The sequence below is a fragment of the Rhodococcus sp. ARC_M6 genome, assembly GCF_022810305.1.
GTDB lineage: Bacteria > Actinomycetota > Actinomycetes > Mycobacteriales > Mycobacteriaceae > Rhodococcus_F.
Window position 1 is genome coordinate 1 of the sequence record NZ_JALGQH010000033.1, and the last position, 57,671, is coordinate 57,671.

The window sequence follows — 57,671 nt, forward strand, 5'->3', positions numbered from 1 at the left end:
CATCCACTGGTACAACCATGAACGCATCTCCACAAAGCTCCAGGGCCTGAGCCCGGTGCAATACCGGGTTCAAGCCCTGGTGGCTTAGGCTCTTATTTGGCCAGTCCAACTTCCGGGGACCAGTTCAAAAGGTGTGCCCACTTTTTTGCTTGTTTTTCTACTTGGACCAGTCGAAAAGTGTTGCACCGACTGCGATGTCGGACCCGAGTGCCTCGGAGGTGATGGTGTCGGGCTTGGAGTCCATGACGACGACCGGGCACACCGCGGAGTATCCGGTGCTGTCGATGAATGCGGGATCGAAGCTCACCACTGCGTCGCCGGCGGCAACCTGATCGCCCTCGGCGGCGATAAGGGTGAACCCTTCACCTTCGAGTTTGACCGTGTCGATTCCGATGTGGACGAGTACGCCGGTCCCCTGTGCGCCCAGGATGACAAATGCGTGCGGGTGCAGTTTGAGGATCTTGCCGGCGATGGGTGCGACGACGGTCAGGGGACCTTGATCGCGAGCCGGTTCGATAGCCACGCCCGCGCCTACCATCTGCTGCGCGAATACGGGGTCGGGAACGTCGGCTAGTGCCAGGACTCGTCCGGGCAGGGGAGCGAGGACGGAGACGCTCACAGAATGTCCTCGATGTCCTCGGCGAGGGTGTCCGCCTCGGGGCCGACGATGACCTGCACAACGGTGCCGGCCTTGAGGACACCGTGAGCGCCGGCGGCCTTGAGGGCTGCCTCGTCGACCTTGCTCCCGTCCTTGACCTCGGTGCGCAGGCGCGTGATGCACGCTTCGATTTCGACGATGTTCTCGGCGCCGCCGAGGCCCTTGACGATTGCTTCTGCCTTGGACATTGATTCTCCTGGTTTGTGCGGGTCGGTTAGCCGGTGAGTGCTTTTCCAGTTGCCTAGGTCACATTCTCCTGTTGACATCTTGCGTTCACCTGGTCAAACTAGCAACTGGTTATGACCGGACAGTACCCCTTGCGGATACTGGTTCACAATACTTTCCGCCCCATCGGTTCACCCCGCGCCTCACCTGACGACAAGAGAAGGTCTTTATGACTGCCGACGACAGCCCCAAGAAGGAATCGACGTTGTTTGCCGGGGTTCAACGCCTCGGCCGCAGCCTGATGTTGCCCATTGCGGTGCTGCCCGCGGCCGGACTTCTGCTTCGAGCAGGTCAGGACGATCTGCTCGGGCGTTTCAGTGCTCTGGAAAGCACGGCGGGTGTTATCTCGGCTGCCGGACAGTCGATCTTCACCTGGTTGCCGCTGATCTTCGCGGTCGGTATCGCCATCGGGTGGGCCAAGAAGTCGGACGGTTCCACAGCCTTGGCTGCTGTCGTCGGATACATGGTCATCAACGGCGTTTTCGAGGCCATGTCGCCCATCGTTCTCGAGGGCAAGACGGACCCCAACGGTGATCCGTCGATGATCAATTACGGGGTGCTGGCCGGCATCGTGATGGGCTTGCTGTCCGCGATCCTGTGGCAGAAGTTCTACCGAACCAAGCTTCCCGACTACCTCGGATTCTTCAACGGTCGACGCTTGGTTCCCATCCTCACCGCTCTCACCGGTCTTGTTGTCGGTGTGCTGATGGCATTCATCTACCCGCTCTTCAACTCCGGTCTGACCTGGGTGGGCGAGACCGTGGCCGCGAATACCGTAATCGGCGGCGGCATCTACGGCACGGCAAACCGGTTGCTGATTCCGACCGGCCTGCACCACATCCTCAACTCTGCAGTGTGGTTCCTGATCGGCGACTACCAGGACGCGTCGGGCCAATTGGTCCGTGGCGATCTCAACCGATTCTTTGCCGGTGACCCCAGTGCCGGCACTTTCATGACGGGCTTCTTCCCGATCATGATGTTCGCGCTTCCCGCAGCAGCTTTCGCGATCTGGCGTAACGCCAAGCCTTCTCAGAAGAAGCTGATCGGCGGCATCATGCTCTCCACCGGTCTGACCGCGTTCCTCACCGGTATCACCGAGCCGCTCGAGTTCTCGTTCATGTTCGTCGCCTGGCCGCTGTACGTCATCCACTCGATCTTGACGGGTACGTCGATGGCGTTGGTGAATGCTCTCGGAATCCACGACGGCTTCACGTTCTCCGCCGGCTTCATCGACTACGCGCTCAACTTCGGCAAGGCCACCAACGCGTGGATGCTGATCCCGATCGGCCTCGTCTACGCACTGATCTACTACTTCCTCTTCAGCTTCGTCATCAAGAAGTGGAACCTGCGTACCCCCGGCCGCGAAGAAGAGCTCGACGGCGAAGACAACACTCCCGGCGAGGCAGTTATCGAGGCAGAAGTTGCCGTCGCAGCTGTGGCCGACACTCGCGTCGACGCACCTTCGGTCGCGGAACAAGAACAGAAAATCGCCAAGGAACTGGAAGGCCGCTGACATCATGGCAACCGTAACCGCCATCATCGGATCAACCGTGGGCCTGCATGCCCGCCCCGCTGCCAAGTTCACTCGGGCAGCAGCCACCGCCCCCGTCGACGTCACCATTGCACTCGGTGACGGAGAGCCGGTCGACGCTGCCAGCGTGCTGTCGGTCATGACGCTCGGTGCCCAGTTCGGGGCCGAGGTGACGTTGCGGGCAGAAGGAGAAGGCGCAGAAGACGCCCTTCGTGGCCTGGCCGAACTGCTCACGACCGACCTCGACGAGGCCTGATGTCCACAGATATCCACGGTCTCGGTGTGAGTTCCGGTGTGGTCTGCGCGCCGTGGATCGGTTTCGGCACCGTCATCGAGACGTCAGCGGGCGACCCGGTGACCGGTACACCGGCCGACGAACTGGTGCGGGTCCGTAGCGCATTGGACACCGTGGCGAGTGATCTCGAGAGCCGCGCCGACGGCGTCGACGGCGTTGCCGCGGAGATCCTGGTGACGTCCGCAGCGCTGGCCCGCGATCCGGGAATCGTGAAGGAAACTTCCAGGAATCTCGAGGCCGGTCTACCGACTGCGTACTCGGTGACCGTGGCTTTCGAAGGGTTCTGCGACAAGCTCGCAGCCTTGGGGGGTTACATGGCCGAGCGAGTTACGGATCTGCGCGATCTGGGTCGACGGACTGTCGCAGTACTGCTCGATCAGCCTTTGCCGGGTATCCCGGCGCCGGGTCATCCGTACATTCTGGTGGCCCGGGACCTGGCACCCGCGGATACTGCGACGCTTGCCGGCAGTGACGTCGTCGGGTTGCTCACGTTGGAAGGTGGGCCGACCAGTCACACCGCAATTTTGGCGAAGTCGCTCGGTATCGCGGCAGTGGTGAGTTGCCCCGAAGCGCTTGCCCTGCCCGAAGGTGTGCTGCTGATCCTCGACGGCAGTACCGGTGAAGTTGTGGTCGATCCGACTGCCGAGCAGCAAGAAGGTGCGGCGCTCGAGATTGCCGCGGCCGCAGCGCGAACGGCGTCGGGCAGCGGACCGGGCCGCACGCTCGACGGTACGGCCGTGGGTTTGCTTGCCAACATCGGAACGCTTGACGACGCGGCCCGAGCGGGTGGCGTCGACTGCGAGGGCGTCGGACTGTTTCGCACCGAGTTCTCGTTCCTCGGCCGCACCGAGGAGCCTTCGCTGGCCGAGCAGACGGAGATGTACACGGCTGTCCTGCAGCACTTTTCTGGCCGCAAGGTAGTAGTGCGGACACTCGATTCCGGTTCGGACAAGCCGTTGCCGTTCCTGGACTTGGCGGAGGAAGCCAACCCGGCGTTGGGAATTCGTGGGCTGCGCATTGCCGACGTGTACCCACAGACACTGATCACGCAATTGGACGCGCTGGCCGCGGCCGGACTCGCCACCGGTGCAGACCTGTGGGTGATGGCTCCGATGGTGTCGACGGCGGACGAGGCGATCGGATTTGCCGAGCTTGCACGCTCCCGGGGCATCACCACGGTGGGCGCGATGATCGAGGTGCCGGCAGCAGCGTTGCGCGCCAAGGACATATTCGAGCATCTCGACTTCGTCAGCATCGGTACCAACGATTTGAGTCAGTACACGTGTGCGGTCGATCGGATGGCCGGCGGTCTGGCGTATCTGCTGGACCCATGGCAACCTGCAGTTCTCGACTTGATCGCGCTGGTGGGTGCCGCCGGCGCTGAGGCCGGAAAGCCTGTCGGAGTGTGCGGCGAGGCGGCGTCGGATCCGTTGTTGGCTCCGGTTCTGGTGGGCCTCGGTGTCACCAGTCTGTCGATGTCCACACCCGCGTTGGGTGAGGTACGCGCCCGGTTGGCCGCCGTAGACCTGGACGGGTGCCGGGCAATGTCCGCCGCCGCGCGGGCTGCGCGCAACCCGGTCGGTGGACGGGCTGCTGTGCTGGAGATTCGGGAGGCGCTGTGAGCAGTGCAGTTATCCTGCGGGGCAACATCATCGGCTCGACATCCGGATCGATTGCCGACGGAGTGATTGTTGCCGAAGGTGCATTGATCACCTGGGTCGGACCGGCCGCGGACTACCCCGGCGCCCTGCCGGTAGCCACAGACCAGTTGATCCTGCCCGGACTGATCGATGTCCACAGTCACGGGGCCGCCGGAGCCGGGTTTCCCAACGCCGACTCCGCTGGTGCATCGCGGGCCGCAGCGCATCACCGTGAGCACGGTACGACGGGACTGCTCGGCAGCCTCGTCTCCGCGCAACCTGCGGATTTGCTGCGGCAAGCGAAGATTCTGGCAGAACTGGTTGAAGACGGCCAACTTCTGGGTATTCACCTGGAAGGCCCGTTCATCAACTGCGCCCGCTGCGGTGCACAAGATCCGGCATCCATCGTGCCCGGTAACCCGGACCTGTTGGAGGAGATTTGTGATGCCGCCCGCGGCACGGTCCGTTCGATGACGCTGGCACCGGAAACGGCGCACTTCACCGAACTTCTGACGATCATGCGCCGGCGTGGCATCGTGCCGAGTCTGGGCCACACCGACTGCGATGCGTCGACCATGAGGGGTCGCATCGCGACGGCGTCGAGCGGACCGCTGGCCGGACCACTCAGTGCCACACACCTGTTCAACGGGATGCCGCCGATGCATCACCGGGCACCCGGCCCGGTGGCTGCCTGCTTGGCCGGGGCAGCCCGCGGTGAAATGGTGGTGGAGTTGATCGCCGACGGCGTACACCTGGCACCGGAAACCGTCTCGATGGTGTTCGACACCGTCGGCGCGGATCAGATTGCATTGGTGAGTGATTCGATGGCCGCCGCCGGAATGAGTGACGGCGACTACCGACTCGGACCGCTGGCTGTCCGCGTCGAGGGTGGCGTCGCCAGGCTTGCCACCGCCGACGGGTCCGAAGGGGCGATCGCCGGCGGGACAGCGCGATTGCTGGATGTGTTGCGTAGCACCGTATTCGAGGCGAACGTGCCCCTCGTCGACGCGGTCACCGCCGCTACCCGTACCCCGGCAAGGCTTCTCGGCCTAGACGCTGAACGCGGAACCCTGGCCGTGGGCTTGCGGGCCGACATTCTTGTGACAGATCGCAGCTTGCACAACCCACGCGTGCTGCTGGGCAGCACAGTCGTTGGAAAGGAATAGACATGGAAATCGTAATCCGTCCCACCGCCGCCGAGGTTCACACCACGGTGGCAGACATTGTCGAGGGTTACGTCCGCGGCGGCCACGTCACGCTGGGCCTGGCCACTGGATCGTCGCCACTCGGCAGTTACCAGGAACTGGCGCGTCGGCACCGCGAAGAGGGTCTCGATTTCTCGGGCGCCCGCGCATTTTTGCTCGACGAGTACGTCGGGCTTCCGAAAGGCCATGAGCAGTCGTACTTTTCGGTGATCCGCTCCGAATTCGTGGATCACGTCAACCTTGATCCCGCGCTGGTATCGGGCCCCAACGGTGAAGCGGAGAACATCGACGCCGAAGCTCGACGCTACGACGCCGTCATCGCCGCAGCTGGTGGCGTCGACGTGCAGTTGCTCGGTATCGGCACGGACGGTCACATCGGGTTCAACGAGCCCGGATCCTCGCTGACCTCGCGTACACGGGTGAAGACGTTGACCGAGCAGACCCGTATCGACAACGCGCGTTTCTTCGACAGCGTCGACGACGTCCCGCATCACGTACTGACGCAGGGGTTGGGCACCATCAGCGAGGCCCGCCACCTGGTGATGATCGCACTCGGCGAGGGCAAGGCCGACGCGATTGCCGCGGCAGTAGAAGGCCCTCTCGCAGCATTCTGCCCGGCGTCGGTCATGCAGTTGCACCGCCACGTCACCGTCGTGATCGACGAAGCGGCAGCCACGAGTTTGAAGCTCGCCGATTACTACCGTTACGCAGTCGAGCACAAGCCCGCTTCGCAGCGATTCTGATGGCGGTACTGGAACTGGCGGTGCAGGACGCAGCGGGTGCGCGTATCGCTGCGGCCGTCGGTGCTTCGCGCGTGGAATTGTGTTCCGCCCTCGGAGCCACTGGCGGGCTGACTCCCAGTATTGCGATGATCGAGGCCGTCGTGGCGACCGGCATCGCAGTTCATCCGCTCATTCGCAGTCGAGCCGGCGGATTTGTCTACAGCAGTGCAGAATTGGATGTCATGGCCCGCGACGTCGCTGCTGCGGTGGCAGCCGGCGCCTCCGGTGTGGTGGTGGGCGCGCTCACCGAAGATGACCGCATCGATACGGTTGCGCTGCAACACCTTTTGCGCACCATTGACCCGGCTGCTGTGCAGGTGACCTTCCATCGCGCCATGGATGTGGTGGCGGACAGGTTGGCTGCAATCGACGTCCTCGCTGAACTGGGAGTGCGCCGAGTGCTCACGTCCGGCGGCGCCCCGCGGTGCATCGACGGACTCGACGAGTTGGCCGAGATGGCTGAATACGCGCACGGCCGCGTCGAGATCATGGCCGGCGGGGGAGTGCGCGTACCGGATATCGCGAAGATCGCGGCCACGGGTGTCGACGCCATCCATTTGTCGGCGCGCAAGGTGATCGACGGTTCCGGTGGACCCGGCGGCGGCAGCGATGGATATGAAGTAACCGACCAGGATATTGCTGCCGCGGCGGCATCTGCTGTGCGCCTTTCTTAACCCCCGAAGGTTAAGAAAGGCGCACGACTGTAGACATACATGGACATCCAACTATAGGATGGTAGACATAACTAGCGCTGCCTCCTCGGCGGTCCACAACGAGCAAGGAACGGGTTAGCACAATGGTTGAAAAAGTGGCGGTTCAAGAGTTGACGCACTTCGTCGGTGGCAAGCGCGTTCCCGGCACTTCCGAGCGATTTGCCGACGTCTTCGATCCCAACACCGGTCAGGTGCAGGCGCGAGTGCCGCTCGCAAGCAAGGCTGAGACCGAAGCGATCATCGCGAATGCCGAAGAAGCGCAGAAGGTCTGGGCGGCTTTCAATCCGCAGAAGCGTGCCCGCGTCCTGATGAAGTTCCTCCAGCTCGCGCAGGACGAGATGGAGTCGCTCGCGCAGCTGCTCTCGTCCGAGCACGGCAAGACCGTCGCCGACGCCAAGGGCGACATCCAGCGTGGCCTCGAGGTCATCGAATTTGCTGTCGGCGCCCCGCACCTGCTCAAGGGTGAGTTCACCGAGAGCGCCGGTACCGGTATCGACGTGTACTCCATGCGTCAGCCGCTCGGCGTCGTCGCGGGAATCACGCCCTTCAACTTCCCCGCGATGATCCCGCTGTGGAAGGCCGGCCCGGCTCTCGCCGCCGGTAACTCCTTCATTCTCAAGCCGTCCGAGCGTGACCCCTCGGTACCGCTGCGACTGGCCGAACTGTTCCTCGAAGCCGGACTACCTGCCGGTGTGTTCAACGTGGTCAACGGTGACAAGGAAGTTGTCGACGTCCTGCTGACCGACGAGCGCGTCAAGGCCATCGGCTTTGTGGGTTCCACGCCGATTGCGCAGTACATCTACGAGACGGCCGCAGCTCACGGCAAGCGTGCACAGTGCTTCGGCGGCGCCAAGAACCACGCGGTTGTCATGCCCGACGCAGACCTCGACGAGGTTGCCGACGCACTCATCGGCGCCGGTTACGGCAGTGCCGGTGAGCGTTGCATGGCAATCTCGGTTGCCGTTCCCGTCGGCGAAGAGACCGCCGACGCACTGGTTGCCAAGCTGAAGGAACGCGTCGCCAAGCTCAAGATCGGTCGCAGTGACGATGCAGCGGTGGATTTTGGACCCCTCGTCAGTGCGGACGCTCTTGATCGCGTCAACAACTACGTGCAGATCGGCATCGACGAGGGCGCAACCGCAGTCGTCGACGGCCGCGGCTTCACACTCGAAGGACACGAAGACGGCTTCTTCGCCGGCGCCACCCTCTTCGACAACGTCACCCCCGAGATGCGGATCTACACCGAGGAAATCTTCGGACCCGTTCTGATGGTCGTGCGCGCAGCGGATTACGAAGAGGCACTGCGCCTTCCGTCCGAGCACGAGTACGGAAACGGGGTCTCCATCTTCACACGCGACGGTGATACCGCCCGTGACTTCACGGCTCGCGTCAACGTCGGCATGGTCGGCGTCAACGTGCCGATCCCCGTCCCGATCGCGTACCACACCTTCGGTGGCTGGAAGCGCTCCGGATTCGGTGACCTCAACCAGCACGGTCCCGATTCCTTCCGCTTCTACACCAAGACCAAGACCGTGACGCAGCGTTGGCCTTCAGGCAAGAAGGAAGAGACCAACCACTTCGTCATCCCCACGATGAACTGATCGGAATACTTTCCATGTTTACTCTGACCGATGACGAGCGGGCGATTCGCGACACCGCCCGCGACTTCGCGGCCGAGCATCTGGCGCCCAATGCGGTTGAGTGGGACCAGACCAAGCATTTCCCGGTGGACGTTCTCCGCAAGGCAGCGTCCCTGGGAATGGGCGGCATCTACATTCGTGAAGACGTAGGTGGCAGTGAACTGACCCGCGTCGATGCTGCCCGGATCTTCGAGGAGCTTGCGAAGGGTGATCCGTCGATCGCCGCGTACATCTCCATTCACAACATGGTGACGTGGATGATCGACCAGTTCGGCAACGACGAACAGCGACACAAGTGGGTTCCGGGTCTGTGCTCGATGGACCAGCTGGGCAGCTACTGCCTCACTGAGCCCGGTGCCGGCTCCGACGCAGCGGGCTTGAGTACCAAGGCCGTTCGCGACGGAGACGACTACGTCCTCAACGGTGTGAAGCAGTTCATCTCCGGCGCAGGCACTTCTGACGTGTATGTCGTCATGGCTCGCACCGGAGCTGCTGGTGCCAAGGGGATCTCGGCGTTTATCGTGCCGAAGGATTCGCCGGGTCTGTCGTTCGGTGCCAACGAGATCAAGATGGGTTGGAACGCGCAGCCCACTCGTCAGGTCATCATGGAGGACGTGCGAGTCCCCGCGGCCAACCTTCTCGGTGAAGAGGGCAGTGGGTTCCGCATCGCCATGAAGGGCCTCAACGGTGGCCGCCTGAATATCGCTGCCTGCTCGGTGGGCGGCGCGCAGGCAGCACTCGAGAAAGCTGTCGGATATTTGACCGACCGCAAGGCTTTCGGCGCGCAATTGATCGAATCGCAGGCGCTGCAGTTCCAGCTTGCCGATATGCGTACCGAACTCGAGGCTGCCCGCACTCTGCTGTGGCGTGCTGCCGAGGCACTCGAAACAGACGCACCCGATGTTGTCGAACTATGCGCGATGGCCAAGCGCTTCGCGACCGACACCGGTTTCGACGTAGCCAACCGGGCGCTCCAGCTTCACGGTGGGTACGGCTATCTTGCTGAGTACGGGATCGAGAAGATCGTGCGAGATCTTCGGGTTCACCAGATCCTCGAAGGTAGCAACGAGATCATGCGGGTGGTCATTGCCCGCAGCGTGGTCGGAGCGCAAGGAAAGCAGGGAGCAGCATGAGCGAAGTACTCATCGAAAAGCGCGACGGACTGGGACGCATCACGCTCAACCGTCCCAAGGCGATCAACGCGCTCAATCACAACATGGTGGCGCAGATGGCCAAGGCGCTCGAGGAATGGAAGAGCGACGACGACGTCAAAGCTGTTGTGCTCACCGGCGCCGGCGAGCGTGGCCTGTGTGCCGGCGGCGACATAGTCTCGATCTACCACGACGCCAAAGACGGCAAGACCGGTTCACTCGATTTCTGGCGTGACGAGTACATCCTCAACGCCGAAATCGCGAACTACCCCAAGCCGTACATCGCGATCATGGACGGCATAGTCATGGGCGGCGGCGTCGGAGTGTCCGCGCACGGCGACATTCGCATCGTCACCGAACGCTCGATGATCGGAATGCCCGAGACCGGAATCGGTTTCATCCCCGACGTGGGAGGCACGTACCTACTCTCGCGTGCACCCGGTGAGCTGGGAACCCATATCGCGCTCACCACTGCGCGTCTGAGTGCCGGCGACGCCATCGCGTGTGGCTTCGCAGATCATTTCATTCCGTCGGAGAACATCGAGACGTTTATCGAAGCTCTGGCTTCGTCGACGGTGGAACAGGCGGTCGCTCAGTTCGCCGAGCCCGCACCGGTATCCGAGCTTCTTGCCCAGCAGAGCTGGATCGACGCAGCGTACTCGGCGGACAACGTCGCGACGATTGTCGAACGACTGCGCGCCAGCGGAATTCCCGAAGCAGAGAAGGCGGCTGAGGCGATTTTGGGTAAATCTCCGGTCGCACTGTCCGTGACATTGCGTTCGCTGCGTCATGCCAAGGGCGCCGGCAGTCTCGAGGAGGTGCTGAACGAAGAGTTCCGGGTATCCACCGCAGCACTGCGTTCACACGATCTTGTCGAGGGAATCCGAGCGCAAGTTGTCGAGAAGGACCGAAACCCACAGTGGTCACCGGCCACTCTCTCCGACGTCACCGAAGAAGCAGTGGTCGCATACTTTGCGCCGCTCGGCGAGCGCGAGCTCGGCCTTACATCTCACTGACCAATGCCGAAGGAGCGCGAGCTATGAGCACGACTGTTGGATTTATCGGACTCGGTCACATGGGTGGCCCGATGGCAGCCAATCTGGTCAAGGCCGGTCACAAGGTTGTCGGCTTCGACCTGGCGCCGGCGGCACTCGAGCAGGCTGTCAAAGATGGTGCATCTGTGGCTGATTCAGCCGCGGATGCAGTGCGCGGCGCGGACGTCGTCATCACGATGTTGCCCAGCGGCAAGCATGTCTTGGGGCTGTATGACGAGTTGCTGCCGATCGCGACACCCGGAACCCTGTTCATCGACTGCTCGACTATTGATGTCGCTGACGCCAAGGAGGCCCACGACAAGGCCGAAGCTTCAGGCCATCGCAGCGTCGACGCACCCGTCTCGGGCGGTGTTGTCGGTGCAACCGCCGGCACCCTCGCTTTCATGGTGGGCGGCTCCGAAGCGGACTTCCAGGCTGCATCCCCATTGCTGGAGGTGATGGGCCGCAAGGTAGTTCACTGCGGCGACGCCGGTGTCGGTCAGGCTGCGAAGATCTGCAACAACATGATTCTCGGCGTATCGATGATTGCGATCAGCGAGGCGTTTGTCCTCGGAGAGAAGCTGGGGCTGAGCAATCAGGCGCTGTTCGACGTTGCGTCAAACGCATCGGGGCAGTGCTGGGCATTGACCTCCAACTGCCCGGTCCCCGGACCGGTACCCACCACCCCGGCCAACAACGATTACCAGCCAGGCTTCGCTGTCGCACTGATGGACAAGGACCTCGGTTTGGCGGCAAACGCTTTGCGCACCAATGGTGTTGACGGCGAACTCGGACTCCGGGCCGCAGAGCTCTACAGTCGTTTCCATGCCGCGGGCGGTGGCGGCCTGGACTTCTCTGCCATCATCAACGACATCCGTGATCGTTCGACCGAAGGACAGCAGTGACCGACTTCAACACCATCATCCTCGAGCGCAAGGGCCGCGTCGGCGTCATCACGCTCAACCGCCCCAAGGCTCTCAACGCCCTGAACTCCGAGCTGATGAACGAGGTGGTTGCAGCCGTAACCGATCTCGAAGCAGACAACGGCATCGGCGCAATCCTGATCACCGGTTCCGAGCGCGCATTCGCCGCCGGCGCCGATATCAAGGAAATGCAGTCCAAGACTTACATGGACGCCTACACCGAGGACTTCTTCACCCCGTGGGATCGCGTCGCGGCGTCTCGGAAGCCGCTGATCGCCGCTGTCGCGGGATACGCACTCGGTGGCGGTTGCGAGCTTGCGATGCTCTGCGACTTCATCATTGCCGCCGACACCGCAAAGTTCGGTCAGCCCGAGATCAAGCTCGGTGTCATCCCCGGCATCGGCGGCTCACAGCGTCTTACCCGCGCAGTGGGCAAGGCCAAGGCCATGGAAATGTGCCTCACCGGACGCAATATGGATGCCGAAGAAGCTGAGCGCGCAGGCCTCGTGTCGCGGGTCGTTCCGGCTGCAGACCTGCTCGACGACGCTCTGAAGACGGCAACCACTATTGCCGAGATGTCCCTGCCGATCGCGATGATGGCCAAGGAAGCGGTCAACCGCTCCTTCGAGTCCTCCCTCGCTGAGGGAGTCCGCTTCGAACGTCGCATCTTCCACTCGACGTTTGCCACGGAAGACCAGAAGGAAGGCATGGCCGCATTCGTGGAGAAGCGGTCAGCTGAGTTCAAACACCGCTAGTAGTGCCCTGATGATCCTGAAGGATTTCACTCGCTGAGCGAGCGAAATCCTTCAGGATCGTTCACGTTCCGGCCTCGAAATCGCCGGCATCTTTCCGCAATTCAGTGAGGATCGTCACCAACTGGTCGAGCTTGTCCGGTGCCAGACCCGGGTGCGCGAAGACCTTGGCGTTGAGCAATTCGGTTGCCTCGAGCGCGAGCGTCCGACCGGCGTCGGTGATTTCGATGAGCGTCGTACGTCGGTCGCTGGGATGCGGTACACGTCGTACGAGCTTTGCCTTCTCCAACCGGTCAACGGCATTGGTGACGCTGGTGGGATGAACCTGAAGGCGGGCACTGGCCTTGGTCATCGGAAGTGCGCCGGACCTGGTGAAGGTGAGCAGTGTCAGCAGTTCGTAGCGGGCGAACGTCAGCCCGAGTGGCTTGAGTACCTCTTCGACCCGGGCCATCATGATCTGCTGGGCTCGCATGACCGAGGTGACGGCCGCCATTCCGTCGGCGACGTCACTCCAACCGTGCTCGGTCCATTGCCGATGCGCCTCTTCGATGGGGTCGAGGGGGAGCGGCGAGGCGGGAGGCATAGGTTCGATCATCCCATGCTTGCCAGGCGCCGACCGCCTCGTCTGATTGTGTGTCGCCGGCGGTTACATCTGTAGAGTCCACCGAGTGATTTCAATCCTCGTCGCGGGTGGCGTCTCGCTATTCGTCGCTCTGTTCCTGACGCCTTTCCTCATCAAAGTGCTGTCCAAACAGGGGCTCGGACACGAGATCCGCACCGAGGGGCCGCAAAGTCATCAGGGCAAGCGCGGCACCCCGTCGATGGGCGGAATCGCGATCATCGCGGGTATGTGGGCGGGCTATCTGGCAGCCCACGTGATCGGCTTCGGTTCGGTACTTCCGAGACTGTCCGCTTCGGGTTGGCTGGTCCTCGCGTTGGCGACGTCACTGGGAATCGTCGGATTCCTGGACGACTTCATCAAGATTCGTAAGAAACGCAACCTCGGCTTGAACAAGACGGCGAAGACGGTCGGTCAGCTCGCGAGCGCGATCATTTTCGGCGTGCTGTTTCTGCAGTTCTCCAACAACAAGGGCGTCACACCGGGTAGCCAGTACCTTTCGCATGTTCGCGATATCTCGGTGTTCTCGATGGGAACCATCGGGTTCCTGGTCTTCTTCTGCGTGCTTGTCTTCGCCTGGTCCAACGCGGTCAACTTCACTGACGGCCTCGACGGCCTCGCAGCCGGTTCGATGGGCATGATCCTCGGGACCTACGTCGTCATCGCCGGGTGGCAGTACCGGAACTCGTGTGTGCTCGACCCCGTCGCCGGTTGTTACGACGTGCGAGACCCGCTCGACATCGCGATAGTCGCGGCCGCTGCGGGTGGAGCGTGCCTCGGTTTCCTCTGGTGGAATGCCGCGCCCGCGCAGATCTTCATGGGCGACACGGGTTCGCTGGCTCTCGGTGGTCTTGTGGTCGGACTATCAGTCACAACCCACACCGAACTACTGATGGTCATCATCGGCGCCCTGTTCGTCGCTGAGATCCTGTCGGTGATCATTCAGGTGTTGGTGTTCCGATCGTCCGGCCGACGCGTATTCAAGATGGCCCCGATACACCATCACTTCGAGTTACTCGGTTGGCCCGAGACAGTGGTGATCGCCAGATTCTGGATCTTTGTTGCCATCTCCTGTGTTCTCGGATTGGCGACTTTCTACAGCGAATGGTTTGCGGCCGCAGGCTAAGCGGAGCTCACGGCAGGGTCCGGAAGGATCCGGACCCGACAATGGTTCCGTCGGCTTCCAACGTGTAGTTGTACGTCGTGTCCGGGCTGAGACTCGAGACAATGCTCAGCGTCCGGGGGCCTGTCCTGGTCGTGTAGTTGTACACGTAGAACGGTCCCTTGATCGCGGTGACGCGGAACGTCGTGCGACTGGTCCCCGGCGGGATGGAGACGGTTAGATCTGCCCCGATTCGGGTTGGGATGATCGTGTGGTTCCACGCGGACGGCGTCGGTTGAGGCGTTGTGGTCGGCGGGCTGGGCGGCGTAGTCGGTGTCGGTGTTACTACGGGTGTGGTCGGGATGGTGGGGGTGCCATCTGCACCGGGCACGTGCTGGTCCAGGTGTTGCGCCAAGACCTGACCGAACCGGCCCGAGAGATTGTGGCCGAGGCCGGGGGGAGATTCCAGGTCTGTCGTGAAACCTCTCGCCGCGTACCAGGCTGATCCGTTCTGTGCGTCACGTAGCGCGTTGTATCCGCCGGCCCCGGTATCGGCCGCCCCGGTGTACCAATGCATCGGAAGGTCGCTGACCAGAGCGTCGTCGAAGGGCGCTGCCGAGACACGCGGCACTCCGCCTCCACCGAAGACCACTGTGCCGCCACCGTTGATCTGTGAGGAGTACTCAGGCAGGTAGAACTGCGTGATGAACTGGGCGCCTCCGCTGTAGCCGACGAGCCAGACGTCCGTGCTGTCGATGTTGTAGCCGGCTTTGAGTGTGTTGACCAGGTCGGCGACGAAGTCGGCGTTCGCGCTCCCGTTCTCCCACCAAGTGATAGGTCCATCGGTGTCCGGCGCAAGCACCGGGACCGTGATGTAACCGCGTCCGCGTGACTGAGCCACGATGCCCGACGCCCCTCCGAGGCTGTACGAAGAGGTGGGATTCTTGAACTCGTACGCGTCGTCCCCGTGAAACTGAAGCACCAAACCGGCCGCATGGTCTTGCGGGATTCCGGAGGCATAGACGTGGAACTGGGATGACAGACCGTTGGACGCGGTAAAAGGCTGGAACGTTCGATCCGTGTAGGGCAAGCCGGTGCCGTGTGTACTGACGGCCGCCGCGACGGGTGGCGTCGCCGTCGCAAAGGCGAGGCCGACCATTGCGATGACTGCGGCCAGGGTTGCTGTCTTCAGTCGTGTTCGCCGCATCGATGATGCCTCTCGTTGCTGTGGTCCCCGTGTCTCACTACAGCACATCTGGTCAGAGCTTGAATCATGCTGAGTGAAAGTAGTGTCGGCCCGCAGCGAAAGCGGCAGAGTCAGTCAGTGACGCGGGTGTGGCCGAGTGGCTAGGCACCGGCCTGCAAAGCCGTTCACACGGGTTCGAATCCCGTCATCCGCTCCAACGACAAGCGGGGCCGACAATGTCGGCCCCGCTTGTGTTCGCCGGTACGTCGGCGAGTGCTGCTGGCGATTAGCTGCCGGCCGTGAGCTTCTGAAGAAGCTTCACGATCTGCGAAACGATGTCGATGGTTGCGCTGATGGTGTCAAATGAACCCATGATGGTCCTCCGTGTGTGTTTGCCCGACCTTGTGCCGTACAGGAGCAAGCTAGCAAACTGGACGTTCGTATGTGTGGATTTGACTCAATTGTAGTAATTCGGCGTGGCGAAAAGCCTGCGAATGCTACACAAATAGGATAAAACCGGCCAAACTCCCCGAAGTCTGGCCGGTTGGTGGTGCGTGGAGATCAGCTGAAAGCGGAGACTGCGGAAATCAGACCGATGGCAGCCACTCCGAGCTTGAGGACATTCATGATGTCGGCGAGCTTGACACCTTCGGGCAAAACGTCTTCGACAGACTGCATGTCGTAATTCCTTACGTGTTGGGGAAACGTGGTCCAGTGCCACTGCAAGCAAGATACCTAACAGCCCTCGCTGGCGCGTGCCCGGTGTTCCGGATCACAATTGCGCAGAATCGGCAATTTGTCCAGTAGTCGCGCTGGTCGCGGCCATAAGTGGATGCCCCATTGACTTCTTTCTGTGACTATCTATAACGTTCAGTCACACGTAGATGGGGCGAGGAGTCAGACAGTGTCAGTTTTCGACATCGTGGTCAATGACGGTCTGTGGTTCGACGGAACCGGTGTGCCCGGCCTGCGTCGCAATCTGGGAATCCGGGATGGGGTTCTTGTAGAAGTGTCGATTGATCCGCTTCCCGTCGGGCCCGACACCGAAGTGATCGATGCCGCCGGCAAGTGGGTGCTCCCCGGCTTTGTGGACGTCCACACGCATTACGACGCCGAAGCTCTCGTGAGCCCCGGGTTGCCCGAATCTGTCCGCCACGGCGTCACGACGGTTGTACTGGGCAACTGCTCGCTGTCCACCGTGTACTCGACTCCGCAGGAATGTGCGGACCTGTTCAGTCGGGTTGAAGCCGTCCCCCACGACGCGGTCCTGCGGATTCTCCAGGAGAAGAAGACGTGGACCGGGCCTGCTGCCTACGCGGCGGCGCTCGAGGAGCTTCCCCTCGGACCGAATGTTGCCGCCTTTATCGGTCATTCGGATATTCGCACGCACGTACTGGGATTGGGGCGAGGCACCGACAAGGCGGTCAAGCCGACCCGCTCGGAACTCGCTCGCATGGGCACCATGCTGGGCGACGCTATCGATGCCGGGATGCTCGGACTCTCTTCGATGACCAATGCGCTCGACAAGATCGACGGCGACGAATACCGTTCCCGCTCATTGCCGTCGACCTATGCGAGGTGGCGGGAATTCCGTTTTCTCAACCGCATCTTGCGTGATCGCGGCAAGATTCTGCAGAGTGCGCCGACCATAAATCTGCATCCCAACGTTGCGGCGTTCTTTGCCGAAAGCTCGTCGTTCGGACGCAAGAAGCCGCTCAAGACGTCATTGCTGTCCGGCGCAGATTCCAAGGCGTATCCGGTGATCGTCTACTTCATGCTGGCCGCCGCGCCCCTGCTGAACCGTTTTGCCGGAACAGATTTCAGATGGCAGCACCTCCCCGTTCCGTTCACCGTGTATGCCGATGGCATCGATCTGGTGGTATTCGAGGAGTTCGGTGCCGGAGCGGCAGCGCTACACCTCCAGGATCAGGTGCGGCGAAATGAGTTGCTGCGCGGCGAGTCCTACCGTCGCGCCTTCCGCAAGGACTACGATAACAAGTTCTCGCCGCGCATCTGGCACCGAAACTTCTACGACGCCGTCATCGTCGGTTGCCCCGACGAGAGCCTGATCGGCAAGAACTTCGGGGAGGTCGGCGACATTCGTGGCGTGCATCCGGTCGACGCCTATCTCGACCTCGTCGTGAAGTACGGGAAGAAGCTTCGCTGGCGCACCACGATCGCTAATCACCGCCCGAAGTACGCCAAGAAACTTGCGGCCAGTTCCGGAGTTCAGATGGGCTTCGGTGATGCCGGCGCGCATTTGCGGAACATGGCGTTCTACAACTATCCCGTGCGACTTCTCAAGCGAGTCAACGATGCTCAGAGAGATCGTAAGCCGTTCCTGACCGTCGAGCGCGCGATCCATCGCCTCACCGGCGAACTCGCGGAGTGGTACGGACTTGACGCCGGGCACTTGCGCCCGGGCGATCGCGCCGACCTCGTTGTCATCGACCCCGCCGGACTCGACGAGTCGGTGGACGGACTGTTCGAGGCGTCGGTTCCCGAATACAACGGCATCACTCGAATGGTAAACCGTAGCGACGGTGCCGCGGTGGCTACCGTGATCAACGGCCGGTTGGTGTACCGAGACGGCGAATTCGCAGCAGGCTTCGGGATCGAGAAGACAGGCAGGTTTCTGAGGGCGGGTGAAAATTCGCCCGCGATAGAGTCGGTGCGCGCTAGCGTGGCACCATGACCGCAGAAGTTTCGAGGCTCACCACCTACACACGTTCCGGGCTGACCTTCGACGTTCGTGACGAGGGCCCGATCGACGGCCCGGTTGTTGTTCTGCTCCATGGTTTTCCGCAGGATTCGTCGTCCTGGGATCGTTTGGTGCCGTACCTGCACGCGCGCGGTTATCGCACCGTTGCGCCGGATCAGCGCGGATATTCACCCGGGGCCCGTCCGAAATTGCGGTGGTCGTATCGAGGATCCGAACTGGCTGCCGACACTGTTGCTTTGATCGATGCCGTGGGCGTCGGAAAAGTGCATCTGGTGGGCCACGATTGGGGCGCCGGAGTCGCCTGGGAGGTCGCGGCGCTGCGACCGGACTTGCTGCGTACGCTGACCGCGCTGTCCGTTCCGCATCCATTGGCATTTGTCAGAGCAATGGTGACCAGCACTCAGGGCTTGAAGTCCTGGTACATGGCGGTATTTCAATTGCCGATTCTTCCGGAATGGATCATTTCCAAAACTGTTGTCGGACAGAAAGTCCTGGTAGCCAGTGGGCAAGCATCCGAGCTGGCCCGACGTGATCTGGAGGCAATGCGTTCGTCGGGAAGGCTACGAGGCGGTCTGAACTGGTATCGCGCCATGTGGATGAGAAATCCGAAACCACGTGCCGTTCGTATCAGCGTTCCGACGCTCCACATCTGGAGCGACAACGACACCGCAATCGGTCGCAAAGGTAGTGAGCTCACGCCGCGATTCGTGGACGGTCCGTACCGTTTCGAAGTTCTTCGCGGCGTGAGCCATTGGATACCCGACGAGGTACCGCAGCAGTTGGACCGGTTACTCGCCGAGCATTTGTCGGGCTGACTCGGCGATCAGTACGGCGCCGTCCTCCGGGAGAATGAAACCACCCGCCACGGCGCGGTCGGTGGCTTCGGTGAACGCCGTCACGTACGCCTCGTGGGTCGGGTACAGGGTAGCCAACGTCGAGGCATCGAACGGGATGGTCGCGCCGTTGGTGGGGACGTGTACCTTTTCTCCGGTCAGAACCGCGAGTGGTACATCGAGGTGAGGTGTTCGGACGCCGCCCAGCGCGTTTCCGTGGCGGTCGCGCACTATCGCGTCGTCAGCCGTCGTAATGGGAGGTGCCGACGCGGGGGCAGAGCCGCCTGCTGCCCACTCGCGCAAGCCTCGCAGAGCCGCGCAAGAGACGTATCGCTGTGGTCCGTCGTTGACGATGTCGAACAGTGCTGCGAGGTTCTTGATGTCGACGAACTGACGAACGTACTGCGGATGAAGGATTTTCAGTGAGTATGCGTCCGAGTGTGCAGTTCCCGCGATTTCCCACGTGCGGATCATGTCGGTGTCGGGCTGACGGGCGGCAGCAAAACTGGTGGGGCCGGGTCCGCCGCACAGTTCGAAAAGTTCGGTCTCGGTGATCAACTGGAACACCGGAACGTCAAGATCGGTGCGTACTCGGGCGGGTGCGGGATCCAGGAGCATCATGCCGTCGCCCAGCGGAGCTCCGATGCCGCCGCGGGCATGGACGATCAAGCCGTCGAAGACTCGGGCGTGAGGCGCAACAGCGTTTGCGTACGTCAGCATTCGGAATCCCGATTGTGACTGTCCGGCCGCAAGGATCTGCGTCGGCACCAGACCGCCCAGCGGATCGACGTCGCCGGGGGAACGCAACGCTGCGCCGACCTGAGAAAAGATGTCGTAGGAATACCGGTCTCCGGGGTGATCGAGATTCCCGTATCGCTCGGGGTCCCACGTCAGTAGGCCGACAACACCGTCACCGAGAGCACTACCGCCGGTGCTGGTGATCCCGGCAGCTTGCGCGGAAACACCTACCCAGGCATAGCCTCTGGTGATTTCCTCGTTCATGTGTCCGAAGTCGACATCGATGTCGGTGTCGCCGCTGACGTTGAGCCACTCGACGAGGACGGTTCCGTTGAACTTGGCGGGGTCCGTCGGCGTGCGCACGATGATTCGTGTTGTGTACGGCGCCGACGACTCTTCCTCGACGTCCCAACGGCCATCGGAAGTCCACGAGTTCGTAGCGATGTACGACGCTGCGTTACCGCTGACGAAGTACTCGTGTTCGACGTAGCCGGCGGCCGAAATATCCAGCGACGTGGATGTGCCGGGGAAGCCGTGGGAACCCCCGACTATCGGCCCTGCGACAGAGATTGATCGGTTGAGGTGCAACGTCATAGTGAGCAGGTCTCCGGGTGTCGGCGTCTGTGTTCGGTTGCCGCCGATCCTGTACCGGCACCCGGGGCCCTGGTGTGGTTTTCCCGCTGTGCGGGACCGAGTTACCGTGCTCCGAAGCGCTCCTCTACCTGCTCGGCTGTGAGACCGAACTCTTCGAGCGTGTACTTGTGAGCGGGTTTGCGTGAGCCGGAGCGAGATTCCTCGTGCATCGACTCCATCGACGTTTGTGCTGCGGTAGTCAACGGAATGTCGAACTGGGTGTAGATGTTCTCGACGGTGCCGAGCGGGTCGGTGACAAAATCCTGGTAGTCGACATCGATGAACTGGTCCGGATTGTGATGTGCGCGTGCGGCATCGAATTGTTCGAGGCCGCGCGCCCAGAGTTCGAGTTGGCTCTCGCCGATGACCTTTCCGGTGAAGGTGTTGGACCACCCGTCGGTGGCCTGCGCCGATAAACTGCACACCGACGGGATGATGGTCGTGGGGGAGCGATGCGTCTGGACGATCAACGCATCAGGGTAGGCGGCCATCAGTTCGTCGAGTGCAAACAGGTGGCTGGGGTTTTTGAGCACCCACCGGCGACCTTGATCGGGAAGTCCGATCAGCTGCAAGTTCTTCTTGTGGCGCGCATAGGCATTGGACCATTCCTGCTTTTTCAGCCAGTTCGAATAGGTGGGCAGGTTGGCCAGGCACTCGTACGACACGGACTTGAAGGTCTGGCGCAGCAGTTGCCAGCATTCCTCGACTTCGCTCGCCGACATGTAGTGCACGCCCATGAACTCGGGATGCTCCACATGGTGCTGGCCGAACGTTTCCTCGATCTTCGCGTACACGGGATTCGTTTCCCACGTATCGCGCGGCGGGCGAGGCTGGGGAAACTCGGTCAGCCACATTTCGAGTCCCTGGTGTGCCGGATCGACCGTCAGGAGGCGGTGCAGCGCAGTGGTTCCGGTGCGAGGTAACCCGGTGACGAAGATCGGCCGTTCGATCTTCACGTCCGCATGCTCGGGATGTTGTTTCCAGGCAGATTCGCTGAGCAACCGTGCAACGAGTGCGCCACGTAGGAACACACGAGAGATCTTGCTGCCGAAGGGCGTCAGGTCTTCGTCGCGGTCGTACGACTCGAGGAGAACCGACAGCGCCTCGGTGTAATCGTCGACGCCGAAATCGGTGAGCCCGGTCATCTTGGTCGCGGACGCGTGTAGATCTTCGACAGTTCCGACGTGTGTGCGTTCAGACATGGTGCTCCTAGTGGTGGAATTCGCCGCAGTTGACATCGAGGCACTGCCCGGTGACAGCGCTGGCCAGAGGTGACGCCAGGAAGATTGCCGCATCGGACACTTCATCCATCGTCGGGAGGCGTTTGAGATCGGTGTTCGAAGCGGTGTGCTCGTAGATCTGATCTACGGTCATGCCGAACTTTTCGGCCTGATGTGCGAAGTAGCCCTTGAGTGTGTCGCCCCAAATGTAGCCCGGAGCAACCGAATTCACGCGGATACCCTGGGGTCCGAGTTCGGTGGCCAGTGACTGTGACATCGCGAGCAGAGCCGACTTCGCCATCTTGTAGCTGCCGTACCGCTCCTGAGAGTGTCGGAGCACCATCGAATTGATGTTCACAACCGAGCCTTTCGACTCGGCCAGTGCCGGTGTGAAGAGTTGGGTCAGCCGAAGTGCCCCGAGCACCGTGAGTTCGATGCTGTCACGAATGTGCTGGTAGTCGGTGCGTGCCAACGGTTTCATCGACGGCACCGAGAAGGCGTTGTTGACCAGAGTGTCGACCTTGCCGTAGGCGGCGATCGATTCTGCGACCAGATTCTCCACGGACGCCTGATCGGTGATGTCGGTGGCCACGGTTACTGCGCGTCCGCCGGCGTCGACGATTTCCTTTGCCACGTCGTCCAATCGCGACTGGGTGCGTGCCGCGAGAACCAGGCTTGCACCGGACGCCGCGCAGCGTAGGGCCAGTGAACGGCCGAGAGCGGGCCCTACCCCGGAAATGACTACTACCTGGTCCTTGAGCAGTTCGGTCATGATTACCCCAGCATTCGGTTGTCGATGGCGGACTGGCGCAGCGCAATTCGCGCTGCCCATTCTTCGGGCGTGATCGTATTGGTGCCGTAATGCGGCAAGTGCTTCTCGAGGTCGGCGATCTCCACGATTTCGACGCTGGGTCCGTCGGCAGGAGTAAGTTCCCGCGACACTCGCTGCCAGCGGAACTGCAGGATTCCGCGCGGATGGCCGACGGTTTCCACCCAGTTGGTAACGCCGGGGTTCTTCTCGCTCACCACCATTCGGACCATCCCGTCCGGATCTACCTGGGCCTGACCGTTGTTGAGGGAGGTCTGGTGGTTGATGTAGTCGAGTGAGATGTACCAGAGGCTGCCGAGTTGGAAACCGAGGTACGGAGCATCAGACGCCGGGACGGTGATGATCATCGCCTGGTCGTCGGTCAGTTCGTAGTGCCCCACCGAGGAGTACTGCGTCGCGAGGCCGCCGGGCGTCAGACGCGGTTCGGTCATCGTGTTGACCGGAAGCTTCATGTAGAACCACTCGGGGAACTGGAGCCAGGTCTTGACCCGGGTGACCAGGGCCTTGCCGGCGCGGGCAAAGCGCTTCTCGGTTTCTTCCGGAGTCAGCGGCGCCGGCGCAGTTCCGATGGCATCGGTGCGTTCGATACGGATGATTCCGCGTTGCTGGCTCCAGTCGCTGTAGACCTCACGAACGACGAGCTGCGAGGATCCGGGGGCCAGCGTGAAGTAATTGGCGCGGCCGCCGCTCGGGCCGGGTCCGAACCAGGCAACAAACGTGCCGTCGTCGGCGATGTCCAGTTTGCGATCGTCGAAAGCGATCTCACTGCCGGGAACATTGGAATTGGTGTAGTTGCCGCTCAGCACCTGGAAACTGAGATCGGCTGTGGTGCCGCGCGTTCCGGTGACTTTGTATTCCTTGTCATCGTTGATGCGGGCGCCGAAGTACAGCGTGTCGGGGTTGTCGAGGCCCATTTTCGTGAATGGACCGGTGCCCTGAATGAAGCTCGGATGGGTCTTCTCGGAGGCCCAAGCTGCGTGCATGGTGGCAAGAATTCCGCCGGCCAGGTACTCGTAGCCTTCCAGGAGATCTTGTTCGGATCTGATGTGCGGCGCAGTCTCGATCAGTTTTTCGGCCTCGGCGATTGCCTGGGCAAACGGGTCCGTCAACACGTTGGCTCCTTACAGTTCCGGCAGTCTCGCCGGTCCAGAGCGTCATGGTACAAATATGTACCTATGGGGTAGATGTTTCTGAACCGACAATAGAACGCGTTCTAGGGAGTGGTCAATGGGTGAGCCCGAGAAGGTCCGTTCTGCGGGACGTCAGTCCCCACCGACCGAACGCGTCGTACAGGTGCTCGACCATCTCGTTGCCCGCCCTGACCAGCGTTTCGGATTGTCGGAGCTGGCCCGAGCTCTCGAGATCAGCAAGCCGACCTGCTTGGGCATCCTGACGGTCCTGACGGATCGCGGGTACCTGGCGCGGGATGAAGTGCTCAAGACCTACGGGTTGGGTCCGGCGCTGATCGCAGCCGGCCGCGCCGCTCAGCGCGGGTTTGCCGTGGGTCCGATCGCCCGGGCGCACCTGCAGAAGTTGAGTGCGGAATTCGGGACTACGTGTACGGCGTCGGCGGTGGTCGGAGACCGGATCAGCGTTCTGGAGGTAACCGGCCCCGAGCGGATACGGATTGCGGCCCGGGTCGGCCAGGTTTATCCCTTCGCCCCACCGGTCGGGTTGATGTACGTGCTGTGGGGGTCTGACGACGACCTCGAGAACTGGCTCGGCAAAGAACCCAGCCTTCCAGTTCGACTCGATCGTGAGCGCTTGTGGAGCGTGGTCCGGGAATGTCGTGGCGCGGGATACCTTGTCGAGAGTCTCGATCCGATCGGTCAACGTCTGCATACATTGATGGCCGGCGTTGCGACGCACGATCTTCCGCCGGAAGTGCGGGAGTTGCTCGGTGAAATGGTGTCGAGTTTGGGGGAGCGGGTGTACCTCGGCCGGGACATCAGTTCGGACGACGAGCATCCGGTCTCCCTGATTGCGGCTCCGACCTACGACGCCGAGGGGCATCAGGCGTTGGTGTTGACGCTGTACGTGGGTGGAGCGATCTCGGGTGCCGAAATCGTACGACGAGCGACGGCGTTGGTGGAGGCGGCCGATGCGGTGACCGCAGAAGTGGGCGGAAGAAGTCCCGTTCGCAGCCATTGACCTCGAGTAGAACGCGTTCTATTCTGTGAATGCGTTCAGTTTAGAACCAGTGCGGTACAAAAACGTACCGAAGCGGGGTAGGTGATCCGCGCAGGGGTTCTCGATGCTCAGGAGCTGAAGAGATGGCAACACTCCAATCCCCGCCCGCGTACGAGTTATCGCATCTGCGGGCACTCGAGGCCGAGGCAGTCCACATTTTTCGTGAGGTGGCGGCAACGTTCGAGAAGCCGGTGCTCCTGTTCTCCGGCGGCAAGGATTCCGTTGTCATGCTGGCTGTCGCGGCCAAGGCATTCTGGCCCGCGCCTCTGCCGTTTGCTGTCATGCATGTCGATACCGGTCACAATTTCGACGAGGTCATCGAATTCCGTGATCGCACCGTAGACCGGTTCGGTCTGCGGATGGTCGTCTCCAGCGTGCAGGACGATATCGATGCCGGCCGGGTCACCGAAGACACCGGGGTTGGCGCCAGCCGAAATCGCTTGCAAACACACGCACTGTTGCGCGGAATTCGTGACGGGAAGTTTGACGCCGTGTTCGGCGGAGCTCGACGCGACGAAGAAAAGGCGCGCGCAAAAGAACGCGTTTTCAGCTTCCGCGACGAGTTCGGTCAATGGGACCCCAAGGTGCAACGGCCCGAACTGTGGAACCTGTACAACGGCAAACATCGTAAGGGCGAGCACATTCGGATCTTCCCGCTCTCCAACTGGACCGAACTCGACATCTGGCAGTACATCGAGAGCGAGATGATCGACCTCCCGAACATCTACTACGCTCATCGGCGGGAAGTGGTGCCGCGCGACGGAATGCTGTTGGCGCGCACACGCTTTCTCGAGTTGCGTGAGGGTGAAGAATCCTACGAAGCATTGGTGCGTTTTCGGACCGTCGGCGACGCCACGTGTACCGGTTGTGTGGAATCGTCCGCCGAAACAGCGGCAGCCGTTGTCGAAGAAGTAGCAGCCAGTCGGATCACCGAACGCGGAGCAACGCGCGCTGACGACCGAATCTCCGAAGCCGGTATGGAAGATCGCAAGAAAGAGGGGTACTTCTGATGCCGCAACTCCTCCGAGTGGCCACGGCCGGCAGCGTCGACGACGGTAAGTCGACGCTCATCGGCCGGTTGCTCTACGACTCCAAATCGATCTTCGAAGATCAACTCGAAGCAGTCGAACGGACAAGTCGTGAACGCGGCGACGAGTACGCCAACCTGGCGCTGCTCACCGACGGTTTGCGTGCCGAGCGCGAACAGGGCATTACTATCGATGTGGCACACCGCTACTTCGCGACGCCGCACCGCAAATTCATTATCGCGGATACCCCGGGGCATGAGCAGTACACCCGCAACATGGTGACCGGTGCGTCGACGGCCGACCTGGCGCTCATCCTGGTGGATGCTCGCAAAGGTGTCCTGGAACAAACGCGTCGACACGCTTTCCTGTCAACGCTTCTTGGGATTCCGCACCTTGTGCTGTGTGTGAACAAGATGGATCTGGTCGGCTGGTCGCAGGAGCGATTCGAGGAGATCAAGGAAGAATTCCGTCAGTTCGCGATCAAGCTCGACGTGCACGATCTGTCCTTCATTCCGGTGTCGGCGCTGTTGGGGGACAATATCGTTGCGCGTACCGAGAATATGGACTGGTACGACGGTCCGTCGCTGCTGCACCACCTCGAGCAGGTGCACATCGCGTCGGATCGCAATCTCATCGACGCACGTTTTCCGGTGCAATACGTCATCCGTCCGCAGAATCAGACTGATGCCGAACTTCACGATTTTCGGGGATACGCGGGAACCGTCGCCAGCGGTGTTTTCAAGACCGGTGACGAAGTGGTCGTTCTCCCTTCCGGTTTCACGTCGACGGTGAAGGCAGTCCACGGTCCCGGTGGAACCGTGATCGAGGAGGCCTTCGCACCGTCGGCGGTCTGTATCGAACTGGCCGACAATCTCGATGTCAGTCGCGGCGATCAACTCTGCCGACTCAACAATCGGCCGCAGGTCGGCCAGGAGATCGACGCGATGATCTGTTGGCTTACCGAGCAGACCACACTGTCCGAGAACAATCGATACTCGCTGCTGCACACCACTCGTTCCACCAAAGCTCAAATCGTTCGGCTGGACTACCGTCTCGACGTCAATACTCTGCACCGCGACGAGAGTGCGGAATCGCTGTCTCTCAACGAGATCGGCCGCATCTCGATCAAGACGCAGCAGCCCCTCATGTTCGACCCCTACCGGCGAAATCGTGTCACCGGCAGTTTTATCCTCGTTGACGAGACCACCGGCAATACCGTCGCAGCCGGTATGATCAACGGCCCGACGCTCAAGGAATCGCGCGTCGTCTGGCACAGTTCCGAAGTCTCCCGCGACGAGCGTGCGACTCAGGGAGCAACCGTGTGGCTGACAGGTCTGTCGGCATCTGGCAAGTCCACCATCGCCGTCGAACTCGAGCGTCGGCTGGTCGCCGCCGGTATCCCGGCCTACCGACTCGACGGTGACAACCTTCGGCACGGACTCAACGCAGATTTGGGATTCAGCGCCGACGATCGCGCCGAAAACGTTCGCCGAGTCGGCTCGGTGGCGCAGATGTTCGCCGACTCCGGAGCCGTCGCGGTGGCCTGCCTGATCAGTCCGTACCGCGAGGACCGTGATCGAGTGCGTGCCGCTCACGAAGCGGCCGGGCTGAGGTTTATCGAGGTGTACGTCGATACGCCGATCGAAGCGTGCGAGGCCCGCGATCCCAAGGGCATGTATGCCAAGGCTCGGGCCGGTGAGATCACCGGATTCACCGGCGTCGACGATCCCTACGAGGTTCCGGAGCAGGCCGAACTGATTGTTCGTCCGGAGAACGGAACGCCTACCGAAATTGCCCTGCGGATTATGGAAGTGTTGGACCGGTGAGCGAAACAACCCCCAGCGGATCCACTGACGCCGAGTTGGCGGCGCAATTGGCCGAGGTCGCGGGCGCGATCCTCCTCGAGGTTCGAGCCGAAGGCCTCGGAATCGTTGACGGTCGGGAACTGGGCCGGCGCGGAGACAAAGCCGCCGACGCCTACATCCTGGACAGGCTCGCTGAACTTCGCCCCGATGATGCTGTCCTGTCCGAAGAATCTGCCGACGATCGCACCAGGCTGGAAGCGTCCCGAGTCTGGATCATCGACCCGCTCGACGGATCCAAAGAGTACGGACTACCTGGTCATACGGATTGGGCTGTGCACGTGGCACTCTGGGAGCGAGGTCAGGAAATTACCGCGGCAGCTGTCTCTCAACCGGCGCTCGTAGAGGTGTATTCCAGCGGCGACAGCTTCGCTGACGTTCCCCCCAACTCGCCGCTCCGCATCGTGGTCAGTGGCTCGAGGCCGCCGGCATTTACCGACGACGTGGCAGCAGAACTCGGTGCAGAAGTCATCCCGATGGGCTCGGCCGGAGCAAAGGCGATGGCCGTCGTTCGCGGCGACGTCGACGCCTATCTGCACGCCGGCGGGCAATGGGAATGGGACTCGGCGGCGCCGGTTGGCGTCGCTGCGGCAGCGGGCCTGCATTGCAGTCGCATCGACGGTTCGCCCCTGCGCTACAACGAATCCCACCCCTACCTACCGGATCTCGTGATATGCCGACCGGAGTTGGCCGAGACAATTCTGAGCGCAATTGCCAAACACTCCAACGAATCGGCAGTCAGTGGGCGCGTCGCGATGGCACGCGAATACGTCAACGCACTTCTCAGTCACGACGCAACCAAAGTTCGCTTTGCGCCCGACGCGTGGCGCGTCGAAAACGGGGAGCGCACCGGAGACACCGGCGCATTCATCAGTGACGAACTCGAAAACGGTCAGCAGTACCGCGGAATCATCGCGATACGTGAACTCGCACTGCGTGAGTGGGGCGAAAGCGTCGTAGCGCGGTATCTGCTTGATCTCGGGACTCCCGGACAATCGCCTGCCGTCACGGTGTTCGTCACCGAGTATTTCGGTATTCCGGCCGGCGAGATTCAATCCATCTTGGCCATCATCGAACCCCACCTGAACGACGAGGAAACACAATGACATCCGAGCTCGTAACACCCGAGAACTTGATTTCAGAATTTTGTGCACTCTGGGTCGATGCGGACGTTGCCAAAATTGTCGATTTCTTCACTGAAGATGCTGTCTACCACAACATTCCGATGGAACCGGTGTCCGGAAAGGAAGCGATCAAGGCCTTTATCGAAGGATTTATCTTGGCCTTCGGCGGTATCGACTTCCAGATCAAGCGACAGGTCGGCAGCGGTGATGTCGTGATGAACGAGCGCGTCGACGTCTTCACCATCAACGGCGCCGAGGTGGCGTTGCCGGTGATGGGTGTCTTCGAAGTTCGAGATGGAAAGATCAGCGCCTGGCGCGACTACTTCGACATGGCGCCGATCACGGCGGCAGCCGGCCAGGGCTGATTCACTCACCTATTCCGCGACAATGCGGTGTGGGTAGTCCTCCGAGCGATGCTGGAATCGTGTGATGGCCGGGTTCACGATGACACCATCCCGGATTTCGATTGCCTTCTCGATGGTTTCGTCCTCTTTCCAGCCTGTCGGCCCGGCCATAACGCCCGGCAGGTAGGGCAGCAGCGATTCGCTGATCTCCCACGATGAGGAGTTCCACAGGTACGACGGGCTGTGGTCGACGCCGTAGTAGGTGATGTTGTCGCCGACGATGAAGGTCGGTTCCGCGAACGAAGTGGGACGAGCCCAGCTGAACCCCATTCCTTCGTCGCAGGACACATCCACGATCAAGCTGCCCGGCTGGAAGTCCATCAGGTCTTCTTCGGTCAGGAACGTCAGCGGTGAATCCGTGTTCTGCAGTACGCAGTTGACGACGATGTCGTGTTCGGCCAGAAATCCGGGGACCGGCACGCTGTGATTATCGAGCATCACGTGGCTGCCTCGAACGTCACCGGTCTCGTTGTCGAAGGACACCATTCGAGCCGAGTGGATGGGGGAGCCGACGGCTGTGACGCCGCGCTGCGTCAATACGTCGACCTCGTGGATTCCGTGAGCCTTGAGCGCTGTCACTGCGCCTCGCGCAGTGGCCCCGAATCCGATGACAGCGGCAGTGAGGCGCCGTCCGTAGTCTCCGGTGGCGCCAATCAACTGCAGTGCGTGGAGAACCGAGCAGTAGCCCGCCAGTTCGTTGTTCTTGTGGAAGACATGCAGATTGAACGAGCCGTCGCTGTGCCAGTGATTCATTGCCTCGAAAGCGATGAGGGTCAGTTTCTTGTCGATCGCGATCTGAGTCAACTCGGTGTCCTGAACGCAATGCGGCCAGCCCCACAGCACCTGCTCGGAACGGAGATCGGCGAGGTCGCGCACCACTGGCTTCGGGAGGAGAACGATATCGGTTTCAGCCAAAATCTGTTTCCGCGTGCGGATTCCGGCAACAAGACGCGACAGGTAGTCGTCGGAGTATCCGAAGCGATGGCCGTAGCCCTCTTCGAGGTAGATCCGCGAGCGAAGTTCAGCGTCGATGCGATCGAAATGCGCAGGGTGAATCGGCAACCGGCGTTCTGCCGGTTTGCTTGACTGCCCGATGACTCCAAGGGTGCGTACGTTGTTCAATTGTAAATCTCTCGATAGGTGCAGGTAGAGATGTCAGACCGGAGCCTGAATGAACTGCAGAATGCAGAAGCGCTGGCAGAATGCCGGGACCAGGACCGTAAACTGAGTGCTGGGTGCGCTGCTGTCGAACACCGGCGGCATCAGAAAGCGCGCCGGTACGCCTCAAGCCTAGTCCCGTTCAGTGTTTGCCAGGTGGCCGGGCGTGTAGTTGTCCATGTGAGGCGTCGAGGTTACTGATCGCGCAGGCGTGAATTCAGAACAGCCAGTTGAATTTTGCTGGCATCTGCGTGGACGTCGCGGCCTTTGTCGGTGACGTCGATGAAGACGCCGCGCCGATCGGCTTCGCACAGTGATCGTTGGACGAGGCCGGCTTTTTCCAGGCGGGCGACGCTGCGGGAGAGTGCGCTGGGGCTCAGATACATTTCCGACGCCAGATCTTGCATTCGCGGACGCTCGCATGAGGTGTCCATGAGGCGATCGAGCGCTTCGAAGTCGCTCATGCTCAAGCCGTGCGCCGACTGCATCTGGCGATCGAGTTCGCACGCGATGCCGTTGTAGCTGGTGGACAGCGAGCGCCAGGTATTGCGTAGTTCCGATTCCGACGTCACGCCCGCATTCTAGTTGATATCCCAAATACTTGCAATTGCATTAAATGCTTGTGCATTAAGTGCATATGCATCTATTCTCGCTGACGTGACTTGCACAGACGCGACACTGAAACCATTCGATTCGCCGGAATCCAAAGATCCGGCCACAGGGGAGGGTTGGTCACTCCAGCTCTGGGGCGTCCTCGCGGTGCTCTGTCTCGTGTTGTTCCTCGACGGTCTCGACGTGTCGATGGTCGGCGTGGCTCTACCGTCCATCGGCAACGAACTGGGCCTGTCCACTACCTCGCTTCAGTGGATCATCAACGGATATGTACTCGGCTTCGGCGGGCTGTTGCTGCTGGGCGGGCGCACCGCAGACCTGCTCGGGCGTCGGAAGGTCTTCCTCGTTGCGCTCGCGGTCTTCGCGATCGCATCGCTGGTCGGCGGTCTGGTCGACGACGGAACATTGCTGATCGCTTCACGATTCGTGAAGGGATTGGCCGCAGCCTTCACCGCTCCTACCGCAATGTCCATTCTCACTACGACGTTCAAGGAAGGGCCGGACCGAAACCGTGCGCTATCCGTGTTCTCGGTTTTCGGGGCCAGCGGTTACTCGTCCGGTTTGATCCTGGGCGGGCTGTTGACCAGTGCGGGTTGGAGATTCACGTTCCTGATGCCGGTGCCGTTTGCTGTCATCGCACTGATCGGCGGATACTTCCTGATTCCGCGGGACCGTCCCGCGGCTACCGGGGGACACGACTTGGTCGGTGCCGTCACATTGGTGACGGGAATGCTGCTCACCGTCTACACGATGGTCTCTGCGCCCGCCCGCGGTTGGTCGCATCCGATGACGCTGGGTTCCTTCGCCGTTGCGGCGGTGCTTTTGGCTGCCTTCTTCATCGTCGAAAAGAGAGTGGCGCATCCGCTTGTGCGACTTGGCCTTCTGCGCGTCGGAAACATCGTCCGAGCGAATCTTGCGATCGTTGCGTTGTTCGGCTCCTATTTGAGCTTCCAGTTCATGATGTCGATCTTCCTGCAGTCGGCGCTCGGGTGGTCGCCGCTCAAAATGGCGATGGCACTACTTCCGGCAGGAATCATCGTGGCTTTCGGCTCGCCGTTTGTCGGAAGGTTGGTCGATCTCTACGGGAGCGCGCGACTCATCATCGCCGCACTGACTTCACTGAGTGTGGGATACCTGTGGTTCCTTTTCGCGGGCAGTGACTCACCGTCGTACGTCGTGGCGATTCTGCCGAGCGTCATCCTGCTCGGCCTCGGCTTCGCGCTGGGCTATACCTCGATCATGGCGCAGGCAACAGCCGGCGTCGACGACTCCGAGCAGGGGTTGGCTTCCGGGTTGGTGAACACGTCGGCGCAGGTAGGTGCTGCACTGGTACTGGCTTTGACCACCGCTCTCGTGACTGCAGGTTCGCATACCGCTACCGGCGTAGGCACAACAGGATTCGAGCAGTTCCATCCCGGTCTGATCCTGGTCACCGGTGTTGCGCTGGTCGGCCTGGCGATCACCGTGTCGCCGTTAATTCGTGGAAAGCGGTCCCAAGTCAAGGAGGCTGCTCCGGTCGGCTGATCATGACGCCCGAAAAGTTCAGCCGCGCAGAAGAAATTCTGCGCGGCTGAACGTCGGTGGAGATGGCTATCGGGTGGCGGACCGGAGAGCCTTGTCGAAATCTTCGCTGTTTGACTGCGAACCGAGAATCATGGCCAGTCGTACCAGCAGGCCTTCGCGGTCGGCCGGTTCCGCGGTGTCAAGAGCGTCGGCGAGAGACAACCACACATGCTCTCGGCGCGCCTCGTCGCCGACTACTTCGGACGTCACGGAGGCGATCGCGTCGAACTGCGTCGGAGCAGTTCCGGCGGTGAGATGTTTGGCAACGTCAATCAACTGCGCGGGATCGCTGATCCGGCACAGCACCAAGCCGTCCGGCCGGATCACGAAGATTTCGCCATCCCCGGCACCGAGCGTCGAGGCAAGATCTCCGCGAGTGTCAGGGATCGTCCCGTGAGCTCCGCGCACGGTGATTATTTGCACCATTTCCGGTGCAATCGACTGAGCAAAGTCAACAGCGTGGCTGTCGAGTTCAGATGCTTGCTCGGCGGACAGGCCGAAGGCCAGCACTCCGAACCCCGAGCCGCGCAGGCGATTCAGTGACGTTTTCGACGGTCCATCCGTAGTTCGGACTTCGACGATTCGATCCTCGAGCGGATCGCCGGGAAGTACGCCCGGCGTGCCAGACGCCGTGGGCCACGTCAGCGGCGAGAGGTGCGCATGGGTGGCACTCGACTGGCGAGGATTGATCAGATGTGCGAATTCGCCTCGGGTGGTGGCAAGTTCGAGTACGGCGTCGCGGGTGGTCCGGTATCCGTGGCTGCCGGGAGACATGATGAGTGTGGACTTTCCGGCATTGTCGACGTTCTGCTGCCAGGCGCTGCGACGCTCCGTCGAATAGGCCTGTAGGAGAGCAGTATCGGCCTGTCCGTTGATAACAGCGGACAGCTGCCAGGCCAGGGTCTCGGCGTCTTCCATCCCCGAGTTGAGTCCGCGAACTCCGAAGATGGGAACCAGATGTGCTGCATCGCCGGCGAACAGTACGCGGCCGTGGGTGAAATCTTCCAGTGCCAGCGCGTGGGCGCGGTAGAAGCCGAACCATTCCAGGGTCCACGGAATGTCGCTCTGGAGCCACTCGAGGTGGCGGGTGATGCGATCGCGGATGCGCTCTTCTGCTGTCTCGGCCGCGGGGTCGTCGGACGCGTCGAGTTGGTAGTCGATTCGCCAGATGTCACGAGGTTGCCGATGCATGATGATGGTCGAGCCAGGATTGCTGGGAGCGTCGAACCAGACCAGTCGCTCGGCGGGAAGTTCCGACTCCCAATGGATATCTGCGATGACGTAGTTACCTTCGTAACTGTTGCCCTGCAGGCGGATCCCGCTCAGTTCGCGCATCGTGCTGCGGCCGCCGTCGGCAGCGACAACCCAGGCGGCGCGCAGTTCGCGTGTACCGAAGGCCGTGTCGACCGTCAGGGTCACCTCGTCGTCAGTGCGTGAGATGCCCGCGATCGAAGTAGACCAGTGAAAGGCCACGAGTGGATGAGCGAGCAGTTTGTCGGTCATGATCTGCTCGAACTCGGACTGTGACACGTTGACCATGGGGCCACGGGCGTCGTGCTCACCACTGGCCATACGGAAGTGCAGTACTTCCTGATCGCGGTAGTAGCTTCGGCCGCCGACCCACGGCAAAACGATGTCTTCGAGTTCTGTACCAAACCCGAGGCGCTCGGCAACTTCGAGGCTGTGTCGGGAGACGCAGATCGCGCGGCTACCGAACGATACCTGATCTGCTGCTTCGAGAATCGTGACCGGAATGCCGCGCGCGGCCAGGCCCAGGGCAACGCCCATGCCCACGGGGCCCGCGCCGACGATGACAACCGGGAGGGCGTCCGCCGACGGGGGCAGGGAGCTGAAGTCCTCGGGAGCGTACTTCTTCGGATGAAAGTAAGTCGACATGATCACGAGGCTTTCTGTGCGGCGGAAGGTTCGGGGAGCAGCAGAATCGATACCAGGCTGATCACTGCAATTACGACGAAGTAGACGGTGATGGCAAACGATGTGTCGAATGCGGCGAAGAGAGCGGTGGCGATCATCGGTGCGAGGCCGCCGCCGAGGATCGCGCCGATCTGGTAGCCGAGGGACGCACCGCTGTACCGGATGTGGGCGGGAAACAGTTCGGCGAACAGCGCGGCCTGTGGGCCTGCGCAACAGCCGAGCGTGAATCCGAGGGCAATCATCGAGATCAGCATCACCGGGATGGCAGCGGTGTCGATGAGCGGGAAGAACACCGCCGCAGCGACTACGAGCGCGATGGAGCTGCGGATATAGACGGTTCGCCGTCCGAGGGTGTCGGACTTGTGGGCGCTGAATGCCATGCCCGCCATCCAGAACGGGCAGGAAGCAATGAGCAGGAACAGCATGGTGGTCTTGCTGAATCCGAGTTCCTTCTCGCCGTACTTGAGGACGTAGACCATGTACGCGTACGCAATTCCGTTGGTGGCGATGAAGGTTCCACCGGCCAACAGCACGGTCTTCCAATGTTTCGTCAGCACCTCGAGAATCGGCATCGAGTCGGCGGGAGCATCGGTCTTGGACGCCGTGAACTCCTCGCTCTCTTCGAGGCCGAGGCGGATCCACATGGCGACGCCGACCAGAACTGCGCTGAGTAGGAACGGGATTCGCCAGCCCCAGGAGTTGAACGTCGCGTCGTCCATGAAGGCGGCAAGGGGAAGGTACACGAGGTTTGCGACCAGAACGCCGGCAGGAACACCGATCTGCGGAGCGCTGCCGTAGAGCCCCTTCTTTCCCTCCGGTGCGTTCTCGGTTGCGACCAGCACGGCCCCACCCCACTCGCCGCCCACACCAAGCCCTTGGATGAAGCGAAGCGTGACCAGCAAGATCGGCGCGAACACTCCGATCGAGGCGTAGTTGGGGAGCAGACCGATAGCGACGGTTGCGCAACCCATCAACATGAGGGAGGTGACAAGCATGGACTTGCGTCCGATGCGGTCGCCGAAATGACCCATCACGATGCCGCCGATGGGGCGCGCGATGAAGCCGACTGCGAGTGTCGCGAACGCTGCCAAGGTTCCGGCGAGATCTGATGTGCCGGGGAAGAACTGCTTGCCAAGAACCAAGGCGGCAGCAGTGCCGTAGATGAAGAAGTCGTACCACTCGATGGCGGTGCCGACAAAGCTGCCCAGGGCAGCCTTGCGCGCCTTGGCTGTCGCGGCGGCGGTGCGCGAGCTAGGCGGCGAGGCGATGGAGGTCATGAAATGCCTTTCGAGATGAATGTGGCTTGAAGAAACAATGACGTGGACCACAACACTTGAAAAGCGGAAGAATTGGGGGTTCTTGCACGGAAATTCCGCATTAGAGACAAAATGCCTGTTGGGAGGGTTAGCTCGTTCTCCCGGATTGTGAAACGAATTCTATAAATGCGCGAGCGACGCGGCTCAGTCGTGCGTCCTGATGCCACGCGAGTACGACCTTCACCGACGGGACCGCCGGGGATCCGATTGTCTTGACGACCACCTCGAGGCCCTCGTAGGTGACGTCGAGGCTGGGGCGCTGCAGTAGCAGCGTCCATCCGAGTCCCCGCCCGACAAACGCCCGCGCCGTCTCGAAGTTCGCAGTTCGGTAGGCCACATCCGGGACGAAACCACCGGCACGGCAGACGTCGAGGGCATGTTTTGTGCTCGGGGGAGCATCGAGTAGGACCATCGGGAACTCTGCGAGGTCCGGTAGGTGAATTTGTCGATCGGATGCTGCGAGGGGGTGCTCGGGCCCCAAGACGATCAAGGGTTCGCGGGTCGACAACGGAAGCATGCGCAGTTCCGGAGATAGATCCAGGTCGTAGACGATCGCCAGATCCAGTTCACCGTTTTCCAACTGCATCTGCAGTCGGTTCTGGGTGTCTTCGCGGAATTCCACCGCGGTGGCGGGATATTCATGAGTGAACCCGGCGATCATCGCGGGCAGAACTGTCGGCCCCAAAGCCGGGTAGCAGCCGATTGCGATGGGTCCTGAAATTGTTCCGCCGGTTCCGAGGGCATCGGACTCGAGCTCACCGGCTTGTTTCAGCAATGCTCGAGCTCGTAGGAGGACGAAATCCCCTGTGGGCGTGAGTTGTACACCGAAAGACCGGCGGCGGACGCAGAGTTGAACCTTGAGTGCGCGTTCGAGTTCCGTGATGGAAGCAGACATCGCCGAGGGGGACAGGTGCATGCGCTCGGCGGCAGCGCTGATGGTTCCGGTCTCGGCTACCGCGACAAACGCAGCAAGCTGACGCATGGTGTACGTGGGGGCGGGGTCAACTCGCGGCATGACAGTAGACGTTAGTCGTCATTGTGTGGCACCGGGACTGCGCTGCCGGTCGAGCTAGTGCTCTGACCTGCGCTGTCGTGGTGCCCCCGGCAGGATTCGAACCTGCGACCTTTCGCTCCGGAGGCGAACGCTCTATCCCCTGAGCTACGGGGGCGCACCGAAAATTCGGTGTGCCGATTGGGCTGGGTTAGCGTAGCGCATCACACCCGTGCAAGACCAAACCGGGTCGCAGAACCAGGATAGATACATCGATCCGGGCAATATTTCGCCTAGGCTCGGCGACGTGCACAGATTCGGGCAGACTGCTCGATCACCATTGTGAGCAACGGGAGTCGTCGATGACCGATCGCCAGTATTCCGAAGATCAACTAGCGCTCGACCTGCGATGGTGGGCGGCCGCGAACTATCTGACCGTCGCGCAGATCTATCTCCAAGACAACACCTTGCTGCGAGAATCATTGCAGGCAAAGCACATCAAGCCGCGACTGCTCGGCCACTGGGGAACCAGTCCCGGCCTGTCAATGATCTATGCGTTGCTCAACCGACATATCGCCACCACGAACTCGGACTGGTTGTACGTGACGGGGCCCGGTCACGGTGGTCCCGCATTGATAGCGTCGACGTACCTCGAAGGGACGTACTCGGAGATCTATCCCGAAGTGTCCGCCGACGCCGACGGTATCCACCGCATGTGCCGACGATTCTCGGCGCCGGGCGGAGTGCCCAGCCACGTCAGTGTGCAGACGCCGGGCAGTATCCACGAGGGCGGCGAGTTGGGGTACGCGCTGGCGCATGCTGCCGGTGCGGCATTCGACCACCCGGACCTACTGGTGGCCTGCGTCATCGGTGACGGTGAAGCCGAGACCGGTCCGCTGTCGGGATCGTGGAAGCTTCCGGCATTTCTCAATCCCCGACGTGACGGTGCGGTGCTGCCCATCCTGCACGTGAACGGTGCCAAGATCGCCGGGCCGACGGTGTACGGACGCAGTAGCGACGAAGATATCAAGGCATATCTGGGTGGCCAGGGGTGGGATCCCGTCGTCGTGTCCGGCGACGACCCGACGAAGGTCTTCCCTGACCTGTACGACGCGATAACCAAGGCACACGACAAGATTCGTGAGATGCAGCTGTCGGCACGCGCCGGCGAAGAGTGGAACCGCGCTTGGCCGGCAATCGTCTTGCGCACTCCCAAAGGGTGGACCGGCCCGCACACCGTCGACGGGAAGCTGGTGGAGGGCACCCACTGGGCGCACCAAGTGCCGTTGTCCGGAGTGCGAACCGATAAGGATCATCTGCGGCAACTCGAGGACTGGATGCGCTCGTACCGTCCCGAAGAATTGTTCGCCGAGAACGGATCATTGATTCCCGAACTTGCCGCGCTGGCGCCGGTCGGAGACAAGCGGATGGGCAGCACGCCCTACGCCAACGGCGGACGACTACGCGTCGAACTGCCGATGCCGGCACTCGAGAAGTACGCGCTACCCATCGAATCGCCGGGTTCGACGTTCTACGAGACCACCAGGGTGCTCGGCGAACTATTGCGGGACATCTACACCGCCACCGAAACCGACGACGGCGGCGGAATCTTCCGGTTGTTCTGTCCGGACGAAACTGCGAGCAACAGACTCGGTGCAGTATTCGAGACAACCGAACGGTGCTGGCAGTTGCCGATCACCGAGTACGACGACGGACTCTCCACTGACGGCCGGGTCATGGAGATACTCAGTGAGCATCTCTGTGAGGGCTGGCTCGAGGGATATCTGCTGTCCGGGCGGCACGGAATGTTCGCCAGTTACGAGGCCTTCGCGATGGTGAGTGTCTCGATGCTGATCCAGCACGCCAAGTGGCTCCAGCATGCCGTCGACCTGCCGTGGCGCGCGCCGGTGGCCTCGCTCAACGTGCTGCTCACCAGTACGTGCTGGCGCAACGATCACAATGGTTTCAGTCATCAAGGACCGGGAATGATCGATGCCGTGATTCCGTTGGCACCCAGCGTGATCAGGGTATGGCTGCCGCCGGACTCCAACACGCTGCTCTCGATTTCGGATCACGCTCTGCGCAGCACGGACCACGTGAATGTGATCGTCGTCGACAAACAACCGCACCTGCAGTACCTGACGCTCGAGCAGGCGCACGCGCATTGTGCCGCGGGCGCCTCGGTCTGGGATTGGGCCGGAACGGAAGTTGCCGGGCAGAAACCCGATGTGGTGCTGGCAGCAGCGGGAGACGTTCCGACTCAAGAGATTCTGGCCGCCGCACAGCTACTTCGTGACGGAACGCCGGACCTGTCGGTGCGGGTTGTCAACGTTGTGGATCTCATGGGTCTGCTGACGCCGAACGAACATCCGCACGGATTCGGTGAGCAGCCGTTCCGGGACTTGTTCACCGCCGAGACGGATGTGGTGTTCGCCTTCCACGGTTACGCCCGGGCAGTCCATCAACTCCTCCACGGACGGCCTTCTCCGGAGCGGTTCCACGTCCGCGGATTCAGTGAACAGGGAACCACGACAACTCCGTTCGACATGGTGGTCCTCAACAAGATGAGCCGCTACCACTTGGTCATCGAGGCGGTGCGACGATCCAAGCGTCGGACCGCCGGGGCGTCGGAGTTGGTCGAGTTTTGCCGGGCTCAACTGGACAAGCATTCGCGCTACATCGTGGAGCATCTCGAGGACATGCCGGAGATAGAAAACTGGACCTGGTCCTGACAACAGTCAGGGCCAGGCCCAGTTCGATTCGAATTGTTGCCGGTTAGTTCATCGGCAGGGGAGCGGCTCCGCGAGCAGCCAGCATGCTGGTCAGCAAAGTGGATTCGCTTTCCTGTGTATTCACCATCGTCGTGGACAAGGCCTTCACCGGATCAGTGGTGGCGTTGTCTGCGGCGTACTCCATCATCGGAAGCCCGCCTTGGTGATGACGCAACATCAACTGGAGAAAGATTGTGTCCAACTCGGGGCCGGATGCGGCATTCAACGCCGCCAGATCCGCAGCCGACGCCATGCCGGGCATCGTGGTCGCGGGACCGGAATGATCCATCGTCATCGTCGTAGACGCTCCGTGCGAATCGTGTCCGGAGGACGAATCGGAGGTCATCCACTCCATGTAGGGGCCGACTGTGGAAATCGGTTCGTCCCACATCGTCAACCACGCCTGCATCTGACCGATCTGATTCTGCTGGGTGGTCAAGATGTCGTACGCCACCGTGCGCACTTCGTTGTCAGTGGACTTCGTCAACGCGGTGGACGCCATTTCGACGGCCTGGCCGTGATGGACGAGCATGTCCTGAGCAAAGCCGACATCCACCGAGTCCGATGCCGGAACGGTGAGTGACGACTTCGCGTCGGGACCTAACAGGTTGGTGAACGCGCCCAGAGCGAATCCGATGGCGATGGCGCCGATGAGACCGATGATCAGTAGCGCGGTGCGCTGACTCGGCTTCGACGGGCGGTCGGTGTCAGGCTGACTATCCACCTGCGGGAACCTGCTCGTCGGTGGCGGGTGTGGTGCCGGTGCCGTCCATCGGAACCGCGTCGGGGCCCGGAGGGGTGGGGTCGAACGGCGACGTTTCCGCGGTGAACAGCGGGTTCGTGCAGCTGGCACCGACCTCGGGGTAAGTATTCGGGTTCAACTTCAGCGCGGTGATGAACTGGTCGATGCGCTTGTCGTCAGCATTGTCGATTTCGAGGCGGTGACCCCAGGACTGCAGCGAAATGGGGCTGCTCTGGCCGGGGTACGGCGACATCAGCATGTAGCCCTTGCTGTTCTCGACTCGCTCGGCGAGGCTGTCGATCTGGCTCTGGTCGACGCTTTCCGGGTTGTAGGAGATCCAGACCGCACCGTGCTCGAGCGAGTGAACAGCGTTTTCGGTACGGATCGCCGACGCGTAGACGGTGCCCGTGCAGTTTGCCCAGGTGGCGTCGTGCGGGCCACCGAACGGCGGACTCTGGTCGTAGGCGACGCGCTGTGTGGCATCGACGTGCTGGCCGGCCGGGTACTCGATCTTGAGAACACCATCGATGTTGTCGGACGGATCCTTGTTCTCGGAGCTGTACTTGTACGGCTCGAGGGCTTGCTTGTCTTCGACCTTCGGCCACAGGTTGATGCCGAGTACGGCAATCAGCCCGACAACGGCCACACCGGCACCGATCGACAGCCACGGAACCTGACGAGGCGCGGGAACGCCGCCCTTGCCCTTCTTGGCCGGGCTTCCGCCTCGTTTGGCAGCCTTGATGGCTTTGGCTGATTTGGCCCCGGAATTGTTCTTGGGACCGTGACTATCGGAACCGCTTGGCATCGATTGGGCTCTTTCGGTGTGTGGGCAAATGTGCAGCATGCCCTCCCGCCGGATGTACTCGGCGGTAGCTCGGGCATTACCACTGTACTTTCCGAGTCTGAGGGCAATCTGGGAGAGTGGCGTGCGACACGCCCAAATCGGTCGTCAGCCTACTCTCAGGCAGCCGCGCGTGAGGCGGCTCTCCACCTCGAGTGCGCAGGCAATAGGATGGATACCTGTGACTCCAGCTGACCTTGCCGAACTGCTCCGCGGAACCGCTGCGAGCGTCCTTGCCGAACGCGGCCTCGACGTCTCGGTGCTCCCACAAACCTTGACTGTCGAGCGTCCCCGCAACCCTGAGCATGGCGATTACGCCACCAATGTTGCGATGCAGGTAGCCAAGAAGGTCGGCGCCAATCCGCGCGAATTGGCCGGCTGGCTCGCCGAGGCACTCACGGCTGCCGACGGCATCGATTCCGCCGAAATTGCCGGCCCGGGCTTCCTCAACATCCGCCTCGCTGCCGACGCCCAGGGCGCGGTCATCGTCGGAGTTCTCGAAGCCGGTCCGTCGTACGGCAGTGGTAACTCGCTTGCCGGTACGAAGATCAACCTCGAATTCGTCTCGGCCAACCCGACCGGACCCATCCACCTTGGTGGAACCCGTTGGGCTGCAGTCGGAGACGCGCTCGGGCGCATCCTGTCCGCACAGGGCGGTCTGGTCACCCGCGAGTACTACTTCAACGATCACGGTGCTCAGATCGACCGCTTCTCGCGTTCGTTGATCGCCGCAGCAAAGGGCGAGCCGGCCCCCGCAGACGGTTACGCCGGCGCTTACATCGCGGACATCGCTGCAACCGTCCTCGCTCAGCGCCCCGATGTCCTGGACCTGCCCGCCGACGAGCAGCAGGAAACGTTCCGTTCCATCGGCGTCGACTTGATGTTCACCCACATCCGTCAGACCCTCCACGATTTCGGCGTCGACTTCGACGTCTACTTCCACGAGAACTCGCTCTTCGAATCGGGCGCAGTCGAGAAGGCCGTCGAATCGCTCAAGAGTTCCGGCAACCTCTTCAACGAGGACGGTGCCTGGTGGCTCAAGAGCACCGACTACGGCGACGACAAGGACCGCGTCGTCATCAAGAGTGACGGCAACGCCGCCTACATCGCCGGTGACATCGCTTACTTCCAGGACAAGCGCGCTCGCGGCTTCGACCTCTGCATCTACATGCTCGGTGCCGATCACCACGGATACATCGGTCGGCTCAAGGCCGCTGCCGCTGCCTTCGGCGACGACCCGGACACCGTCGAGGTGCTCATCGGCCAGATGGTGAATCTCGTCAAGGACGGCGTCGCTGTCAAGATGAGCAAGCGCGCCGGGACCGTCATCACTCTCGACGACCTGGTCGAGGCAATCGGTGTCGACGCTTCCCGCTACGTCATGATCCGCTCGTCGGTCGACTCCAGCATCGACATCGACCTTGATCTGTGGACCAAGACCAGCAGCGAAAACCCGGTCTACTACGTCCAGTACGCGCACGCACGCCTTTCCGCGATCGCCCGCAACGCTGCCGACCTCGGTCTGTCCGCCGACGCGAGCCATCTCGCGCTGCTCACGGCCGAGCAGGAAGGCGACCTGATCCGCACGATCGGCGAATACCCGCGCGTCGTCTCCAGTGCCGCCAATCTGCGTGAGCCTCACCGGATCGCCCGTTACCTCGAAGAACTCGCGGGTGCGTACCACCGCTTCTACGGCGCGTGCCGCATCCTTCCGCAAGGCGACGAAGACGCAACCGACGTGCATCGCGCACGCCTGGCACTCTGCGCCGCCACCCGTCAGGTCCTGGCCAATGGCCTCGAACTGCTCGGGGTTACCGCACCGGAGCAGATGTGAACGCACACCCCGCCGGACCCAAGCACGCCGAGCAGTTGCACACTGCCGGTCTGCCCGACCGTCCCGTCAGCCCCGAAGCCTTCGGCGAACTCGACCCACAGGTGTGGCCGCGCAACGCACGCCGCGGCGACGACGGCGAAGTGACTCTCGCCGGCGTCAAGGTCAGCGAACTTGCCGAAAAGTACGGCACCCCGCTTTTTGTCATCGACGAGGACGACTTCCGCTCGCGCTGCCGCGACATGGCCAGCGCCTTCGGCCCGGATGCCAAGGTGCACTACGCCTCCAAGGCGTTCCTGTGCGGTGAGATCGCACGCTGGGTTGCCGACGAGGGACTTTCCCTCGACGTCTGCTCCGGCGGGGAACTCGCAATCGCGCTGCATGCCGACTTCCCAGCCGAGCGAATTGCCATGCACGGCAACAACAAATCCATCGCCGAACTGGCCGCCGGTGTTGCCGCCGGTGTCGGACACGTAGTACTCGACTCGGCTATCGAGATCGAACGACTGAACCGCGTCGCCGGTGAAGCGGGCGTCGTTCAGGATGTTTTGATCCGACTTACTGTCGGCGTCGAAGCGCACACCCACGAATTCATTTCCACCGCCCACGAGGATCAGAAGTTCGGATTCTCGTTGGCCGGGGGAGCGGCAATCGACGCCGTCCGTCGCGTCTTCGCAGCTGAAAACCTGCGTCTCGTCGGACTGCACAGCCACATCGGTTCGCAGATCTTCGACGTCGACGGCTTCGAGGTAGCAGCCCACCGTGTAATTGGATTGCTTCGCGACGTCGTCGCAGAGTTCGGCGTCGACAAGACCAAGCAGATTTCGATCATCGACCTCGGCGGCGGCATGGGAATCTCCTACGTTCCGTCCGACGACCCGCCACCCGTCGACGAACTTGCAAACAAACTCGGCCACATCGTGCGCAACGAATCCGCGTTGGCCGGCCTGCCTGAGCCGACGCTGGCCGTCGAACCCGGCCGCGCCATTGCCGGACCGGGCACCGTCACGCTGTACGAAGTCGGCACCATCAAGGACGTCACCGTCGGTAACGCCCTGACCCGCCGCTATATCAGCGTCGACGGCGGTATGAGCGACAACATCCGCACTTCGCTCTACGGCGCCGAGTACGAAGCCAAGCTGGTTTCGCGCACTTCGACGTCCGATACTGTCGTAGCGCGCGTCGTCGGAAAGCACTGCGAGTCCGGTGACGTAGTCATTCGGGACACCTGGATGCCCGAGGATGTCGGACCCGGTGATTTACTTGCGGTAGCAGCGACCGGTGCATACTGCTATTCGATGTCGAGCAGGTACAACTTGCTCACCCGCCCAGCCGTAGTGGCGGTGCGTGACGGAGTTTCACGCGTGATTCTGCGGAGGGAAACAGTGGAAGATCTGCTTAGCTTGGAGGTATCGCAGTGACGAGCGAATCGGCGCATCGCGCTATCGGTGTGGCCGTTCTCGGCCTCGGTAACGTCGGTAGTGAAGTAGTTCGGATTATCCGTGAGCAGTCCGAGGAGCTTGAAGCTCGCATCGGGGCTCCCTTGGAACTGCGGGGAGTTGCCGTTCGTCGTATCGGTTCCGACCGTGGAATCCCCGAGGACCTGCAGACGACGGACGCGGAATCGTTGGTCGCCCGCGACGACGTCGACATCGTCGTCGAGTTGATCGGCGGTATCGAACTGCCACGCAAGCTCGTTCTGTCCTCGCTCAACGCCGCGAAGTCCGTGGTCACCGCCAACAAGGCGTTGCTCGCAGACCATACGGGCGAGCTGGCCGAGGCCGCCGAGGCCAACGCGGTGGATCTGTACTTCGAGGCAGCTGTCGCGGGCGCGATCCCCGTCATTCGCCCGCTGACGCAGTCCCTGGCCGGCGACCGCGTCACCAAGGTCGCCGGAATCGTGAACGGAACCACCAACTTCATCCTCTCCGCGATGGCTGAAACCGGTGCCGACTACGACGAGACTCTCGCCGAAGCCGGACGACTGGGCTACGCCGAAGCCGACCCCACTGCGGATGTCGAAGGCTACGACGCCGCAGCAAAGGCCGCGATTCTCGCGTCCATCGCTTTCCACACCCGCGTCACCGCGGCTGACGTGTACCGCGAGGGCATCTCCTCGATCACTTCGGCAGACCTCGCGTCGGCCAAGGCGCTCGACTGCACAATAAAGCTGCTCTCGATCTGCGAACGCATCACCACGCCCAAGGGCAAGGAGCGGATCTCCGCTCGGGTCTACCCCGCGCTGGTTCCGCTCAGTCACCCGCTCGCCACCGTCAACGGCGCATTCAATGCCGTCGTCGTCGAAGCCGAGAACGCAGGACGCCTGATGTTCTACGGCCAGGGCGCGGGTGGCGCACCCACCGCTTCAGCGGTCATGGGTGACTTGGTCATGGCAGCACGCAACAAGGTTCACGGCGGCCGCGGTCCCCGCGAGTCCAAGTACGCGAAGCTCAAGATTGCCCCGATGGGCGACATTCTCACGCGCTACTACGTGAACATGGAAGTTGCGGACAAGGTAGGCGTGCTGTCTGCAGTCGCCGCTGAGTTCACCAAGCACGGCGTCAGTATTTCCGTGGTCCGTCAGGAAGGTGCCGGCGTCGGCGCCCGCCTGGTGGTCGTCACTCATGTAGCAACCGACGCGGCTCTCTCCGACACCGTGGCGGCCCTCAACGAACTCGAATTCGTCACCGCTGTGACCAGCGTGCTGCGACTGGAAGGCACTGAACAATGACCGGCATCGTCAACCCCGTCCACAAGGCTTGGCCGGGACTCATCGAGGCATACCGGGATCGTCTGCCGATCGGCGACAACTGGAAGACCATCACCCTGCGTGAGGGTGGCACGCCGCTCCTGCCTGCCGGGCATCTCTCCGAAATCACCGGTTGCGACGTCTACCTCAAGGTCGAGGGCCTCAACCCCACCGGTTCGTTCAAGGACCGTGGCATGACGATGGCCGTCACGGATGCCTACGCTCGTGGACAGCGCGCCGTGCTGTGCGCATCCACCGGCAACACCTCGGCATCGGCTGCGGCATACGCATCCAAGGCCGGGATGACCTGTGCCGTCCTGATTCCGCAGGGCAAGATTGCCATGGGCAAGCTTGCTCAGGCAGTCATGCACGGCGCCAAGATCATTCAGGTTCAGGGCAACTTCGACGACTGCCTCGAGTTGGCACGCAAGACCACCGCCGAGTTCCCGACCATCGGACTGGTCAACTCGGTCAACCCGGTGCGCATCGAAGGTCAGAAGACTGCAGCATTCGAGATCATGGACGTTCTCGGTAAAGCTCCCGACGTCCATGCTCTTCCCGTCGGCAACGCCGGAAACATCACCGCCTACTGGCGCGGTTACTCCGAGTACTACGCAGACGGTCTGACCTCGGTCAAGCCCCGCATGCTCGGTGTTCAGGCAGCCGGCGCTGCTCCGCTGGTCCTCGGCCACCCCGTCAAGGACCCGGAAACCATCGCCACCGCTATCCGCATCGGCTCGCCCGCATCCTGGGACGGCGCTGTCGCGGCCAAGGAGCAGTCGGGTGGAGCGTTCCGTTCCGCGACCGACGAGGAAATCCTCGCGGCGTACCGCCTGATTGCCGCTACCGAAGGTGTCTTCGTGGAGCCGGCGTCCGCAGCCAGCGTTGCCGGGCTCCTGGCAGCCCGCGCTGAAGGATGGCTCGAGCCCGGACTGACTGTTGTGTGCACCGTGACCGGTAACGGCCTCAAGGACCCCGATACAGCTCTGAAGGGCATGCCGAACGTCGAGCCTATCGGCGTTGATCCCGTTGCCGTTGCGGCTGCCCTCGAGCTTGCATAGTGTCCGCGGATTCGTCGACTGCTCCACGGAACCCTTCCTCTGATATGACGAGAACGCTGCCAGTCGGAATCTCGGTGACCGCTCGTGTCCCGGCCTCGAGTGCAAACTTGGGGCCGGGGTTCGACACCCTCGGCTTGGCGCTGGGGTTGTACGACGAGATCGTGGTAACCACAACGGATTCCGGCCTGAGCATTCGTGTCGAAGGTGAAGGCGCAGCGGATGTGCCTTGGGGTCCTTCGCATCTGGTTGTTCGAGCCATCGAGCGCGGACTCGAAGCTGCCGGTGTTTGGGCTAGCGGCTTGGATGTTTTGTGCCGCAATGCGATCCCGCATTCACGTGGTTTGGGTTCATCTGCTTCTGCAGCGGTCGGTGGCTTGGCCGCCGCGAACGGCTTGGCTCGCGCACTCGACGAGGAGCTCGGTCTCACGGACGAGCAGTTGGTGCAACTTTCCTCCGAGTTCGAAGGGCACCCCGACAATGCATCGGCGAGTGTCCTGGGCGGAGCAGTGGTTTCGTGGAGCTGCCCGTCGTCAGTCGAGGGTGACGAGCCGGTTTACTCGGCCGCCAAACTTGATGTTCACCCCGATATCCGTGCAGTGGCATTGGTTCCCGAGGAGCGATCCTCGACGGCGCACACCCGCGGACTCCTCCCGGCGATGGTTCCGCACCAGGATGCGTCGTTCAACGCGAGCCGAAGTGCACTGGCGGTCGTCGCTCTGACGACGCGGCCCGACCTGCTGATGGCTGCCACCGAGGATCGCTTGCATCAAACTCAGCGCGCTCCCGCTCTTCCGTTGACAACCAGGTGGATCGGGATCCTGCGTGGCGCGGGAATCGCGGCCACCGTCAGCGGCGCCGGCCCCACTGTGTTGGCTCTGAGCACGAGTCCGTTCCCGGCAGATCTCGCCGAAGCGGCGCGTGCCGACGGGCTTCGGGTGCTCGAACTCGGTATTGCGGCAGGCGTCGAGGTTCAGACGACGCTAGTCTGATCCACGTCTCGGTGTTTTCTGTAGTCGGGTGTAGAAGTTCGGGATAGTGCCCGGTAGTGAATTGACACACGCGAGTTTCCGATATTCTTGCCGGACTCGGGTATGGGCGCTATCCTGGCAATGTCCGTACATCGTGCGCGTCTGTCGCCGGTGCATCACCAGGGGGCCAAACTCCATCCCAATTGGGTTACTGGGGTCCATATTCCTTGGCATGATCCTCGCACTTGTACCTTCTGGCGAAGGTGAATCCTCAGGGACGAATCCTCAATGGCCTCGTCCACACGATCGATTCACTTCGCGCAGCAGGTGCTGTGCAGGTTTGCGAGAGCATGGTTTGTTTGAAGCAGGAGCACTTCTCGCACCGGTTTCCGATAGTCATGTGATGGCGGACGAGCCGGCAGTTCTTGACATGCAACTCTCGACATGCAACTAAGTACGGCACCTCCGAGTTCGGTAATCAACTGAAACTTCGGGACGAACCCTCGACTCTGCGCAGCGCGAGTGAGGGAAGGAAAGGACCTCCGTGACCGATACGGACCTCATCGCCACCACTGCACCCTCCGCTGGGGCGCACACTGGCGACAATTCTCAGGCGTCATCCTCAGCACCCGACGGTGCGGTGGCGACCTCCACGAAGCGTGCCGACGCACGTCGTGGCGCCGGACTCTCCGGCATGGTGCTCACCGAACTGCGCAGTCTTGCCGGTGAACTGGGCATCAAGGGTACTTCCGGGATGCGCAAGGGCGATCTGATCGCAGCCATCAAGGAACGCCAGGGTGGTAGCAGTAAGGCCTCACCGGCCCAGAGCGAACTGACACTCGACGAAGCCCCCGTGGCTCGCACTCGTACCAAGAGCACGCGCGCTCCGCGTAACGAAACAGCTGAAGCGCCGGCGGCCGCCGAGCCTGCCGAAGCACCCGCAGTGCGAGAAGCATCTGCGCCGCGAACCGAAACTTCCGAGGATGCAGACGCCGGCACTCCCCGTCGCGGACGCCAGCGTCGCGGTGCTTCGCGCCGTAGCGGTTCGCCGGATCAGCCTGAATTGAGCATCGAGCCGGAGTCGGCTCCGGTCGCTCGTGAGTCCGATGCAAAGTCGGCCGAAGCGCCCGCAGTAGAGCGCAAGCAGAATGATCGCGCCGAGACCAAGTCCGATTCCGATCAAGCCGGTTCTGCAGAGCAGACCAACGAGCGCCCCCGTCGCGAGCGCAATAACCGTGACAACCAAGGTCAGCGCGACGGCCAGGGTCAGCGTGGAAACCAGGATCGTCAGGACCGCGGAAACCAGAACAACGCTGTTCAGGGCGCCGCTGGTCAGGGTACTGCCGGCCCGCGGAACGACAACCGAAACAACGGTCCGGACGACGACGACGAGAATGGTCGTGGACGTCGTGGACGCCGCTTCCGTGAGCGTCGTGGACGCGGTCGCGAGCGCGGCGAGGGCACCACGCCCAACGATGCGCGCGAGACTGAGATCCGCGAAGACGATGTCCTGCAGCCGGTAGCCGGCATCCTTGACGTGCTCGACAACTACGCGTTTGTGCGTACGTCCGGGTACCTCGCCGGTCCCAACGACGTCTACGTCTCCATGAACCTCATCCGGAAGAACGGTCTTCGTCGCGGCGACGCCATCACCGGTGCGGTTCGTGTTTCCAGCAGCGGTGGCGGCGGAGATCAGAGCAGCCAGCGTCAGAAGTTCAACCCGTTGGTTCGCATCGACACAGTTAACGGCGGCGACATCGAGGCCGCGAAGAAGCGCCCCGAGTTCAACAAGCTCACGCCGCTGTACCCGAACCAGCGTCTGCGCCTCGAAACCGAGCAGAACATTCTGACGACGCGTGTCATCGACCTCGTGATGCCGATCGGTAAGGGTCAGCGCGCCCTCATCGTGAGCCCTCCCAAGGCCGGTAAGACCAGCGTTTTGCAGGCAATTGCCAACGCGATCGCCACAAACAACCCGGAGTGCTACCTCATGGTCGTCCTCGTGGACGAGCGTCCCGAGGAAGTGACGGACATGCAGCGCAGCGTGAAGGGCGAGGTTATTTCCTCGACCTTCGACCGTCCGCCGGGCGATCACACTTCTGTCGCCGAGCTCGCTATCGAGCGTGCGAAGCGCCTCGTGGAAATGGGCAAGGACGTTGTTGTTCTGCTCGACTCGATCACCCGATTGGGTCGTGCCTACAACAACTCGTCGCCCGCGTCGGGACGCATTCTCTCGGGTGGTGTCGACTCCACGGCGCTTTACCCGCCGAAGCGTTTCCTCGGTGCTGCCCGCAACATCGAGCACGGTGGCTCGCTCACCATCATCGCGACCGCGATGGTCGAGACCGGCTCTACCGGCGACACCGTGATCTTCGAAGAGTTCAAGGGCACCGGCAATGCCGAGCTCAAGCTCGATCGTAAGATCGCCGAACGTCGTGTGTTCCCCGCTGTGGACGTCAACCCGTCCGGTACGCGTAAGGACGAGCTGCTCCTGAGCCCGGACGAAGCCGCCGTCTTGCACAAGCTGCGTCGCGTGTTGTCCGGACTCGATTCGCATCAGGCCATCGATCTGCTGATCGATCGTCTGAAGAAGAGCAAGAACAACCTCGAGTTCCTGATGCAGGTGTCCAAGACTGCACCGGGCGCGATCGACGACTGATCGTTTGTGATTAGAAGGGCCCCACAATCATTTGGTTGTGGGGTCTTTCTCGTACCTGGAACAAAATCGTGGGGGAGTGCGTTGTGCAGTTCGTAAAGCCACCCTCCGAAGTGTGCAAGTCGTGGAATTTCTGGTGAAGTACCCGCGTCTGGCATACTGAACGGCCGAGTCCGGTTCCGGTTCACGACTTCGATTGGCGAAGGCGACCCGGCGACCATTGAAAGGGACACCATGAAGGCAGGAATCCACCCCACGTACGTTGCAACCACCATCGTGTGCGGTTGCGGCAACTCGTTCGAGACCCACAGCACCAAGGAGTCCGGACGTATCAACGTTGAGGTTTGCTCGCAGTGCCACCCGTTCTACACCGGCAAGCAGAAGATCCTTGACACCGGTGGACGTGTTGCACGCTTCGAGGCTCGCTACGGCAAGCGCGCCGACAGCAAGGTTCAGCTCGAAGACTAGCTGTTCCGCCGACGCCCGATCTGTAACTACAGATCGGGCGTCGGCTTTTTTGTGCCTGCGCCCGGTTTTGCGCGCTTCCCGGGTAGTAGCGTCGTTATATCGAAAGCGCGCACCGTACGAACGAAACTAGAGCGGAGCGAACCATGGCAGGCGCAACCAAGCCCTCGGCCATCGACGACATCCTGGCAGAACACGCCGGCCTCGAAGCGCAGATGTCGGATCCCGCGCTGCACAACGACCCGACAGCAGCCAAGCGGGTCGGTAAGCGGTTCGCCGAGCTCTCACCCATCATGTCGACGTACAACAAACTGACTGCGGCACAGGATGATCTGGAAGCTGCGCGTGAGCTGGCTGCCGACGATTCCAGCTTTGCCGCCGAGATCCCTGATCTCGAAGCAGAAGTCGCGCAATTGGAGCAGACTCTGACCGACCAGTTGGCGCCGCGTGACCCGCACGACGGAGACGACGTCGTTCTCGAAGTGAAATCCGGTGAAGGTGGCGAGGAATCCGCGCTCTTCGCGGCCGACTTGGCACGCATGTACGTCCGCTACGCCGAGCGACACGGCTGGCGCGTCGAGATTCTCGACGCCGCAGTGTCCGACCTCGGTGGGTACAAGGAAGCCACCATCTCGATCAAGAGCAAGTCCGACACCCCGGACGGTGTCTGGGCGCGGCTCAAGTTCGAAGGCGGAGTGCACCGCGTGCAGCGCGTACCCGTCACCGAATCGCAAGGCCGCGTGCATACGTCCGCAGCCGGCGTACTGGTCTATCCCGAGCCCGACGAGGTCGAACAGGTTCAGATCGACGAAGGCGACCTGCGTGTCGACGTCTACCGTTCATCCGGCAAGGGTGGTCAGGGCGTCAACACCACGGACTCTGCCGTTCGCCTCACGCACCTTCCCACCGGAATCGTCGTGACCTGCCAGAACGAGCGCTCTCAGCTCCAGAACAAGGCGCGCGCCATGCAGGTGCTGGCGGCCCGCTTGCAGGTTGTCGCTGAAGAAGCGGCAAACGCCGAAGCGTCGGCCGGACGCCAGAGCCAGGTTCGAACTGTCGACCGCTCGGAGCGCATTCGTACTTACAATTACCCCGAGAACCGAATTGCCGATCACCGCATCGGCTTCAAGTCGCACAATCTCGACGCGGTTCTCGACGGAGAACTCGACCCGCTTCTCGACGCATTGGGTAAGGCGGACCGTGAGGCCCGCCTCGCGGCCGAATAGATGTCCGGAATTGTACGGGTGGACGTTGTGTCGGTCACGCGTGGCAGGCTGTACGCGTGAGCAGACTTCCACTCCGTTTGGCGCTGATCGAGGCTGCAAAACAGCTTGATGCGGCCGGTGTACCCAGTCCACGTACCGATGTCGAGTTGTTGGCCTCGCATCTGCTCGGGGTCGAGCGGACCAGGCTAGGTCTGGTGCCGCTGGTGGATCCTGAGGTCATCGAGGCCTTCAATGAAATGGTGGCGCAGCGAGCGCAGCGAATTCCTTTGCAGCACATCATCGGAAGCGCCTCGATGGGCAACATCGACGTCGCGGTCGGGCCGGGAGTGTTCATCCCGCGTCCCGAAACCGAGTTGCTGATGGGTTGGGCGCTTTCCTTCCTCGAAGGATGCGGTAGTAGGCCGCCGGTCGTTCTGGATTTGTGTACCGGATCCGGGGTGCTCGCGTTGTCGATTGCCGAGGCTCGGCCCGACGCTGTTGTGCACGCCGTGGAGAAGGAGCCGGCGGCATTAGCGTGGGCTCGCCGAAATGCGGCCGACCGTGAAGCGCTGGGGGATACCCCGATTCATCTTCACCAGGGCGACGTCACGGATCGAGATCTGTTGCAGGTCCTCGAGGGCAAGGTCGACCTCGTGGTCTCGAACCCGCCGTACATCCCCGAAGGTGCGCAGTTGCAGCCCGAGGTCATGGATTACGACCCGCACACCGCGCTGTTCGGTGGCCCCGACGGCTTGTCCGTCATCAAACCGATGATCAGCAACATTGCGCGATGGCTCCGAATCGGCGGCGCGGCGGGCATCGAGCACGACGACACCAACGGCGACGGCGTCGCAGCACTGTTCTCCGCTCGACGCGTATTCGGTGAAGTGCAGCAGCATCCGGATCTTGCAGGTCGCCCCCGTTTTGTCGTGGCAAGGCGGGTCGCCACCAACCTCGAAGCGCAGCGCACTCGAGTGCCCGCAGCACAGAGTGAAAGGATGATCGAGTGAGCACCGTTTACGACTGCAGTCAGACCGATTCGCGTACGGCAGGATTGGCCGCCGCCAAAAATGCACTCAAAGCCGGCCGACTGGTCGTCCTTCCGACAGACACGCTGTACGGATTGGGCGTCGACGCCTTCGACAGTGAGGCCGTCTCGAGCCTCCTTCGGGCGAAAGGCCGTGGTCGGGACATGCCGGTTCCGGTTCTGGTCGGTTCCTGGAACACCATCGACGGACTGGTCTACAGCGTTCGTCCGCAGGCCCGCGATCTGATTCGTGCGTTCTGGCCGGGCGGATTGAGTTTGGTTGTGGAGCAAGCACCTTCGCTGGCGTGGGATCTGGGCGACGCCCGTGGAACTGTCATGCTGCGCATGCCTTTGCATCCCGTGGCGCTGGAACTGTTGCGCGACGTCGGGCCTCTCGCTGTCTCGAGCGCGAACATCTCCGGTAGGCCGCCGGCCACGACGGTCGACGAGGCTCGTGATCAACTCGGCGGCTTGGCCAGCGTCTATCTCGACGGTGGGCCCGCTGCGCACGCGGTCGCGTCGACGATTGTCGATCTGACGGGCGACTCGCCTCGTATCTTGCGGGTGGGTGCCGTTTCCGCCGAAGATATTGCCGACGTCTTGGGTACTACTCCGGAAAGCCTTGTAGAGGGAGTTTCGTAACGATGGTCGGTGCCCGCCAGAACGGTGATCGGCCGCGGTGACGGCGACGTACTCGGCCACGGCGATCCTCGCGCAGTCCAGTGGGGGAGCGGGTGTGCCCATCCGTGAACTCCTCCTGGTTCTGTGCACCGCGGCCGTTGTCACCTACCTTGCAACGGGTGCGGTTCGGCTCCTGGCGATACGATTCGGGGCCGTGGCGATCCCACGTGACCGCGACGTCCACGTCGAACCCACGCCTCGCCTCGGTGGCGTCGGTATGTACATCGGAATGGCTGTCGGTCTGCTGTTCGCGCAGCAATTACCCGCGCTGACAAGGGGTTTCGATTTCGGCAGTCCTGACGTCCACGCGGCGCTGGTCGCCGGTGCGGTCATCGTTCTGGTCGGCGTCATCGACGACAAGTGGGGCCTCGACGCCCTGACGAAGTTTGTCGGTCAAGTGACTGCCGCCGGAATCCTCGTTGTCATGGGTGTCAGTTGGTTCATCATCTACAACCCGTTCGGTGAGGGATCCACGATCATTCTCGATCAGATCCAGTCGGGTCTGTTCACCGTCGCGATCGCGGTGGCGACGATCAACGCGATGAACTTCGTCGACGGTCTCGACGGGTTGGCTGCCGGCCTCGGTCTCATCGCGGCAGTGGCGATCCTCATCTTCTCGATCGGTCTTCTGCACGATCAGGGCGGCGACGTCAGCGCCTATCCGCCAGCAATGATCGCAGCGGCGTTGGCCGGCGCGTGCCTCGGATTTCTGCCTCACAATTTCAACCCTGCCCGGATCTTCATGGGTGACTCGGGGTCGATGCTGATCGGTCTGATGTTGGCCGCGATTTCGACCAGCGCATCCGGCCGCATTCCGCTCACGGCTTACGGCACACGTGACCTGGTCGGACTTGTGGCACCGTTGTTGCTGGTCAGTGCTGTGATGTTCATCCCCATGCTCGACATGCTCCTGGCAGTCATACGACGCACCCGGGCGGGAGTCAGCCCCTTCAGCCCGGACAAGATGCATCTGCATCATCGGCTGCTGCAGATCGGTCACACCCATCGCCGAGTTGTGCTGGTCATCTACTTGTGGGTGGGTGTTCTGGCGTTCGGTGCAGTCGGATCCGCGTTGCTCAATCGACAGTTGGTCGTGGTCCTCGTGGCAGCAGGATTGCTCGCGGCTTTTCTCTTCACTGCTATTCCGTCACTGCGGGACCGTCAGCAGGAGCGACGGTAGTCGAGTTTTCTGATCCATTACTCTTGGGCATCGTGACGAACACCCCGCAATCCGTGCCCGCATCGCAACCCATCCCCGATTCCAGCGCAGCCATGAGGTCTGCCGTGAAGTGGGGCGTGATCGGACTGGCAGTGCTTACTGTGGTCGGCTCCCTGCTCGGATGGCTCATCGGTGGCAAGCCGGGCCTCTACGGCGCTCTACTCGGTGCGGCGGTCGGTGGCGGCTTCATTCTCTTCACAGCCTTGGGTGTTCTTCTTACATCGAAGTTACCGGCACTGACCGCGGGCGCTGTTCTGCTCGGTACCTGGCTGCTCAAGATGATCCTGGCGATTGTGGTGCTGGCAGTCCTGAAGCCGCTCGACTTCTATGACAAGACGGCTTTGGTGCTTGTCATGGTGATGGCGCTGGTTATCGTCCTCGGAGCGGAAACGTACGGCGTCCTGGCAACCAAGACGCCCTATGTGGACCCCACTCCGAGCGCTCCCGTCAACGACGAAGAGTAGTACTACAAAACGTAGCAAATTGCCCTTACTGGTACCCCATCTACGCAATGTCGTAGATGGCTTGGTAGGGTCAGCGTCAAGCGAGAGTAATGGTAGGCGAGGTAACCCTCAGCCGACGATGCCATGTGCTCGCAGGTGGCCGATTTTCTGGGCCACCGAGTCGACGAGAGTCGCCGACACCGACAGACGCCAGGTCCCGCAAGGGTTCTCCAGCTGCTGACGAATGCGCGAGTCGAACTTGTCGACTTGTAGATCGTCAATGTCCGATCGAACCGCAGTCAATGATGGCTGCGGACCGACTACGGGAGAGAACGCTGAGCGTCACCACCCTGGCCGCGGATGAATTCCATGCGCCGTCACTAGACGATTTTTTCCCGCCCTCCGTGTTGATTCACGCGGGCCCCTTCGAGCTCGACCGATTGATGCTCATCCGCATCCTGATGTCGGTGTTGGTTGCAGCGTTCTTCGCAATTGCGATGCGTAGTCCGCGGTTGATTCCGCGTGGCGTGCAGAATGTGGCCGAGATCGCTCTGGACTTCGTTCGCATTCAGATCGCGGAAGATGTCCTGGGCAAGGAGCAGGGCAAGCGTTTCCTGCCGGTTATCACGACGATCTTCTTCCTCGTGATCGCCAGCAACGTATCCGCGATCATTCCCTTCTTGAACATCTCGCCGAATGCCCGTATCGGCATGCCGCTGGTACTCGCGGCGCTTGCCTACATCGTGTTCAACTACGTGGGCATCAAGAAGTACGGCTTCTTCAAGTACGTCAAGAGCACGATCGTCGTTCCCGGCGTCCCGCCTGCACTGCACGTCTTGCTGATCCCGATCGAGTTCATCTCGACCTTCGTGCTGCGCCCGTTCACGCTGATGGTTCGTCTCATGGCCAACATGTTGGCCGGCCACATTCTGCTGGTGCTGTTCTTCAGCGCGACGAACTACTTCTTCTTCGTGTCCGGCGGATTCCAGGCAATCTTCGGCGTTCCGTCGATCATTGCCGGCCTTGCATTCACGTTCTTCGAGCTGCTGGTCATCTTCCTGCAGGCTTACGTCTTCGCGCTGCTGGCCGCGGTCTACATCGACATCGCGCTGCACGCCGACGAGCACTGACCACACCACATATCAGCTACACCACGATCTGAGCCTTCCGTCGATACCGGCGGAGGTCAACTGAAAGGGAATGGAACACCATGAGCGTCGCTTACCTGGCACAGGAAGTTGCCGAGCAGACCATCACCAACAAGGGTTATGGCGCCATCGGCTACGGCCTCGCGGCAATCGGCCCCGGCATCGGCATCGGCATCGTCGTCGGTAAGGCAATCGAGGGCATGGTTCGCCAGCCCGAGATGGCCGGACAGGTTCGTACCACCATGTTCCTCGGTATTGCATTCACCGAGGCCCTCGCGCTGATCGGCCTCGTCGCCGGCTTCATCTTCTAAGAGACCGACATGGCAGCCACCATTACATTGCTCGCGGCATCCGAGGGTGAAGTACCTAACCCTCTCCTGCCCGCGACGTACGACATCGTATGGTCCATCGTCTGCCTCGTGATTGTCGGTTTCGTCTTCTGGAAGTTCGTTCTTCCGATGTTCCAGAAGGTCCTCGCCGATCGCACCGAGCAGATCGAGGGCGGCATCCAGCGTGCTGAAGATGCCCAGGCAGAAGCAAAGGTTGCGCTCGAGCAGTACCGCGCGCAACTGGCCGAAGCTCGTACCGAGGCCGCGCAGATCCGTGAGGAAGCGCGTACCCAGGGTCAGCAGATCATTGCTGACATGAAGGTTCAGGCGCAGGACGAGAGCGACCGCATCGTGGCCGCAGGCCACAGCCAGCTCGTCGCCCAGCGTCAGCAGATTGTTGCTGAGCTCCGCTCGGATCTCGGCAAGACCGCTGTAGACCTGGCCGAGAAGGTCATCGGAGAGTCTCTCGCCGACGACGTGAAGCGCGCCGGAACGGTTGATCGATTCCTCAACGAGCTCGACGCCGTCAGCGCTGATTCAGCCAGGAAGTGAGCAACATGTACGCAGCGAGCCGTGAAGCCTTGGCGCAGACGCGTTCTGCGCTGAGCAGCGCCCTGGATGCAACCTCTGCAGGAGCCGCAACTGCGGCCGCTGCGCAGGCTGGGTCCGAGCTCTTCTCGGTGGTCGAGGTACTTGACGGCCAGCGCGCTCTTCGTAGCGCGCTGGCTGATGCTTCGACACCGGCCGCTGGTCGCCAGGCTCTGGTAGAGCAGCTGTTCTCCGGAAAGGTCGGCGCCGAGGCGCTGGCAACCGTGAAGGCAGCTGCAGGCCAGGACTGGTCGGCGACCCGCGACTTGGTCAACTCGCTCGAACTGCTGGGACGCGAAGCTCTGCTCCGCGCTGCAGCCGATCAGGGCCAGT

Annotated in this window: 53 protein-coding genes and 2 tRNA genes (1 of these 55 running past the window's edge); 39 read left to right on the top strand and 16 right to left on the bottom strand. The window is 61.9% G+C overall.

Annotated elements, in window-relative coordinates; all coding sequences use genetic code 11:
• Positions 1-88: IS3 family transposase (locus MTX36_RS24825; RefSeq protein ID WP_243622346.1), on the top strand; the 88-nt coding region annotated here is incomplete at its 5' end.
• Between the two features lie 69 nt (positions 89-157).
• On the opposite strand, the gene MTX36_RS24830 is transcribed toward MTX36_RS24825, so the two are convergent.
• Together MTX36_RS24830 and MTX36_RS24835 are read right to left on the bottom strand one after the other, a co-directional pair.
• A complete protein-coding gene (locus MTX36_RS24830; RefSeq protein WP_243622297.1) occupies positions 158-619 on the bottom strand; it encodes a PTS glucose transporter subunit IIA in 462 nt (153 codons plus the stop codon).
• Entirely contained in the window at positions 616-924 is a 309-nt protein-coding gene (locus tag MTX36_RS24835; RefSeq protein ID WP_279394986.1) for a PTS glucose/sucrose transporter subunit IIB, read from the bottom strand. The genes MTX36_RS24830 and MTX36_RS24835 overlap by 4 nt, the downstream gene beginning before the upstream one ends.
• A gap of 128 nt (positions 925-1,052) precedes the next feature.
• On the opposite strand from MTX36_RS24835, the gene MTX36_RS24840 reads away from it, so the two are divergent.
• The 11 genes from MTX36_RS24840 to MTX36_RS24890 all read left to right on the top strand — a co-directional run bounded on the left by MTX36_RS24840 (position 1,053) and on the right by MTX36_RS24890 (position 12,552).
• The gene (locus tag MTX36_RS24840; protein ID WP_243622299.1) at positions 1,053-2,396 is read left to right on the top strand and encodes a PTS transporter subunit EIIC; all 1,344 of its coding nucleotides are present in this window, start codon (positions 1,053-1,055) and stop codon (positions 2,394-2,396) included.
• Positions 2,397-2,400: 4 nt separating this feature from the next.
• The gene (locus MTX36_RS24845; RefSeq protein ID WP_243622300.1) at positions 2,401-2,670 is read left to right on the top strand and encodes an HPr family phosphocarrier protein; all 270 of its coding nucleotides are present in this window, start codon (positions 2,401-2,403) and stop codon (positions 2,668-2,670) included.
• Positions 2,670-4,331, top strand: coding sequence for a phosphoenolpyruvate--protein phosphotransferase (ptsP, locus tag MTX36_RS24850; protein WP_243622301.1), 1,662 nt, complete (start codon positions 2,670-2,672; stop codon positions 4,329-4,331). Before MTX36_RS24845 ends, ptsP begins: the two co-directional genes overlap by 1 nt.
• On the top strand, positions 4,328-5,515 hold the full coding sequence (locus MTX36_RS24855; RefSeq protein WP_243622302.1) for an N-acetylglucosamine-6-phosphate deacetylase: 1,188 nt from the start codon (positions 4,328-4,330) through the stop codon (positions 5,513-5,515). Before ptsP ends, MTX36_RS24855 begins: the two co-directional genes overlap by 4 nt.
• A 2-nt stretch (positions 5,516-5,517) precedes the next feature.
• Positions 5,518-6,297 (top strand): glucosamine-6-phosphate deaminase, encoded by a 780-nt coding sequence (gene nagB, locus MTX36_RS24860; RefSeq protein WP_243622303.1) that lies wholly within the window; start codon positions 5,518-5,520, stop codon positions 6,295-6,297.
• Entirely contained in the window at positions 6,297-7,010 is a 714-nt protein-coding gene (locus tag MTX36_RS24865; RefSeq protein WP_374230536.1) for a copper homeostasis protein CutC, read from the top strand. The genes nagB and MTX36_RS24865 overlap by 1 nt, the downstream gene beginning before the upstream one ends.
• 122 nt (positions 7,011-7,132) lie before the next feature.
• Positions 7,133-8,650, top strand: coding sequence for a CoA-acylating methylmalonate-semialdehyde dehydrogenase (locus tag MTX36_RS24870; RefSeq protein WP_243622304.1), 1,518 nt, complete (start codon positions 7,133-7,135; stop codon positions 8,648-8,650).
• Between the two features lie 14 nt (positions 8,651-8,664).
• Positions 8,665-9,822: an isobutyryl-CoA dehydrogenase gene (locus tag MTX36_RS24875; protein ID WP_243622305.1), complete on the top strand. Its 1,158-nt coding sequence runs from the start codon at positions 8,665-8,667 to the stop codon at positions 9,820-9,822.
• Positions 9,819-10,856 carry an enoyl-CoA hydratase/isomerase family protein gene (locus MTX36_RS24880; protein ID WP_243622306.1) on the top strand — a complete coding sequence of 346 codons (1,038 nt, stop codon included), beginning with the start codon at positions 9,819-9,821 and terminating at the stop codon, positions 10,854-10,856. Before MTX36_RS24875 ends, MTX36_RS24880 begins: the two co-directional genes overlap by 4 nt.
• A gap of 23 nt (positions 10,857-10,879) precedes the next feature.
• Positions 10,880-11,779: a 3-hydroxyisobutyrate dehydrogenase gene (gene mmsB, locus MTX36_RS24885; RefSeq protein WP_243622307.1), complete on the top strand. Its 900-nt coding sequence runs from the start codon at positions 10,880-10,882 to the stop codon at positions 11,777-11,779.
• On the top strand, positions 11,776-12,552 hold the full coding sequence (locus tag MTX36_RS24890) for an enoyl-CoA hydratase (protein WP_243622308.1): 777 nt from the start codon (positions 11,776-11,778) through the stop codon (positions 12,550-12,552). Before mmsB ends, MTX36_RS24890 begins: the two co-directional genes overlap by 4 nt.
• A 61-nt stretch (positions 12,553-12,613) precedes the next feature.
• On the opposite strand, the gene MTX36_RS24895 is transcribed toward MTX36_RS24890, so the two are convergent.
• Positions 12,614-13,132 (bottom strand): MarR family winged helix-turn-helix transcriptional regulator, encoded by a 519-nt coding sequence (locus MTX36_RS24895; protein WP_094274076.1) that lies wholly within the window; start codon positions 13,130-13,132, stop codon positions 12,614-12,616.
• An 85-nt stretch (positions 13,133-13,217) separates the two neighbouring features.
• Between MTX36_RS24895 and mraY the strand changes: the two genes are divergently transcribed.
• A complete protein-coding gene (gene mraY, locus MTX36_RS24900; protein WP_243622309.1) occupies positions 13,218-14,294 on the top strand; it encodes a phospho-N-acetylmuramoyl-pentapeptide-transferase in 1,077 nt (358 codons plus the stop codon).
• A 7-nt stretch (positions 14,295-14,301) separates the two neighbouring features.
• Here the strand turns inward: mraY and MTX36_RS24905 are convergent, their stop codons facing one another.
• Entirely contained in the window at positions 14,302-15,477 is a 1,176-nt protein-coding gene (locus tag MTX36_RS24905) for a hypothetical protein (protein WP_243622310.1), read from the bottom strand.
• A gap of 122 nt (positions 15,478-15,599) precedes the next feature.
• Here MTX36_RS24905 and MTX36_RS24910 point away from each other — a divergent pair.
• From MTX36_RS24910 to MTX36_RS24920, 3 genes are all read left to right on the top strand, one after another.
• Positions 15,600-15,673, top strand: a tRNA-Cys gene (locus tag MTX36_RS24910).
• 687 nt (positions 15,674-16,360) lie between these two features.
• The gene (locus MTX36_RS24915) at positions 16,361-18,151 is read left to right on the top strand and encodes an amidohydrolase family protein (RefSeq protein ID WP_243622311.1); all 1,791 of its coding nucleotides are present in this window, start codon (positions 16,361-16,363) and stop codon (positions 18,149-18,151) included.
• Positions 18,148-18,993 carry an alpha/beta fold hydrolase gene (locus MTX36_RS24920; RefSeq protein WP_243622312.1) on the top strand — a complete coding sequence of 282 codons (846 nt, stop codon included), beginning with the start codon at positions 18,148-18,150 and terminating at the stop codon, positions 18,991-18,993. Before MTX36_RS24915 ends, MTX36_RS24920 begins: the two co-directional genes overlap by 4 nt.
• Here MTX36_RS24920 and MTX36_RS24925 read toward each other — a convergent pair.
• From MTX36_RS24925 to MTX36_RS24940, 4 genes are all read right to left on the bottom strand, one after another.
• A complete protein-coding gene (locus MTX36_RS24925; protein ID WP_243622313.1) occupies positions 18,967-20,343 on the bottom strand; it encodes an alpha/beta hydrolase domain-containing protein in 1,377 nt (458 codons plus the stop codon). The two genes, MTX36_RS24920 and MTX36_RS24925, sit on opposite strands and share 27 nt — an antisense overlap.
• 101 nt (positions 20,344-20,444) lie before the next feature.
• Complete coding sequence (locus MTX36_RS24930; RefSeq protein WP_243622314.1) at positions 20,445-21,584, bottom strand: sulfotransferase; 1,140 nt, start codon at positions 21,582-21,584, stop codon at positions 20,445-20,447.
• Between the two features lie 7 nt (positions 21,585-21,591).
• Positions 21,592-22,374, bottom strand: a complete 783-nt coding sequence (locus MTX36_RS24935) for an SDR family oxidoreductase (protein WP_243622315.1) — start codon at positions 22,372-22,374, stop codon at positions 21,592-21,594.
• A 2-nt stretch (positions 22,375-22,376) separates the two neighbouring features.
• Positions 22,377-23,543, bottom strand: a complete 1,167-nt coding sequence (locus tag MTX36_RS24940; RefSeq protein WP_243622316.1) for a hypothetical protein — start codon at positions 23,541-23,543, stop codon at positions 22,377-22,379.
• 115 nt (positions 23,544-23,658) lie between these two features.
• Here MTX36_RS24940 and MTX36_RS24945 point away from each other — a divergent pair, with 115 nt between their 5' ends.
• The 5 genes from MTX36_RS24945 (at position 23,659) to MTX36_RS24965 (ending at position 29,000) form a co-directional block, all read left to right on the top strand.
• Complete coding sequence (locus MTX36_RS24945; protein ID WP_243622317.1) at positions 23,659-24,582, top strand: IclR family transcriptional regulator; 924 nt, start codon at positions 23,659-23,661, stop codon at positions 24,580-24,582.
• Between the two features lie 122 nt (positions 24,583-24,704).
• Entirely contained in the window at positions 24,705-25,631 is a 927-nt protein-coding gene (gene cysD / locus MTX36_RS24950) for a sulfate adenylyltransferase subunit CysD (RefSeq protein WP_243622318.1), read from the top strand.
• A complete protein-coding gene (gene cysC / locus MTX36_RS24955) occupies positions 25,631-27,475 on the top strand; it encodes an adenylyl-sulfate kinase (protein ID WP_243622319.1) in 1,845 nt (614 codons plus the stop codon). The genes cysD and cysC overlap by 1 nt, the downstream gene beginning before the upstream one ends.
• Positions 27,472-28,617, top strand: a complete 1,146-nt coding sequence (locus MTX36_RS24960) for a 3'(2'),5'-bisphosphate nucleotidase CysQ (protein WP_243622320.1) — start codon at positions 27,472-27,474, stop codon at positions 28,615-28,617. Before cysC ends, MTX36_RS24960 begins: the two co-directional genes overlap by 4 nt.
• Positions 28,614-29,000, top strand: coding sequence for a nuclear transport factor 2 family protein (locus MTX36_RS24965; protein ID WP_243622321.1), 387 nt, complete (start codon positions 28,614-28,616; stop codon positions 28,998-29,000). Before MTX36_RS24960 ends, MTX36_RS24965 begins: the two co-directional genes overlap by 4 nt.
• A 9-nt stretch (positions 29,001-29,009) precedes the next feature.
• Here MTX36_RS24965 and MTX36_RS24970 read toward each other — a convergent pair whose 3' ends face one another.
• Together MTX36_RS24970 and MTX36_RS24975 are read right to left on the bottom strand one after the other, a co-directional pair.
• Entirely contained in the window at positions 29,010-30,161 is a 1,152-nt protein-coding gene (locus tag MTX36_RS24970; RefSeq protein ID WP_243622322.1) for a N(5)-(carboxyethyl)ornithine synthase, read from the bottom strand.
• 230 nt (positions 30,162-30,391) lie between these two features.
• Positions 30,392-30,769 carry a MarR family winged helix-turn-helix transcriptional regulator gene (locus tag MTX36_RS24975; protein WP_243622323.1) on the bottom strand — a complete coding sequence of 126 codons (378 nt, stop codon included), beginning with the start codon at positions 30,767-30,769 and terminating at the stop codon, positions 30,392-30,394.
• An 85-nt stretch (positions 30,770-30,854) separates the two neighbouring features.
• On the opposite strand from MTX36_RS24975, the gene MTX36_RS24980 reads away from it, so the two are divergent.
• Entirely contained in the window at positions 30,855-32,333 is a 1,479-nt protein-coding gene (locus MTX36_RS24980; protein ID WP_243622324.1) for an MFS transporter, read from the top strand.
• Between the two features lie 66 nt (positions 32,334-32,399).
• On the opposite strand, the gene MTX36_RS24985 is transcribed toward MTX36_RS24980, so the two are convergent.
• The 4 genes from MTX36_RS24985 to MTX36_RS25000 form a co-directional block, all read right to left on the bottom strand.
• Entirely contained in the window at positions 32,400-34,268 is a 1,869-nt protein-coding gene (locus MTX36_RS24985; RefSeq protein WP_243622325.1) for an FAD-dependent monooxygenase, read from the bottom strand.
• Positions 34,269-34,270: 2 nt separating this feature from the next.
• Positions 34,271-35,584, bottom strand: coding sequence for an MFS transporter (locus tag MTX36_RS24990; RefSeq protein WP_243622326.1), 1,314 nt, complete (start codon positions 35,582-35,584; stop codon positions 34,271-34,273).
• A 127-nt stretch (positions 35,585-35,711) separates the two neighbouring features.
• Positions 35,712-36,638 carry a LysR substrate-binding domain-containing protein gene (locus tag MTX36_RS24995; RefSeq protein ID WP_243622327.1) on the bottom strand — a complete coding sequence of 309 codons (927 nt, stop codon included), beginning with the start codon at positions 36,636-36,638 and terminating at the stop codon, positions 35,712-35,714.
• Between the two features lie 78 nt (positions 36,639-36,716).
• A tRNA-Arg gene (locus MTX36_RS25000) sits at positions 36,717-36,792 on the bottom strand.
• A gap of 184 nt (positions 36,793-36,976) precedes the next feature.
• Here MTX36_RS25000 and MTX36_RS25005 point away from each other — a divergent pair.
• Complete coding sequence (locus tag MTX36_RS25005; RefSeq protein ID WP_243622328.1) at positions 36,977-39,346, top strand: phosphoketolase; 2,370 nt, start codon at positions 36,977-36,979, stop codon at positions 39,344-39,346.
• Between the two features lie 43 nt (positions 39,347-39,389).
• Here the strand turns inward: MTX36_RS25005 and MTX36_RS25010 are convergent, their stop codons facing one another.
• Positions 39,390-40,109 carry a DUF305 domain-containing protein gene (locus MTX36_RS25010; RefSeq protein ID WP_243622329.1) on the bottom strand — a complete coding sequence of 240 codons (720 nt, stop codon included), beginning with the start codon at positions 40,107-40,109 and terminating at the stop codon, positions 39,390-39,392.
• On the bottom strand, positions 40,102-40,932 hold the full coding sequence (locus MTX36_RS25015; protein WP_243622330.1) for a DUF3105 domain-containing protein: 831 nt from the start codon (positions 40,930-40,932) through the stop codon (positions 40,102-40,104). Before MTX36_RS25015 ends, MTX36_RS25010 begins: the two co-directional genes overlap by 8 nt.
• Before the next feature lie 217 nt (positions 40,933-41,149).
• On the opposite strand from MTX36_RS25015, the gene argS reads away from it, so the two are divergent.
• From argS to MTX36_RS25095, 16 genes are all read left to right on the top strand, one after another.
• Entirely contained in the window at positions 41,150-42,802 is a 1,653-nt protein-coding gene (argS, locus tag MTX36_RS25020) for an arginine--tRNA ligase (RefSeq protein ID WP_243622331.1), read from the top strand.
• Positions 42,799-44,220, top strand: coding sequence for a diaminopimelate decarboxylase (lysA, locus tag MTX36_RS25025; RefSeq protein ID WP_243622332.1), 1,422 nt, complete (start codon positions 42,799-42,801; stop codon positions 44,218-44,220). The genes argS and lysA overlap by 4 nt, the downstream gene beginning before the upstream one ends.
• The gene (locus MTX36_RS25030) at positions 44,217-45,530 is read left to right on the top strand and encodes a homoserine dehydrogenase (protein ID WP_243622333.1); all 1,314 of its coding nucleotides are present in this window, start codon (positions 44,217-44,219) and stop codon (positions 45,528-45,530) included. Before lysA ends, MTX36_RS25030 begins: the two co-directional genes overlap by 4 nt.
• Positions 45,527-46,609 carry a threonine synthase gene (gene thrC, locus MTX36_RS25035; protein WP_169633865.1) on the top strand — a complete coding sequence of 361 codons (1,083 nt, stop codon included), beginning with the start codon at positions 45,527-45,529 and terminating at the stop codon, positions 46,607-46,609. The genes MTX36_RS25030 and thrC overlap by 4 nt, the downstream gene beginning before the upstream one ends.
• Positions 46,610-46,653: 44 nt before the next feature.
• Entirely contained in the window at positions 46,654-47,598 is a 945-nt protein-coding gene (gene thrB, locus MTX36_RS25040) for a homoserine kinase (protein ID WP_243622334.1), read from the top strand.
• 523 nt (positions 47,599-48,121) lie between these two features.
• The gene (gene rho, locus MTX36_RS25045) at positions 48,122-50,236 is read left to right on the top strand and encodes a transcription termination factor Rho (RefSeq protein WP_243622335.1); all 2,115 of its coding nucleotides are present in this window, start codon (positions 48,122-48,124) and stop codon (positions 50,234-50,236) included.
• Positions 50,237-50,467: 231 nt separating this feature from the next.
• Positions 50,468-50,701 carry a 50S ribosomal protein L31 gene (rpmE, locus tag MTX36_RS25050; protein ID WP_094274053.1) on the top strand — a complete coding sequence of 78 codons (234 nt, stop codon included), beginning with the start codon at positions 50,468-50,470 and terminating at the stop codon, positions 50,699-50,701.
• 143 nt (positions 50,702-50,844) lie between these two features.
• Positions 50,845-51,924 (top strand): peptide chain release factor 1, encoded by a 1,080-nt coding sequence (gene prfA, locus MTX36_RS25055; RefSeq protein WP_243622336.1) that lies wholly within the window; start codon positions 50,845-50,847, stop codon positions 51,922-51,924.
• 56 nt (positions 51,925-51,980) lie between these two features.
• Complete coding sequence (prmC, locus tag MTX36_RS25060) at positions 51,981-52,913, top strand: peptide chain release factor N(5)-glutamine methyltransferase (RefSeq protein ID WP_243622337.1); 933 nt, start codon at positions 51,981-51,983, stop codon at positions 52,911-52,913.
• Positions 52,910-53,572 (top strand): L-threonylcarbamoyladenylate synthase, encoded by a 663-nt coding sequence (locus MTX36_RS25065; RefSeq protein WP_094274050.1) that lies wholly within the window; start codon positions 52,910-52,912, stop codon positions 53,570-53,572. The genes prmC and MTX36_RS25065 overlap by 4 nt, the downstream gene beginning before the upstream one ends.
• Positions 53,573-53,609: 37 nt before the next feature.
• The gene (locus MTX36_RS25070; RefSeq protein WP_243622338.1) at positions 53,610-54,791 is read left to right on the top strand and encodes a glycosyltransferase family 4 protein; all 1,182 of its coding nucleotides are present in this window, start codon (positions 53,610-53,612) and stop codon (positions 54,789-54,791) included.
• Between the two features lie 23 nt (positions 54,792-54,814).
• Entirely contained in the window at positions 54,815-55,294 is a 480-nt protein-coding gene (locus tag MTX36_RS25075; RefSeq protein WP_374230539.1) for a hypothetical protein, read from the top strand.
• A 281-nt stretch (positions 55,295-55,575) separates the two neighbouring features.
• Positions 55,576-56,403 carry a F0F1 ATP synthase subunit A gene (atpB, locus tag MTX36_RS25080; protein WP_094274047.1) on the top strand — a complete coding sequence of 276 codons (828 nt, stop codon included), beginning with the start codon at positions 55,576-55,578 and terminating at the stop codon, positions 56,401-56,403.
• A gap of 80 nt (positions 56,404-56,483) precedes the next feature.
• Positions 56,484-56,732, top strand: a complete 249-nt coding sequence (locus MTX36_RS25085) for an ATP synthase F0 subunit C (protein ID WP_033236102.1) — start codon at positions 56,484-56,486, stop codon at positions 56,730-56,732.
• Positions 56,733-56,741: 9 nt separating this feature from the next.
• Complete coding sequence (locus MTX36_RS25090; protein WP_243622339.1) at positions 56,742-57,302, top strand: F0F1 ATP synthase subunit B; 561 nt, start codon at positions 56,742-56,744, stop codon at positions 57,300-57,302.
• 5 nt (positions 57,303-57,307) lie between these two features.
• Positions 57,308-57,671, top strand: partial view of a F0F1 ATP synthase subunit delta gene (locus MTX36_RS25095; RefSeq protein ID WP_243622340.1) — the 5' portion only. It continues 461 nt past the right edge of the window; only the first 364 of its 825 coding nucleotides appear in the window; it begins with the start codon at positions 57,308-57,310; its stop codon lies off the right edge, out of view.

What these genes read in the sequence shown, in the direction of transcription:
- cysC (WP_243622319.1), top strand. Translation starts at nt 25,631, where the DNA reads ATGCCGCAACTCCTCCGAGTGGCCACGGCCGGCAGCGTCGACGACGGT.
- MTX36_RS24990 (WP_243622326.1), bottom strand. Translation starts at nt 35,584, where the DNA reads ATGACCTCCATCGCCTCGCCGCCTAGCTCGCGCACCGCCGCCGCGACA.
- MTX36_RS24835 (WP_279394986.1), bottom strand. Translation starts at nt 924, where the DNA reads ATGTCAACAGGAGAATGTGACCTAGGCAACTGGAAAAGCACTCACCGG.
- MTX36_RS25005 (WP_243622328.1), top strand. Translation starts at nt 36,977, where the DNA reads ATGACCGATCGCCAGTATTCCGAAGATCAACTAGCGCTCGACCTGCGA.
- rpmE (WP_094274053.1), top strand. Translation starts at nt 50,468, where the DNA reads ATGAAGGCAGGAATCCACCCCACGTACGTTGCAACCACCATCGTGTGC.
- MTX36_RS24945 (WP_243622317.1), top strand. Translation starts at nt 23,659, where the DNA reads ATGGGTGAGCCCGAGAAGGTCCGTTCTGCGGGACGTCAGTCCCCACCG.
- prfA (WP_243622336.1), top strand. Translation starts at nt 50,845, where the DNA reads ATGGCAGGCGCAACCAAGCCCTCGGCCATCGACGACATCCTGGCAGAA.
- MTX36_RS25015 (WP_243622330.1), bottom strand. Translation starts at nt 40,932, where the DNA reads ATGCCAAGCGGTTCCGATAGTCACGGTCCCAAGAACAATTCCGGGGCC.
- MTX36_RS24965 (WP_243622321.1), top strand. Translation starts at nt 28,614, where the DNA reads ATGACATCCGAGCTCGTAACACCCGAGAACTTGATTTCAGAATTTTGT.
- MTX36_RS24925 (WP_243622313.1), bottom strand. Translation starts at nt 20,343, where the DNA reads ATGACGTTGCACCTCAACCGATCAATCTCTGTCGCAGGGCCGATAGTC.
- nagB (WP_243622303.1), top strand. Translation starts at nt 5,518, where the DNA reads ATGGAAATCGTAATCCGTCCCACCGCCGCCGAGGTTCACACCACGGTG.
- MTX36_RS24870 (WP_243622304.1), top strand. Translation starts at nt 7,133, where the DNA reads ATGGTTGAAAAAGTGGCGGTTCAAGAGTTGACGCACTTCGTCGGTGGC.
- atpB (WP_094274047.1), top strand. Translation starts at nt 55,576, where the DNA reads ATGATGGCTGCGGACCGACTACGGGAGAGAACGCTGAGCGTCACCACC.
- MTX36_RS24875 (WP_243622305.1), top strand. Translation starts at nt 8,665, where the DNA reads ATGTTTACTCTGACCGATGACGAGCGGGCGATTCGCGACACCGCCCGC.
- mmsB (WP_243622307.1), top strand. Translation starts at nt 10,880, where the DNA reads ATGAGCACGACTGTTGGATTTATCGGACTCGGTCACATGGGTGGCCCG.
- MTX36_RS25090 (WP_243622339.1), top strand. Translation starts at nt 56,742, where the DNA reads ATGGCAGCCACCATTACATTGCTCGCGGCATCCGAGGGTGAAGTACCT.
- MTX36_RS24845 (WP_243622300.1), top strand. Translation starts at nt 2,401, where the DNA reads ATGGCAACCGTAACCGCCATCATCGGATCAACCGTGGGCCTGCATGCC.
- thrB (WP_243622334.1), top strand. Translation starts at nt 46,654, where the DNA reads ATGACGAGAACGCTGCCAGTCGGAATCTCGGTGACCGCTCGTGTCCCG.
- MTX36_RS25085 (WP_033236102.1), top strand. Translation starts at nt 56,484, where the DNA reads ATGAGCGTCGCTTACCTGGCACAGGAAGTTGCCGAGCAGACCATCACC.
- MTX36_RS24935 (WP_243622315.1), bottom strand. Translation starts at nt 22,374, where the DNA reads ATGACCGAACTGCTCAAGGACCAGGTAGTAGTCATTTCCGGGGTAGGG.
- MTX36_RS24985 (WP_243622325.1), bottom strand. Translation starts at nt 34,268, where the DNA reads ATGTCGACTTACTTTCATCCGAAGAAGTACGCTCCCGAGGACTTCAGC.
- MTX36_RS24880 (WP_243622306.1), top strand. Translation starts at nt 9,819, where the DNA reads ATGAGCGAAGTACTCATCGAAAAGCGCGACGGACTGGGACGCATCACG.
- MTX36_RS24840 (WP_243622299.1), top strand. Translation starts at nt 1,053, where the DNA reads ATGACTGCCGACGACAGCCCCAAGAAGGAATCGACGTTGTTTGCCGGG.
- MTX36_RS24905 (WP_243622310.1), bottom strand. Translation starts at nt 15,477, where the DNA reads ATGCGGCGAACACGACTGAAGACAGCAACCCTGGCCGCAGTCATCGCA.
- MTX36_RS24920 (WP_243622312.1), top strand. Translation starts at nt 18,148, where the DNA reads ATGACCGCAGAAGTTTCGAGGCTCACCACCTACACACGTTCCGGGCTG.
- MTX36_RS24895 (WP_094274076.1), bottom strand. Translation starts at nt 13,132, where the DNA reads ATGCCTCCCGCCTCGCCGCTCCCCCTCGACCCCATCGAAGAGGCGCAT.
- MTX36_RS24865 (WP_374230536.1), top strand. Translation starts at nt 6,297, where the DNA reads ATGGCGGTACTGGAACTGGCGGTGCAGGACGCAGCGGGTGCGCGTATC.
- cysD (WP_243622318.1), top strand. Translation starts at nt 24,705, where the DNA reads ATGGCAACACTCCAATCCCCGCCCGCGTACGAGTTATCGCATCTGCGG.
- thrC (WP_169633865.1), top strand. Translation starts at nt 45,527, where the DNA reads ATGACCGGCATCGTCAACCCCGTCCACAAGGCTTGGCCGGGACTCATC.
- ptsP (WP_243622301.1), top strand. Translation starts at nt 2,670, where the DNA reads ATGTCCACAGATATCCACGGTCTCGGTGTGAGTTCCGGTGTGGTCTGC.
- MTX36_RS24995 (WP_243622327.1), bottom strand. Translation starts at nt 36,638, where the DNA reads ATGCCGCGAGTTGACCCCGCCCCCACGTACACCATGCGTCAGCTTGCT.
- MTX36_RS24930 (WP_243622314.1), bottom strand. Translation starts at nt 21,584, where the DNA reads ATGTCTGAACGCACACACGTCGGAACTGTCGAAGATCTACACGCGTCC.